This window comes from Guggenheimella bovis, from assembly GCF_054492335.1.
Window position 1 is genome coordinate 110,979 of sequence record NZ_JBQWTF010000003.1, and the last position, 44,546, is coordinate 155,524.

General features: G+C 43.0%; 47 protein-coding genes, 6 tRNA genes and 1 rRNA gene (1 of these 54 only partly in view). 8 read left to right on the plus strand and 46 right to left on the minus strand.

What is annotated here, in order from left to right; genetic code table 11:
* Window positions 1–384, minus strand: the 5' end (the start) of a protein-coding gene (locus ACUB3H_RS08040; protein ID WP_459130160.1) for a restriction endonuclease subunit S. Its footprint begins 828 nt before the window's first position; the window shows 384 of its 1,212 coding nt (coding positions 1–384); its start codon is at window positions 382–384; its stop codon lies off the left edge, out of view.
* Window position 385: 1 nt separating this feature from the next.
* The gene (locus ACUB3H_RS08045; RefSeq protein WP_459130161.1) at window positions 386–2,935 is read right to left on the minus strand and encodes a type I restriction-modification system subunit M; all 2,550 of its coding nucleotides are present in this window, start codon (window positions 2,933–2,935) and stop codon (window positions 386–388) included.
* Between the two features lie 294 nt (window positions 2,936–3,229).
* Here ACUB3H_RS08045 and ACUB3H_RS08050 point away from each other — a divergent pair, with 294 nt between their 5' ends.
* Window positions 3,230–3,706, plus strand: a complete 477-nt coding sequence (locus tag ACUB3H_RS08050; RefSeq protein ID WP_459130162.1) for a restriction endonuclease subunit S — start codon at window positions 3,230–3,232, stop codon at window positions 3,704–3,706.
* A gap of 11 nt (window positions 3,707–3,717) precedes the next feature.
* Window positions 3,718–4,644, plus strand: a complete 927-nt coding sequence (locus tag ACUB3H_RS08055; RefSeq protein ID WP_459130163.1) for a site-specific integrase — start codon at window positions 3,718–3,720, stop codon at window positions 4,642–4,644.
* Here the strand turns inward: ACUB3H_RS08055 and ACUB3H_RS08060 are convergent.
* Window positions 4,630–5,127: a restriction endonuclease subunit S gene (locus ACUB3H_RS08060; RefSeq protein WP_459130164.1), complete on the minus strand. Its 498-nt coding sequence runs from the start codon at window positions 5,125–5,127 to the stop codon at window positions 4,630–4,632. The two genes, ACUB3H_RS08055 and ACUB3H_RS08060, sit on opposite strands and share 15 nt — an antisense overlap.
* On the opposite strand from ACUB3H_RS08060, the gene ACUB3H_RS08065 reads away from it, so the two are divergent.
* The 3 genes from ACUB3H_RS08065 (at window position 5,122) to ACUB3H_RS08075 (ending at window position 7,591) form a co-directional block, all read left to right on the plus strand.
* The gene (locus ACUB3H_RS08065; RefSeq protein WP_459130165.1) at window positions 5,122–5,385 is read left to right on the plus strand and encodes a hypothetical protein; all 264 of its coding nucleotides are present in this window, start codon (window positions 5,122–5,124) and stop codon (window positions 5,383–5,385) included. The two genes, ACUB3H_RS08060 and ACUB3H_RS08065, sit on opposite strands and share 6 nt — an antisense overlap.
* A 407-nt stretch (window positions 5,386–5,792) precedes the next feature.
* The gene (locus ACUB3H_RS08070) at window positions 5,793–6,971 is read left to right on the plus strand and encodes a chymotrypsin family serine protease (RefSeq protein ID WP_459130166.1); all 1,179 of its coding nucleotides are present in this window, start codon (window positions 5,793–5,795) and stop codon (window positions 6,969–6,971) included.
* Window positions 6,972–7,015: 44 nt separating this feature from the next.
* Window positions 7,016–7,591 carry a hypothetical protein gene (locus ACUB3H_RS08075; protein ID WP_459130167.1) on the plus strand — a complete coding sequence of 192 codons (576 nt, stop codon included), beginning with the start codon at window positions 7,016–7,018 and terminating at the stop codon, window positions 7,589–7,591.
* Between the two features lie 489 nt (window positions 7,592–8,080).
* Here the strand turns inward: ACUB3H_RS08075 and ACUB3H_RS08080 are convergent, their stop codons facing one another.
* The 7 genes from ACUB3H_RS08080 to gdhA form a co-directional block, all read right to left on the minus strand.
* Entirely contained in the window at window positions 8,081–8,602 is a 522-nt protein-coding gene (locus tag ACUB3H_RS08080; RefSeq protein WP_459130168.1) for a GNAT family N-acetyltransferase, read from the minus strand.
* A complete protein-coding gene (locus ACUB3H_RS08085; protein ID WP_459130169.1) occupies window positions 8,595–9,224 on the minus strand; it encodes a class I SAM-dependent methyltransferase in 630 nt (209 codons plus the stop codon). The genes ACUB3H_RS08080 and ACUB3H_RS08085 overlap by 8 nt, the downstream gene beginning before the upstream one ends.
* A complete protein-coding gene (locus tag ACUB3H_RS08090; RefSeq protein ID WP_459130170.1) occupies window positions 9,218–10,156 on the minus strand; it encodes a hypothetical protein in 939 nt (312 codons plus the stop codon). Before ACUB3H_RS08090 ends, ACUB3H_RS08085 begins: the two co-directional genes overlap by 7 nt.
* On the minus strand, window positions 10,153–10,530 hold the full coding sequence (locus tag ACUB3H_RS08095) for a hypothetical protein (protein ID WP_459130171.1): 378 nt from the start codon (window positions 10,528–10,530) through the stop codon (window positions 10,153–10,155). The genes ACUB3H_RS08090 and ACUB3H_RS08095 overlap by 4 nt, the downstream gene beginning before the upstream one ends.
* Window positions 10,531–10,590: 60 nt before the next feature.
* Window positions 10,591–12,213, minus strand: a complete 1,623-nt coding sequence (gene groL, locus ACUB3H_RS08100) for a chaperonin GroEL (protein ID WP_459130172.1) — start codon at window positions 12,211–12,213, stop codon at window positions 10,591–10,593.
* 9 nt (window positions 12,214–12,222) lie between these two features.
* Entirely contained in the window at window positions 12,223–12,477 is a 255-nt protein-coding gene (locus tag ACUB3H_RS08105) for a co-chaperone GroES (protein WP_459130173.1), read from the minus strand.
* Between the two features lie 145 nt (window positions 12,478–12,622).
* Complete coding sequence (gene gdhA / locus ACUB3H_RS08110; RefSeq protein WP_459130174.1) at window positions 12,623–13,966, minus strand: NADP-specific glutamate dehydrogenase; 1,344 nt, start codon at window positions 13,964–13,966, stop codon at window positions 12,623–12,625.
* A gap of 209 nt (window positions 13,967–14,175) precedes the next feature.
* Between gdhA and ACUB3H_RS08115 the strand changes: the two genes are divergently transcribed.
* A complete protein-coding gene (locus ACUB3H_RS08115; protein ID WP_459130175.1) occupies window positions 14,176–14,346 on the plus strand; it encodes a DUF362 domain-containing protein in 171 nt (56 codons plus the stop codon).
* 45 nt (window positions 14,347–14,391) lie between these two features.
* Here ACUB3H_RS08115 and ACUB3H_RS08120 read toward each other — a convergent pair whose 3' ends face one another.
* Together ACUB3H_RS08120 and ACUB3H_RS08125 are read right to left on the minus strand one after the other, a co-directional pair.
* Window positions 14,392–14,823, minus strand: a complete 432-nt coding sequence (locus tag ACUB3H_RS08120; RefSeq protein WP_459130176.1) for a MarR family winged helix-turn-helix transcriptional regulator — start codon at window positions 14,821–14,823, stop codon at window positions 14,392–14,394.
* Window positions 14,823–15,452, minus strand: coding sequence for a redox-sensing transcriptional repressor Rex (locus tag ACUB3H_RS08125; RefSeq protein ID WP_459130177.1), 630 nt, complete (start codon window positions 15,450–15,452; stop codon window positions 14,823–14,825). Before ACUB3H_RS08125 ends, ACUB3H_RS08120 begins: the two co-directional genes overlap by 1 nt.
* Before the next feature lie 131 nt (window positions 15,453–15,583).
* On the opposite strand from ACUB3H_RS08125, the gene abc-f reads away from it, so the two are divergent.
* Entirely contained in the window at window positions 15,584–17,446 is a 1,863-nt protein-coding gene (gene abc-f / locus ACUB3H_RS08130) for a ribosomal protection-like ABC-F family protein (protein WP_459130178.1), read from the plus strand.
* Window positions 17,431–17,655, plus strand: a complete 225-nt coding sequence (locus tag ACUB3H_RS08135) for an acyl carrier protein (RefSeq protein ID WP_459130179.1) — start codon at window positions 17,431–17,433, stop codon at window positions 17,653–17,655. Before abc-f ends, ACUB3H_RS08135 begins: the two co-directional genes overlap by 16 nt.
* Window positions 17,656–17,658: 3 nt before the next feature.
* Here ACUB3H_RS08135 and ACUB3H_RS08140 read toward each other — a convergent pair whose 3' ends face one another.
* The 34 genes from ACUB3H_RS08140 to rrf form a co-directional block, all read right to left on the minus strand.
* Window positions 17,659–18,435 (minus strand): histidinol-phosphatase HisJ family protein, encoded by a 777-nt coding sequence (locus ACUB3H_RS08140; protein ID WP_459130180.1) that lies wholly within the window; start codon window positions 18,433–18,435, stop codon window positions 17,659–17,661.
* An 8-nt stretch (window positions 18,436–18,443) separates the two neighbouring features.
* Window positions 18,444–19,025, minus strand: a complete 582-nt coding sequence (locus ACUB3H_RS08145) for a hypothetical protein (RefSeq protein ID WP_459130181.1) — start codon at window positions 19,023–19,025, stop codon at window positions 18,444–18,446.
* Between the two features lie 8 nt (window positions 19,026–19,033).
* Window positions 19,034–20,074 (minus strand): inorganic phosphate transporter, encoded by a 1,041-nt coding sequence (locus ACUB3H_RS08150; protein WP_459130182.1) that lies wholly within the window; start codon window positions 20,072–20,074, stop codon window positions 19,034–19,036.
* Window positions 20,075–20,152: 78 nt separating this feature from the next.
* Window positions 20,153–21,985 (minus strand): glutamine--fructose-6-phosphate transaminase (isomerizing), encoded by a 1,833-nt coding sequence (gene glmS / locus ACUB3H_RS08155; protein WP_459130183.1) that lies wholly within the window; start codon window positions 21,983–21,985, stop codon window positions 20,153–20,155.
* A 220-nt stretch (window positions 21,986–22,205) separates the two neighbouring features.
* A complete protein-coding gene (gene glmM, locus ACUB3H_RS08160) occupies window positions 22,206–23,558 on the minus strand; it encodes a phosphoglucosamine mutase (protein WP_459130184.1) in 1,353 nt (450 codons plus the stop codon).
* Between the two features lie 58 nt (window positions 23,559–23,616).
* Window positions 23,617–24,168: a 2-oxoacid:acceptor oxidoreductase family protein gene (locus tag ACUB3H_RS08165; RefSeq protein ID WP_459130185.1), complete on the minus strand. Its 552-nt coding sequence runs from the start codon at window positions 24,166–24,168 to the stop codon at window positions 23,617–23,619.
* Window positions 24,161–24,913 carry a thiamine pyrophosphate-dependent enzyme gene (locus ACUB3H_RS08170; RefSeq protein WP_459130186.1) on the minus strand — a complete coding sequence of 251 codons (753 nt, stop codon included), beginning with the start codon at window positions 24,911–24,913 and terminating at the stop codon, window positions 24,161–24,163. Before ACUB3H_RS08170 ends, ACUB3H_RS08165 begins: the two co-directional genes overlap by 8 nt.
* Window positions 24,913–25,974 (minus strand): 3-methyl-2-oxobutanoate dehydrogenase subunit VorB, encoded by a 1,062-nt coding sequence (locus tag ACUB3H_RS08175; RefSeq protein WP_459130187.1) that lies wholly within the window; start codon window positions 25,972–25,974, stop codon window positions 24,913–24,915. Before ACUB3H_RS08175 ends, ACUB3H_RS08170 begins: the two co-directional genes overlap by 1 nt.
* A gap of 9 nt (window positions 25,975–25,983) precedes the next feature.
* Entirely contained in the window at window positions 25,984–26,199 is a 216-nt protein-coding gene (locus ACUB3H_RS08180; protein ID WP_459130188.1) for a 4Fe-4S binding protein, read from the minus strand.
* A 15-nt stretch (window positions 26,200–26,214) separates the two neighbouring features.
* Window positions 26,215–26,877 (minus strand): nucleotide-binding protein, encoded by a 663-nt coding sequence (locus ACUB3H_RS08185; protein WP_459130189.1) that lies wholly within the window; start codon window positions 26,875–26,877, stop codon window positions 26,215–26,217.
* Entirely contained in the window at window positions 26,870–27,934 is a 1,065-nt protein-coding gene (gene buk / locus ACUB3H_RS08190) for a butyrate kinase (RefSeq protein WP_459130190.1), read from the minus strand. Before buk (ACUB3H_RS08190) ends, ACUB3H_RS08185 begins: the two co-directional genes overlap by 8 nt.
* Complete coding sequence (locus ACUB3H_RS08195; RefSeq protein ID WP_459130191.1) at window positions 27,934–28,836, minus strand: bifunctional enoyl-CoA hydratase/phosphate acetyltransferase; 903 nt, start codon at window positions 28,834–28,836, stop codon at window positions 27,934–27,936. The genes buk (ACUB3H_RS08190) and ACUB3H_RS08195 overlap by 1 nt, the downstream gene beginning before the upstream one ends.
* Window positions 28,829–29,914 (minus strand): butyrate kinase, encoded by a 1,086-nt coding sequence (buk, locus tag ACUB3H_RS08200; RefSeq protein ID WP_459130192.1) that lies wholly within the window; start codon window positions 29,912–29,914, stop codon window positions 28,829–28,831. Before buk (ACUB3H_RS08200) ends, ACUB3H_RS08195 begins: the two co-directional genes overlap by 8 nt.
* A 107-nt stretch (window positions 29,915–30,021) precedes the next feature.
* Window positions 30,022–30,939: a peptide-methionine (S)-S-oxide reductase MsrA gene (gene msrA, locus ACUB3H_RS08205; protein WP_459130193.1), complete on the minus strand. Its 918-nt coding sequence runs from the start codon at window positions 30,937–30,939 to the stop codon at window positions 30,022–30,024.
* Window positions 30,936–31,622: a cytochrome c biogenesis CcdA family protein gene (locus ACUB3H_RS08210; protein ID WP_459130194.1), complete on the minus strand. Its 687-nt coding sequence runs from the start codon at window positions 31,620–31,622 to the stop codon at window positions 30,936–30,938. Before ACUB3H_RS08210 ends, msrA begins: the two co-directional genes overlap by 4 nt.
* Window positions 31,622–33,247, minus strand: coding sequence for a sigma 54-interacting transcriptional regulator (locus ACUB3H_RS08215; protein WP_459130195.1), 1,626 nt, complete (start codon window positions 33,245–33,247; stop codon window positions 31,622–31,624). The genes ACUB3H_RS08210 and ACUB3H_RS08215 overlap by 1 nt, the downstream gene beginning before the upstream one ends.
* Complete coding sequence (locus tag ACUB3H_RS08220) at window positions 33,244–34,482, minus strand: CdaR family protein (protein ID WP_459130196.1); 1,239 nt, start codon at window positions 34,480–34,482, stop codon at window positions 33,244–33,246. The genes ACUB3H_RS08215 and ACUB3H_RS08220 overlap by 4 nt, the downstream gene beginning before the upstream one ends.
* Complete coding sequence (cdaA, locus tag ACUB3H_RS08225) at window positions 34,469–35,293, minus strand: diadenylate cyclase CdaA (protein WP_459130197.1); 825 nt, start codon at window positions 35,291–35,293, stop codon at window positions 34,469–34,471. The genes ACUB3H_RS08220 and cdaA overlap by 14 nt, the downstream gene beginning before the upstream one ends.
* Window positions 35,294–35,352: 59 nt before the next feature.
* Window positions 35,353–35,871 carry an NUDIX hydrolase gene (locus ACUB3H_RS08230; RefSeq protein ID WP_459130198.1) on the minus strand — a complete coding sequence of 173 codons (519 nt, stop codon included), beginning with the start codon at window positions 35,869–35,871 and terminating at the stop codon, window positions 35,353–35,355.
* Window positions 35,871–36,527, minus strand: coding sequence for a phosphate signaling complex protein PhoU (gene phoU, locus ACUB3H_RS08235; RefSeq protein ID WP_459130199.1), 657 nt, complete (start codon window positions 36,525–36,527; stop codon window positions 35,871–35,873). The genes ACUB3H_RS08230 and phoU overlap by 1 nt, the downstream gene beginning before the upstream one ends.
* 10 nt (window positions 36,528–36,537) lie before the next feature.
* Window positions 36,538–37,290 (minus strand): phosphate ABC transporter ATP-binding protein PstB, encoded by a 753-nt coding sequence (gene pstB, locus ACUB3H_RS08240; RefSeq protein ID WP_459130200.1) that lies wholly within the window; start codon window positions 37,288–37,290, stop codon window positions 36,538–36,540.
* The gene (gene pstA, locus ACUB3H_RS08245; RefSeq protein WP_459130201.1) at window positions 37,290–38,513 is read right to left on the minus strand and encodes a phosphate ABC transporter permease PstA; all 1,224 of its coding nucleotides are present in this window, start codon (window positions 38,511–38,513) and stop codon (window positions 37,290–37,292) included. Before pstA ends, pstB begins: the two co-directional genes overlap by 1 nt.
* Entirely contained in the window at window positions 38,510–39,451 is a 942-nt protein-coding gene (gene pstC, locus ACUB3H_RS08250) for a phosphate ABC transporter permease subunit PstC (protein WP_459130202.1), read from the minus strand. Before pstC ends, pstA begins: the two co-directional genes overlap by 4 nt.
* A 63-nt stretch (window positions 39,452–39,514) precedes the next feature.
* Window positions 39,515–40,540: a substrate-binding domain-containing protein gene (locus tag ACUB3H_RS08255; RefSeq protein WP_459130203.1), complete on the minus strand. Its 1,026-nt coding sequence runs from the start codon at window positions 40,538–40,540 to the stop codon at window positions 39,515–39,517.
* Window positions 40,541–40,591: 51 nt separating this feature from the next.
* Window positions 40,592–42,340 carry an ATP-binding protein gene (locus ACUB3H_RS08260; RefSeq protein ID WP_459130204.1) on the minus strand — a complete coding sequence of 583 codons (1,749 nt, stop codon included), beginning with the start codon at window positions 42,338–42,340 and terminating at the stop codon, window positions 40,592–40,594.
* On the minus strand, window positions 42,337–43,014 hold the full coding sequence (locus ACUB3H_RS08265) for a response regulator transcription factor (protein ID WP_459130205.1): 678 nt from the start codon (window positions 43,012–43,014) through the stop codon (window positions 42,337–42,339). Before ACUB3H_RS08265 ends, ACUB3H_RS08260 begins: the two co-directional genes overlap by 4 nt.
* A gap of 131 nt (window positions 43,015–43,145) precedes the next feature.
* Window positions 43,146–43,231, minus strand: a tRNA-Leu gene (locus tag ACUB3H_RS08270).
* 14 nt (window positions 43,232–43,245) lie between these two features.
* Complete coding sequence (locus ACUB3H_RS08275; protein WP_459130206.1) at window positions 43,246–43,956, minus strand: metallophosphoesterase; 711 nt, start codon at window positions 43,954–43,956, stop codon at window positions 43,246–43,248.
* 40 nt (window positions 43,957–43,996) lie between these two features.
* Window positions 43,997–44,071, minus strand: a tRNA-Gly gene (locus ACUB3H_RS08280).
* 8 nt (window positions 44,072–44,079) lie between these two features.
* A tRNA-Leu gene (locus ACUB3H_RS08285) sits at window positions 44,080–44,163 on the minus strand.
* 9 nt (window positions 44,164–44,172) lie between these two features.
* Window positions 44,173–44,248, minus strand: a tRNA-Val gene (locus ACUB3H_RS08290).
* Between the two features lie 15 nt (window positions 44,249–44,263).
* Window positions 44,264–44,338: transfer RNA gene (locus tag ACUB3H_RS08295), tRNA-Glu, on the minus strand.
* Between the two features lie 3 nt (window positions 44,339–44,341).
* Window positions 44,342–44,417, minus strand: a tRNA-Met gene (locus tag ACUB3H_RS08300).
* A gap of 6 nt (window positions 44,418–44,423) precedes the next feature.
* Window positions 44,424–44,540 (minus strand): 5S ribosomal RNA (gene rrf, locus ACUB3H_RS08305).
* Between the last annotated feature and the right edge of the window lie 6 nt (window positions 44,541–44,546).

A 44,546-nucleotide genomic window follows, 5' to 3' on the forward strand; every position in this document is an offset into this window, starting at 1 on the left:
TGTTTTTACGTACTGAAGATCACCTGTCTTCAGTCTAATAATGGCCAACGCCTGATTAGTATTGGCTGGTAAAATGCTTGATTTTACTGAGGTTACACGGCCCAATGTTCCAGCGATGGAAAAAAGAATATCATTTTCCTTTAGCTGCGAACGCCGCAAGTATCCTTCATGTTCTTCGCTGGTTATTTTCTGCGTAATCGTTATTTCGCCAGAAACTTCGTCAATGCTTTCAATCTTTACGAAATTCACGTTACCTGTATTGGATTTATCCAATGGTGTAGTTCCTTTCGTAATCAAAGAAGCCATTTCTCTGAGCTTACGCTGTTCCCAAGCTTCAGTAAATCCAGCGAATCGAATGGCTGGTTTATTAGCCTTTTCCGCCATTTTATTCACCTCCAAGAAGCTTCTTGAACTCTTTTAGTCCTTGCATGTCAAATTCATTACCCACTAAATCATCTATCATGGATGAAAGAGTCTTCTCAGTCTCTTCTAACTCAGTCTCTACTTCAGATAAAGTACTTTCATACTTTTTCACAAGCTTATCGATCTTAGAAGACAGTTCAGATACGATTCTTTCTGGTAACGTCATCAGATTCTGAACGAGCGGATCAATCCACTTGCCCTCTAACAGTTTTATAACCTCTACATCTGACAGATTCTCAATCGTTTCTTTAGTCTTAAGATGGATCGCATCTGTCTTTTCTTTGATTTCCTTCTTTAATTTCTTCTCTTCATCGTTAAGCTTTGAAACCTTTTGTAGTTTCTCTCTAGTCTCATCCTCTAGATTTTCATCTTTCAAAGCTTTTTTAATCGCAGCGAAAACAAAGCCTTCTTCACTTGCGAAATCTGCTTCTCTTTCCTCCTCAGAAAGTGATTCAAAGAGCTCTTCATACTCGGCAGTAATTTCAGAAAGCCTATTTTCTTTTTCATTAATCTGAGTCTTTTCTTGAATTAGATATCTATCTTGTACGAGTTCGAATGGAAGTACTCTTCCTTTCCATCCCTCTTGAACCTCTTGATCCTTGCCATCTTTTTTCTTTATGACCATGGCTGGATCAACTACCTTTGTACTATCAAAGCCTTCAGTCTGAATGATTTCAAGGTCGTTAGCTATGTTGCTCCAATCATCGTCTAAGTATTGGTACGCTTCGTACTCATCGATTAGTGGAATGTTGGATAGTCTATTGAAAATGTTTTCAGCTAGGATCTCTTCAGTTTTATAGATATTGATGGATTCTAGCTTTTCAATTAATTCTTCTTGTAAGTACTTGTCAAAGTCATTAAAAGCTTCCTTGAAGTTGTTTTCAAAGTGCTTAATATCCGAATGCTCTTTAACGGCTTTCTTTACATCTTCAACAGCAAGTCTAAAGTGTTCTGATGATGTTGATTCAAATAGGGCTTCTTTTAGTGTTGGGAACGCACTCCAATACTCACTCCATTCATTTATTTCAGAAGCTGGAATTCCCCCAAACATCAAGGAATAGATGTCCCAAGACTCTTCCTTCTCAGAAGAATCTACGTATCTTGGGATATTTAGGTTGTAATCGTTACTTCTAATCTCATCTCTAGATACAACTTTAGAGAACTTCTCGATGCTTTCTCTGCGTACTACCGTATCAACAATTTTCTTAATGTCGCAGGCACGTAATTTGTTGTTCTTGCCTTCCTTAACAAAGCCTTTAGAAGCATCGATGATTAAAACATCTGTGTTTGTTCTCTTTTGCTTTAAAACCATGATAATGGTTGGAATGCCTGTTCCATAGAAAATATTTGCAGGAAGTCCAATGATGGCATCAATCTTATTCTTCTCAATTAAGTTCTTTCGAATAGCACCTTCTTCACCCCCACGGAATAGAACCCCATGTGGGAGAACAATATTCATAATCCCATTAGGTTTTATGTGGTAGAGGTCATGGAGTAAAAAGGCATAGTCAGCCTTTCCTTTTGGTGCAAGTCCATACTCTGCATAACGCGGATCTGTTTCTTTACCTTCTGGATTCCATGCTTGAGAATAGGGTGGATTAGATACAACGGCATCTACGTAAAGAGGATTATAGGTTCCTGTTGGATCGTTTTCCTCAAAGTAAGGCCAGTCATCTTCTAATGTATCGCCGTTTCGTGTGACAATATTATCAGCTTCAATACCGCGCATTACTAAATTCATGCGTGTGAGGTTATAAGTGTTTTGCTTAAGTTCTTGGGCATAGTACTTAATCTTATTTTCACCCGAGATGTACTTTGAAACACTCTTACCAATGTTAATAAGAAGAGATGCACTACCACTGGTCGGGTCGAAGATTTCAATCTTATCTTCATTCTTTAAGTGTTCCGCAACAATTTCAGACATTAATAGAGATACTTCGTGAGGTGTATAGAATTCGCCTGCTTTTTTTCCAGCGTTGGCAGCGAATTTCTCGATCAAATACTCATAGACAAATCCCAACACGTCATACCCTTGTTTTCCATCCATTGGAATGTCTTTGATTAGATAAATGAGATCTCTAATAGATTTTGATTGCGAAGCAGCGCTATCTCCTAGTTTACTTAATCCCGTTTGAAGCGTCTCAAAAATACCCTCAAACACTTTCTTATGGGTAGGGTTAATGAGTCGACTAAAGGCAGAAAGGGCATCATGAACATCCTGGACATTAAAATCAGATCCCTTATCTAGCCATGTGGAGAACAAGTTTTCATAAGCAATGAAGTAACCTAGGTTTTTCTGAATACTCGTGCGTGTTTCAGTATCCTCTTCCACAAGGTCAGGCAAATACTCATCTGTCCAATCATTTTGTTTTAAGTACTTTACTTCCTTCTCGGAAAGGAACTTATAGAATATAAAGCCTAAGATGTAGTCTTTATATTCGTTTGCTTCGATCTTAGATCGCATCTGATTAGCAGATTCCCAAATTTTTGCGGCTAACTGTTGCTTATTCATAGAATGGTCTCCTTAAGCTAGATATTGCTATTTTAGACAGTTAAAGCCCATTTCGAAAAATAGGCTTAGAAATCAAAATAAAAAGGATCATGTTAGACTTGGAGTGAGCATCAGAGAGAGAAGAATCAATGTAAATCAAATGAAGGCCTCTTGTTTTCACTCTCACTCTGATCAAGCATGAGTACCTATATTATGGTCGAAAAGCACCCAACTAACAAGATTAATAACTTAAAGTACATTTTTATAAAATTTCTAACTTAGAAATCAACTGGTGCACTAAAAATGCTGAAATAAGTGGTTCAAGATATTACTTGGGAACAGCGTAAGTTGAAAGATTTTGCTGAGTATAAGTCATCCTCTCTTACAATTAAAGATTGTAAAGAAGAGGGGAAATATGATTTATATGATGCTAATCAAATTATAGGCAAGACTGATAATTTTGTTATAGATGAAGATTATATCACGATTATCAAGGATGGTGCAGGAGTTGGAAGAACGAGAAAATTATCCAAAAACACTGCATTTATAGGTACTATGGGGGCATTAACTGTTAATAACAGTGACTTGGATTTTATATATGCCACATTGAATAGAATAGATTGGAGTACTAAAACATCCGGTTCAACAATTCCACATATTTATTTTAAGGACTATGGTGAAGAAGTATATGGAGTGCCAGCTATTGAGGAACAAAAGAAAATCGGCTTGTATTTCAAGTACCTCGACCACCTTATCACCCTTCATCAGCGTAAGCGTATCTTAAATGAATAGGAAGGAAATAAATGCTAAAAAACATAACAAGAAACGATTTATTTTATGAGTATTACGCTCAATGGATCTCTGTCTATAAGGAAGGGGCGATAAGAAAAGTCACAATGAACAAATACATATTGACTCACTCTTGGATCAAGCAATTAGCTCCAGATTTAAAGATTTGCGAACTATCACGAATTACGTACCAAAGACTACTTAATGACTATGCCCAGTTACACGAAAGACAGACGACAATGGACTTCCATCACCAATTAAAGGGAGCAATCTTAGATGCAGTAGATGAAGGTTTAATAGAAAGAGATCCTACAAGAAAAGCTATTATTAAAGGAAAACAGCCCCGAGAGAAGAAGCTAAAATACTTAAATCAGTTTGAATTACACAAGCTCCTATCAGACCTTGACTTAGGTCAAGAGCTTAACTGGGATTGGTTTATTTTATTGGTTGCCAAAACGGGAATGCGGTTTTCAGAGGCATTAGCTATTACACCAAATGACTTCGATTTTTCTAAGCAATCTTTATCAGTTAATAAAACATGGGATTACAAAAGTAACTCTGGCTTCATGCCCACTAAGAATCAGTCGTCAGTAAGAAAAATACAACTTGACTGGCAATTGATCATCCAGTTCTCGACATTGACAAAGGATCTCCCGAAAGACGAGCCCATTTTCATTTCCGGAAAAGTTTATAACTCTACATTAAACGATATTCTGTCTAGACATTGTAAAAATACCAATATACCTGTCATCTCGATCCACGGACTTAGACATACACACGCTTCTCTTCTTCTATTTGCTGGAGTATCAATAGCGAGTGTAGCTCAAAGATTAGGTCACTCAAGTATGACTACGACCCAAAAAACATATCTTCACATTATCAAAGAACTCGAGAACAAGGATGTTGATTTGGTAATGCGTTCTTTATCAAGTTTGAACTAGAAAATTTCGCTTACGCTGATGAAGGGTGATGAGTTTGTCGAGGTGTGAAAAATATGTTCCTATCTTTTCCCGTTCGCTATTTGATGGTATTAATACTATTTGCTCATCTAAATCATTTTTATTAAGGTTTCCTATTGCACCATTTCCACCTGCAACATACACATTGATAAATTTTATATACCATAGAGAACTCATTAGTGCATTTACAAATTCCGGTTCATCAGAAGAAGCAAGTAACATGAAACCGCCATGAACTACGGAATTATCAGGAATATCACGAACTATCGCATTCTTCCCTACCAATCTGCTTGAGCCATTTGCTGAAGTTATAAGAATATCCCCATTCCTTATATAAGGGATATTAACTGCTCCCTCGTCAACAAATACATCATCTTCATGTATTTCAAAAACATCTTCATTGATGTTAGATGAACGCAAAACACCGGAAACAAGTGGGGACAGATGCCTGGCGATTACATGCATGGAATCTACAGAAACATCCCCTTCTTACTCCTAGGAATCCTACTCATCATCTGGAGCTATAAAGAACGTACAAAAGAAGGACTTCATCACATGTGGTGGCTCATTCTTCTTAGCTTCTTGTTCTATGTCCCCGTCGTACTCTGGAGTCAAAAATATCCCGTTGTAGGAGCACTTATGATGCCAAAGACGGTAGCCTATTTTATGATCGTTTACTTAGGATTTAAGTATCTAAAGGGAAATGAAAAGTTAGAAAAATAATGAAAAAAAGTCCTGAAGAACAGGATTTTTTTTTACGGAAGCGATAGATTCAAGCCCCGTGCCTGTAAAGGCACTCGATTTTAAGTGGAAAGCGGTCAGTATCTTTTTAAAAGTTCTTACATTCACGTTCATAGATCATTGAAAATCAGTATTTAATGGAATATTACTTTAAAAGAACGTACTTTTGTTTCGTTCCTAGTTCAATGGGTAATCTACTATTAGGAACTCTTATGAAACGGTTGGATGTCTTTCATTGAAAAGTAACTTTGAGTATGTGTGTGCTTACAACTGTAGATTCTTAAAATTTATAAATTTAAAAATGGATTGGAGATAATTGTAGGAATCTACCCTGCCTCTCAAATCTTTTTGTCGCGTAACAAGACACGTTTTGAAAAAAGGAGATTAGAATGAAAAAAGTCACTGCGCTGTTCTTACTGTTGGCAATGCTCACTTTTCCTTCCTTTGCGTATAATTCTGATGAAATGAATCAGACTCACCTAGCAGAAATAGAACAGGCATTGATCGACCAACAACCTGCCTATCGAGCTACTATTGCGTTCTATGAGAAATTTGACAAAGATTCAAACGGTTTAGAAATATACCCCGATGACTATTGTGGCGGATACTATTCTCCTGAGGACAAAAAATTCCATATCAAATTATTAAATTTCGACAATTTGAACCATTATAAAAACATGGCGAATAGTGAATACATTGCTTTTGAATTAGGTAATAATTCCTATAACGATTTACTTTCTCTTGGGAAAGAGATACCTGCAGTAGATTCAGGTTACGAGTTCCATGGGATAGATGAAAAAGAGAATTTAGCTGTTTTTGCAAAAAAACCTTCTAGTGCGCCTAAGACGATCAAATCGATATCATCAATATCAAACGCACAATTGAAGGCAGCACTAATGGAAGTTAAGGAATTAGACCAAGCTATTTTAAAACTCCCAGTACTTTTAGAAGATTACTCCGAGATTGAGCAGGAAACATCGCTAATGGGAGGGCAAAATATAGTAAATCCCGACGCATCACTGAGTTGTACCCTTGGAATCTGTGGATATTGGAACGGCAAAGAGGCAATTCTCACAGCAGGTCATTGTGGAACGCCAAAACAATCAGTGACCTTTAATGGCACAAAGATTGGTCAATTTGTTGAATCTGTTAACAATACCAGTATTGGAAAAGATTATGGGATTGTTTACCTGACTACAAGAGCGTATCCAATATCTGCAAAGGTTTTATCCCAAACCAGCACAACAGGCACGGTAACTATTTCGGATACTGCTTTAGTTAAAATGGGTTATAAATTACGTAAATATGGCTATGTTTCTGGCGAGGCACTCGTTGAAGTGGTTCGGGCGACGCCTGGCACGATATATAAAGCAAAAGTGCTTAGTGGTACTTCTACAAAGGGAGATAGTGGTGGCCCTTATCACACCTCCCTCTCTACTGGTGGTCCGCGAGTTTTTGTGGGTATCCATAGCGCTTCAGATATCTCTAACGGAGTGCGATACGTTTATTTTACACCAACAGATGTGCTCCCCACTAGTTTTAAAGTGTTAGTGAATCCCAGCAGATAGAAAAATAATATTTGAGTCACAAGAGACTTCACTAGGAGGTTCATATGAAAAGAAATAGTTGGTTATTGATTTTATTTGTATTACTCTTTATTCTTAGTAGCTGTCAAACAAAGGGTTCACCGATGACCAAGTCAGCTGATGAACTGGAAAAAGAACAGGCTCCAGCTTACAAGGATACATTAGATTTTTACAATCACTTTGAGAAAAACAGTAGTGGCGAAGATATTTACCCTGATGACTTTGCGGGCGGTTACTATTCCGATAAGGATCAAAAGTTTCATGTTGGGCTAACGAGTTTTGATAACATCGAATGGTATAAAAAGGCTGCTTCGAAGTCTCCAAATATCGTTTTTGAAAAGCAGACATACTCCTACAATGAGCTATTGAGTCTTGGTAAGGAGCTAGCAACAACGTTTAATGGAAATTTTGGGGGAATTGATGAAAAAGAAAACAAAACAGTGCTCCTTTTGAAAAAGGATCAAAAAATCGATCCTAAAAAGCTTGAACAATTCTTTAAAACCAATGAAATAGCTAAGAGGTTGGTTGAATCCGGTAAACCCGTGAGTCTCGATATCCTCCCCCTCATTATAGAAGATCCATCGACGATACAGCTAGAGTAACCCCGAGAAGACCAGATGAATAAATAGTGCTTTGAACTGGCTAATCCCTAGAAAGGATTGGCTAGTTTTTTGTGAAGGATATGATCATGTGGAGCTTTATCATTTAAGTAGAGTCTTTAAACTCACCAAATCATCATGGTAGTATATCTATGAAAGGATTGGTGAGATCATGCGTTACGACAACTCATTTAAACTAGAAGCCATAGAGCTTTCTGACGAGATAGGTGTTAAAAGCTCTTGAACGACAGGGAATTCCGAACTACACGCTGGCCGAATGGCGACATCAGCGTAAAACCAAAGGCGAATATGCCTTTGTGGGCAGTGGAAACAAACGTCTCGCTACCAGTGAAAAGAACCTTTAGATAAAGGAAGATTTTGGACACCTTTATTAGCACAAAAAAAAGCCCCCTAAACTTTGAAAGCACTATGATTCTTTGTCTTTCCATTTAGAGGTCTTATTAACTGCTTTAGTCTATCTCTATGTCTAAATTATCTACGATTCTTCAAGTAGTCTTCTCTACTTAAAAATAGATGATAGCACTCATCACCTTGATCCACTTCCTTGAAGCCTAGATCTTTATGAATTTTGTACGCTACTTCTCTCGTTTTCTCAAAGTAGTTATGGAGTAACTTTACTTCGCTGTGGACAAAGGCTCTCTCAAGAAGTAGCTTTAAGCCTCCTTTAGAGTATCCCTTTCCTCTTTCACTAGCGAGTATGAGGATTCCCATATCCCACCAGTTATTTTCCTTAGTGTAGTGGAAATTCACGTCACCTACGAATGCGCCGTCACTCATTCTTTGGATGTAGGCATAGAACCTCTTTGGTTCCTGATTCACCACCCAACCTTTATGAAAACATTCCCACTCTTCTTCAGGGAACTCGATGCATCCGTCTGGTGGAAACCACTTTGCGTTGTAGCTCATCGTATCTGGATCTGATAGTAGTTTTTGATAAAACCAAAGTTCATCTAACCTTGGTACATAAAGTGTTAGTTCTTCTTTGTTATTCATTTATTTCCTTTCGAACAGTAAGTAGACCTGCTAAGTGGGAATACGGTTCAAATTTTAGTGAGGATATGTGCTCTTTTAGTTCTTCGTAAACGAAGTAGAACTCATCCTCATCCCATTCTCCATCGTCATCACTCTTACACTTTTCTAGGTCATGTCTTGTTTGGAATGCCACATCACCGATGTAAATGACTCCATCCTCAGTTAATAAGGACATGAGTGTTTCGATGAAAGAAACCTTCTCTTCATCCGTTAGATGGTGGAGGGAGTAGGTTGCTATGATGGCATCGTACTTTTTCTCTTTGAGTGGTTCTACAAGTCCCTTGGAAAAATCGCCTGCATAGAGGGTTGCCTTTGGCATTTTCTCCTTTGCGATGCGAATCATCTCTTCTGAGAAATCTTGCCCGTAGACGTCTAGACCTTGGTCATAGAGACGCGTCGTAAGTGTTCCCGTTCCAAAGCCGATATCTAGGATCGTTATACTCTTAGAGGTTAATACTCTCTTGTAGATCTCACCGAGTATTCGTTTGTATCCTGCAAAAGGATACGTGTTGTCATCATCTGATAATCCAACACTTTTATCGTATCCCTCTGCCCATAAGTCAAATCCTTTGTTGTCTAACATAAATTTTTGTCATTCCCTTCTAGACAGATTGTCTCAAGGTTCTTTGCTTTAATCGTCAAGTATTTTTCTTCTATCCTATCGTCTTCGTAGGAGTCTAGTAGAAAGTGGAATTCATAAGAGTCACCTAAGGAATAGATTTCTTGATTGATGAAGTAGGTGTTTGAATTTCCCTCCTCATCGACGGAAATTTTATCGATCTCGTTTTCTAAAAACTCTGCGTCTTTAAAGATAAGTCTACACTTTCCTACACGACTTGAACCTGGTTCATAGAGAACCTCAAGGGTTATGGTGCCCTCATGTTCTTCTATGTTTAGTAGACTTGCATCCTGTAGGTCTAAAAGACTTAGTATGCCTTCTGGGATTTCCTGCTCGCTTAAGACCTTTTCTGCTTTCTCGTCGATCTCTTTGATGTACTTTTCGTTATATTCGCTAACGCTCCGTAATTCATTATATTTCTCTTTCGGAATGTAGTAAAGTGCGATGAGTCTTGGATCTACTTCTTCGTAGACCCACTTAGGCATCTGCCATCTGTCTCTCACTGCGATATCAAAATTTATCTTAAAGCACTCTCTCGCTTCTTTCTCGTTAAAGGGCTCTCTTCTTTCGAATTCCTCAAGGCTTCTCTTAAAGCTCGCTTCTTTATAAGCTTCCCATTCTTCCATACTTTCTGGGTGCCTTGCATTCACTTCATTCCCTGATTCATCGAGATCTACGACTAAAATATCTTCAAGGACCAGGGATAATTCTGAGAAAAGATCCTCTGGCTTCTTTGGAGGCGTATCATGGAGTTCTCTTTCCCTTTCGATGTATTCTCTTTCTCTCTTCTCGTAAAGAGTATTGATGGAAACGTTTTCCTCATCTAAAATTTCGAATCCCTCTACGAGCTCTGTATTATGAAGTGCTTCTCTGTATTCTTTCGTGTAGTACTTCATTCTTCCCTCCCCATAACCCATCTTAGTTTTATGGGCCCGAGTTCGATGACAAAGTGCTCCTCTTTCATATCTACACTTGGATGTGACGTTGCAATTTTTACCTCTACATCCTTGATCCTCGTAGGATGAAAATCATCTTTCTTTCCTAAGACTATGTACTGGATGTTGATGTACTCGATCTCTCCCTTTTCATCCACTTCTAGTGGCATGGTCTCAAAGGGCTTTTCGATCGAAATTCCAAGTGTCTTAAGATACTCTTTTAGATCTGGATATGTCTTTTCTACCTCTTTGTAGTAATTCTTGCAGTAGTTACAGGAGCAGAGTTCTGTTTGTTTTAACTCCTTATAGTATTCTCTTGTCTTTTCTCTATTCATGTCTCCCTCCTTCGCTTTTTCTTTCATTATACAAGAAAAGGAGCCCTTAGGCTCCTCATCTTACATCATTCCAGGCATTCCACCCATTGGAGGCATTGCCGGTTCATCCTTTGGAATCTCTACGACTGCTGCTTCTGTCGTTAAGAACATTGCGCTGATGCTCGCTGCATTTTGAATGGCAGAACGTGTAACCTTTGTGGGGTCTACGATACCTGCTTCAAAGAGGTCTTGGTATTCATTCTTTAATGCATTGAATCCGTAGTTTCCTTCTCCGTGTTTTACGTTTTCAAGGATAACGGATGGTTCTAGTCCAGCGTTTAGCATAATCTGTCTGAAGGGTTCTTCAAGCGCTTTAAGGATGATGTTAGCACCCGTCTTGTAGTCACCTTCTAGCGTGTCTGCAAAGGCCTTTACAGCAGGGATCGTCTTAAGGTAAGCTACTCCACCGCCTGCTAAGATTCCTTCTTCTACGGCGGCTCTCGTTGCGTTAAGAGCATCTTCGATGCGGAGCTTCTTTTCTTTCATCTCTACTTCTGTAGCAGCTCCTACGCGAATGACTGCAACACCCCCTGCAAGTTTTGCTAGACGTTCTTGAAGCTTTTCTTTATCAAAGTCACTTGTGGTCTCTTCAATCTGTGTCTTGATCTCTTGAATTCTAGCTTCAATGGCATTCTTGTCGCCTTGTCCATCGCTGATGATGGTATTTTCCTTCGTTACCTTTACGTTCTTTGCTCTTCCTAGTTGGTCGAGGGTCACTTCTTTAAGGTCATGACCTAGGTCGTTAGAAATGTAGGTTGCTCCTGTTAGGATCGCAATATCCTGAAGCATTTCCTTTCTTCTATCGCCGTAACCAGGAGCCTTTACAGCAACAATGTCGAAAGCTCCACGAAGTTTGTTGAGAACGATCGTAGTGAGTGCTTCACCCTCTAGATCCTCTGCGATGATTAAAAGTTTCTTTCCGCTTTCCATGATGAGTTCTAGAAGAGGAAGAATTTCTTGGTTTGTAGAGAGCTTCTTATCGGTAACGAGTACTAATGGTTCTGAAAGGGTTGATGTCTTCTTTTCGGTATCATCTACCATGTATGGAGAAACGTATCCACGTTCAAATTGCATACCTTCAACGAGCTCTAATTCAGTAGCCATGGTCTTTGATTCTTCGACCGTAATGACGCCATCACGACCTACTTTATCCATGGCTTCACTGATGAGTTTTCCGATCGTTTCATCGGCGGCACTATTTGCACCAACAGATGCGATCTCTTCGCTCTTTTGAATGGCTACGGAATTCTTCTTTAATTCCTCTACGACTTTCTCTGTAGCCATCTCGATACCTTTTTTAACGAGTACAGGGTTCGCTCCTGCAGCGACGTTTTTAAGTCCTTCACGAACGATAGCTTGTGAAAGGATCGTAGCTGTTGTCGTACCGTCACCTGCTACGTCGTTTGTCTTTGTAGCAACTTCTTTTACGAGCTGTGCACCCATGTTTTCAAAAGGATCTTCAAGTTCAATTTCTTTTGCAATGGTTACACCGTCATTTGTAATAAGAGGTGAACCAAATTTCTTTTCTAGGATGACGTTTCTTCCTTTTGGTCCTAGCGTCACCTTGACTGTATCTGCAAGCTTATTTAAGCCTGTCTCAAGAAGCTTTCTCGCTTCTTCTCTATTCTTAATCTCTTTAGCCATTCTCTTCTCCTATTGTAGTACTGCAATGACATCATCGAGATCGATGATTAAGTAATCTGCCTTCTCATAGTGCACCTTAGTGCCTGCATATTTCTTATAGAAGACCTTGTCTCCTACCTTAACTCCCTCTACTTCACCTACAGCTAATACTTCTGCAAGTTGGGGTTCTTCTTTTGCTCCTGCTAATACGAGTCCTGAACTCGTCGTCTCTTGAGCTTCTAATTCTTTTAAAACAAGGCGTTTGCCTAATGGTTTGATACTCATAATTTCTCCTTTCTTTTTCTACGTTCTTATTATAGTACGAGCCGTATAAAAAGACAAGTAGCAAACGAGCTCGTTGAGTGCTAAAAGTTTGTAAAAAGAAACGGCACAACCTCCAACACCAAAGGTTATGCCGTTCGTTTCAATCTTAGTAGTCGCCTTGAGCTGCCATAGCTTCTGCTACGCGGAGGAATCCAGCGATGTTAGCACCCTTAACGAGGTCATAACCAAAGCCGTTTTCTTCAGCTGCAGCGCGAGCGCTTTCGTGAATGTGGATCATGATTTGATGTAGTTTTTCGTCTACTTCAGCATCTGTCCAGTTGTAACGCATGCTATTCATGCTCATTTCGAGAGCTGATGTAGCAACACCACCTGCGTTACATGCCTTTGATGGTCCTACGATCATCTTGTTTTCTTGCATGTATGTTACTGCTTCGTTTGTACATGGCATGTTAGCGCCTTCGATCATGTACTTAACGCCGTTAGCAACGAGTTGCTTAGCATGCTCGAGGTGTACGTCGTTTTGCATAGCACATGGCATAGCGATGTCAACTTTTACATTCCATGGTTTTTCGCCAGGGAAGAATTGGCAACCGAACTTGTCAGCGTAATCTTGAACCTTGTTGCGGCGTGAATCACGCATTTCAACCATGTAGTCGATCTTTTCTTTTGTTGATACGCCGTCTGGGTCGTAGATGTATCCATCAGGACCAGAAAGTGTAACAACCTTAGCACCGAGCTCAGCGAGCTTTTGGCAAGCACCCCAAGCAACGTTACCGAAGCCAGAAACTGCAACGGTCTTGCCTTTAAGGTCTGTGCCTTCGTGCTTCATGACTTCTTCTGCGAAGTATGCGATACCCCAACCTGTTGCTGGTGGTCTTGTAGCGCATCCGCCGTAGCTAAGTCCCTTACCTGTGATAACGCCGTTTTCGAAACGTCCACGAATACGACGATATTGTCCATACATATATCCAACTTCACGACCACCAACACCGAGGTCGCCTGCAGGAACGTCTACATCTGGTCCGATGTGACGATAGAGCTCTGTCATAAAGCTTTGGCAGAAGCGCATGATTTCGCCGTCGCTCTTTCCTGTTGGGTCAAAGTCAGCTCCACCTTTACCGCCGCCGATCGGAAGACCTGTGAGTGCGTTCTTGAAGATTTGTTCGAATCCTAAGAACTTCATGATTCCGATGTATACGTTTGGTGCGAAGCGGATTCCTCCCTTGTAGGGTCCAATGGCTCCGTTAAACTGTACTCTGAATCCACGGTTAACCTGAATCTTGCCGTTATCGTCTACCCACGGAACGCGGAAGATGATTTGTCTTTCAGGTTCTGCGATACGTTCGAGAATGTTAGCCTCGACCCATTCTGGATGTCTCTCGAGAACAGGCTCTAATGATCCGAATACTTCTTCAATTGTTTGAATAAATTCGGGCTCGTTAGCGTTACGAGTTTTTACTTTCTCAAGTACCTCTTGAATATACTGCATTTATTCCTCCTAGTAAGATGTGTTCATACTTGAGTTCATTATAACATAGTGAATGAGAAATGGAACGGTAAACGAAGAAAAGGAATAGAATTGTTATTTTGAGAACGAATCTCATTATTGTACTTCCCCACTCTTTTTCTATTGTTTTGTTGTTGACAATCTTTTTGGTCGCTATAATAAGAGTATCAAAACACGAAAGGAGACTATTTATGGCATACGTAATTCAAGATGCATGCATCTCATGTGGCGCTTGCGCACCAGAATGTCCAGTTGAAGCTATTTCTCAAGGAGACGATCGTTACGTTGTTGATGGCAGCAAATGCATCGACTGCGGATCCTGCGCAAACGTTTGCCCAGTTGACGCTCCAACACAAGAGTAATAACTGAAAACGGCAAAAATGAGGCTTTCGCCTCATTTTTTTATTTTAGGGTTTATATTTTTCTACGGTCTGCTGGTAGATCTTACTAATAAACTTTAGAACCGCCTTTTCTTCATTGACCGTAAGTCCCGAAAGAATTTGATCTAAGATCTCATTGGTCTTTTCTTCCCAATTACTATTGGTACGCTCTGCCTTCTCGGTCTTAAGAAGAATCCTCTTTCTTCCATCGGATGGAAGAGGAACCTTCTCTAGGTACCCTTCTTGAATAAACTTTTGAAGGAGCTGATTCGCTTTGGAACGGTTTACGCTATAGATCTGGTAGAACTCCGCAGGACTCATACCGTCTTCTATGCTATGTAGAATATGGGCCTCTTCTACCGAGAGCTCCGGTTCTTTTAAATCAAAGGAGCGTTCTAAAAAGAGCTTATCGATGAGAATGGAAGACCACTTTTGAATCTCTTTACGATACTGTGCCATTAGTAGCGATCATCGTTTAAGAAGTAGGCAATGGTCATTAAAGAATCGATTAAGTGGACGTTTTCTAAGATCAAGTCGTTCGGTACGACGAGGTCTACGGGTGAAAAGTTCCAGATGCTTCGGATACCACTCATCATGAGACGATCGGCTACATCTTGTGCAGCACCTACAGGTGTCGTAATGACAGCGATATCGATCTTATGCTTCATGAGATAGGATTCTAGAAAGTTTACGTCACCGATCGGAATACCAGCGATCTCTTGACCAATTTTTTCTGGATTGTTGTCAAAGAGTTGATCGATAATAAAGCCATATTTTTGGAAGCCGTAGTTTGCTAATGCTCCACCTAAGTTACCAGCTCCAATGATGATAATATGATACTCTTTGTCAATGCCTATGATGTTACTGATTTCTTGGTGCAAGTCGGCTACGTTATAGCCATATCCCTGTTGGCCAAATTCGCCAAAGTTATTGAAGTCTTGTCGAATCTGAGAAGCGCTAAAGCCTATAATTTCGCTTAGCTCTTTGGAACTAATTCTTTCAATACCTTCTTTTTTCATTTCATTCAGGTATCGATGATATTTGGGCAGTCGACGAATAACGGCCATGGAAATGTCATTTTTCTTCATAATACGGCTCCTTCCTTGTTATATTATATTTTTTAACAAGCCAGTTGTCAATGTCATCTTCATAAGTTGTCTAATTAATTTAACATTTTGTTTTTGCCTTTTGAACTTGTATAATGAGCCTAGGAGGAACCATGATCATCCTACAAACAAAGGAACTGAGTAAAGCCTTTCAACTCGAAGAGGTTTTAACGAATATAAATATCGAAATACAGACCGGTGAAAAGATCGGTCTCATCGGTCGAAACGGAACCGGTAAAACGACGCTTTTAAAGATCATTACGGGCGAAGAAGAAAAGACGGGTGGAGACCTTTTCATAGGAAATGAAGTCAAGATCGGTTACTTAAAGCAGACGCAAAAGCTAACGAGTAACGAAACCATCTACGACTTTGTGCTTCATACCTTTGAAGACATACTAAAGCTCAGAAAAGATCTAAAGGAAGTCTTAGATGCTCTATCGAAGGCTCCGGAAGATCGCTCGCTTCTCTTTCGCTACGCCGATCTTCAGCACCAATATGAAGAAGTAAACGGCTATCAGACGGAATCGAACGTCAAAGGCATTCTCTTCGGTCTTGGCTTTAAAGAAGAAGAGTTTACAAGACCCGTCTCTGAACTTTCTGGTGGTGAACTCACGAGACTCTCTCTTGCAAAGCTTTTAAGTAAGGAAGTCGATCTCTTACTTCTAGACGAACCGACCAACCACTTAGATATCGATGCAACGAAGTGGCTCGAGGGCTTCTTATCGACCTATCGAGGAGCAGCCTTAATCGTAACCCACGACCGCGTCTTCTTAGATAAGACCGTGAAGAAAATTGTCGAACTTGAGCGCGGTAAGAGTACGCTCTATAACGGCTCCTACTCCGACTACGTAGAAGCGAAGCGAAAGCTCTATGAGATTAAAAGGCAAGAGTACCAAAATGCCAAGGATCGCTACGATCAAGAACTAAAAAAGCTTCGCGTCTTTAAACAGCGAGCCCACATGAACAATAAGTTCTCATCGACCGCTCGTGACCGCGAGAAGAAGTTAAAGCGCATCGAGATTCCAGAAAAGCCCTTATGGCTCGATCAAGAGATGCACCTAAGCTTTTCTGTGACCCATCCATCGGGAAACGAGGTGCTTTCTGTAAGGGATCTAAAAAAGAGTTTTGACCGCACGCTCTTTGAAGACTTAAGCTTTAAAGTCTTTCGAAAGGAACGCTTCGGTATCATCGGTCCAAACGGGATCGGAAAGACGACGCTACTAAAGATTCTTCAAGGACTCATCGAAAAGGATCAAGGAACAATTCGCTGGAGCGATAGTGCGACCATCGGCTACTACGATCAAGCACAGTTGAACCTTAAGGAATCGAATACAGTATTACAAGAGATGCACGATCACTTCCCACAGAGAACCTCCGGGGAACTTCGAAAAGAACTCGGTGCCTTTCTCTTTACAGCTGATGATGTCTTTAAGCCCATAAGTGCCTTAAGTGGTGGTGAAAAGGCTCGATTGTCTCTTCTTAAGCTCATGCTTTTAGATAAGAACACTTTAATCCTCGACGAACCGACGAACCACCTCGACCTCGTAGGTAAAGAGAGCCTTGAAAAAGCACTTCTAGACTACCCGGGGACACTCATCTTTGTTAGCCACGACCGCTACTTCTTAAATCGCATCGCAACCAAGCTCTTAGTCATTGAAAAAGACGGTTGCTACTACGTCGATGGTGGGTATGAAGATTATGAACGTGGACACTTAAAGAAAATTGTCCATGAGGAAGTCGTAGAAAAGAAAGCACCGGTAAAGAAAAAGGTGCGTGGCGACATCGACTTTTTGAAGCTTAAACTAGAGCTTCAAGAAGAGCTCCTAAGAGAAACGGAGCTTGCCTTTATGGAACCAGGAATCTATAATGATGCCATAGAAGTAGAAAACTTAGAACAGAAAATCAAAGCGAAAGAAGAAGAAATCATTCGCTTAAAAAATGAAATGCAAAAGGAGTCAGCATGTTTGAAATCGTAAGAAGAATTATCAGTGAGCAAATGGACGTACCAGAGGATAATATCACTCTTGAAACGAGACTCATTGAAGATTTAAAAGCAGATAGCATTGATGCAGCAGAGATGCTCATTAACATTGAAAGCGAACTCAATATTCGCGTTCCCGATGAAGCCATCGTAAACGTAAAGACCGTCGGCGACATCATGGAATTCCTAGAAAAGTCAAAATAGAGATCATCTGATCTCTATTTTTTTTCGCATTTTATAATAGCAAGGCGTTAGTCCTACGCTTTCTATGAGTTCTAGAGCCGTATCGAAGTGTCTACCAATGTGCATCGCAAGGTGTGCATCAGAACCTAAGGTGACGTGCTCTCCCCCACATTCTTTGTAGTAGCTTAAAAGAAGCTTCCATTCAGTGAGTGCGTGTGGGTTTTTAAAGCGGTAGGTATTCACTTCTAAGCTCACTTCTTTTTCTACGAGAAGCTTAAAGAGCGTCAGAAGATCTTCTCGTAGTTCCTCTACATAAAAGTCCTTACCTGGTATGTCTGAGTAGCGGCAGACGTAGTCGAGGTGTGCGAGTGCATCGATCGGAAAGAAGTCTTCGATGGCTCGAATCACTCCCTTTACATATTGTCTCTGGGCCTCAACAGGATCCTTTGATTCAAAGACGATGTCGTTACTGTAGCCATCTGGAGGTCCTCCCACATAGAGAGAGTGAACGGATCCTAAAAGAAAGTCATAAGGGTAGCTTTTCATGTCATCTTTTAAGAACTCCAGTGCGTCCTTGGTCATTCCAATTTCAACTCCAAGGAGGAGCTTATCTGAACGGATCGGCTCATAGGCTTCAAAGAACGCCTTGGGATCGTGACAGTAGGGCTTACGGTAGGAATCTCTCACGTCCTGATGGTCTGTGATCGTGATTCCTATCGTTTCACTCGCCTTTATGAGTTCTTCAGGCTTCGTTCTTGAATCGGTTGAAAAATAGCTATGAAGGTGTGTATCGAAAATCATGGTTCTCCTTATGAATACTTGAGTAAGATCAGATTGACTCTCGCTGTGAGATCTTGAAGCGTCTGGAACGCTCTATGGAAGAAGTCTGTGAGGTAGTATAGATCGGAATCGATGACTTCTAGGAGCTGCTTGTGCTTTTCGTAGATCAAGAGATCGATTTCATCAATTCTTTGGCTTAGGATGTCATGACGCTCAATGTGAATGAGATCATGAACGACAAAGAGAAGCTCTTCTGTGATCTTTTCTAAGCTGTCGGAAGCCTCTACGAGCGCTTCTGGCATCTCATCGATGGGAATCTTTCCCGTAGCCAGTACGAGCTGTTCGGCGTAGAAGCAGAGCTCTTTCAGAGATCTAATGAAGAGAAAGATGTCCTCTCGGTCGATGGGCGGAAAGAGATCTTCATAGAGCATCTTCTTAATTTTTCTATAAGCATCATTATGTTTTTCGAGGTGAGGAATGACATGTTCATAACCCGAACGCTCGAGATTTACTTCAAAGGTATAGAGATCCTCTTTTAAGATCTTTAGGATCTCTAGTGTCTCCTGGGCCATGATGGAAAAGCCCTCGTAGTAATTTAATTTCTTTCTCATCCTTCCCCCTATAATAAGACTTTTACAAGTATATATGAAAAGACAAAGCAAACGAGTACGGTAAGAATCCAGTACTTTAGAATCCTTAAAAAGACGTTCTTTCTCACCGAACTCTTTCTCTTACTCACCCCTACCCCGACAAAGCTCATGACCTTCGATTGCGACGTACTCACAGGAATTCCTAGAAAGGTGATGATGCCTAAAGTAAGCGCGTTTCCAATTTCACTCGATAGACCTTGGGCTGCTGATAGTGGTAAGAGGTTTGAGGTGATTCTTCGAACGATTCGTAGTCCCCCTACCCCTGTTCCTAGTGCAATGCTTAAGCTTACGATAAAGACAAACCAAAGCGGTAAGTAGACCTCTACGTTTCCAATAAAACCACCCGTTAAACCTAGGATGACCATGTAGATGGCCGTAAGCTTTTGAGAACTCTGTGCACCGTGGATGAAGGCACTGATGACGCTTGTTATGAGCTGGAGTTGCCTGAAGATCGGCCTCGTCTCTTGCGCTCTTTCGTAGTAGGCCAAGCGGCGAAGGATCCTGTAAGCAAGAAAGCTTAGGAAGTAAGCGAGTATGAAGGATAGTAGGATCCCTATGCCAACCTTCGTAAGCTCTTTTGAAACACCTCTTGAAAGGGATCCTGATACGGCGAGGCTCGCTCCTAAGATACCACTTAAAAGAGAGTGTGTCATGCTCACAGGGTAACTCTTTCCCCAGCTAAAGACCGACCAGAAGGCGCTTACGATCATGACGATGATACCGGTTATGGTAGCGACCTCGAGATTCGTTCCGAAGTGAATCATTTCACTCACGGAACTTGAGATCTCATGGGTCAATATGAGCATCGTAAAGGCCCCTAGAAAGTTCGCGATAGCATTCGAGAGTAATATCACAGGTATACTCGCTGCTCTCGTCTTTACGGCATTTGAAATCGAATTCGGGGCATCGGTCCAGCCATTAATAAAGACCAGGATATTCGTTATGAGAGATGCTATGATAACGAGCGTTCGGTGCTCGCTTTGTAGGAGTTCAAAAAATGAAATGGTCATACATCTATGGTAGAAAACGAGTTTCCCTTTGTCAACGAAGGTGGGGTTATTTCTATGAAAAAAGAGACCCTAGGGTCTCTATTCTACCGTGACACTCTTCGCGAGGTTTCTCGGTTGGTCGACATCGTTTCCACGAGCTAAGCTCACGTAGTAGCTAAAGAGCTGCATGGGAACGATCGAAAGGATCGGTCTAAAGGGAGCTTCCGTTCTAGGAATGTAGATCACATGATCAGCGACCTTTTCTAACTCTTCATTTCCCTTTGAAGTAATCGCTACGACTTTCGCACCTCTTGCTGTCACTTCTTTGATGTTTGAAATCATCTTGTCGGAGAGCTCTTCTTCTGTGACAAAGGCGATCGCAAGTGTACCTTCTTCTACAAGGGCAATGGTACCGTGCTTTAACTCACCTGCTTGTACGGCAAAGGAATTGATGTAGCTCACTTCCTTTAGCTTTAAGCTCGCTTCTAATGCACTGTAGAAGTCGAGTCCACGGCCGATAAAGAAGATGCGTTCGTTATTAAACTGCGAGTAAGCGAGGCGCTTGACGTCGCTCTCACACGTTAAGACTTCTTCCATGGCTTCAGGAAGAACCTTTAAAGACTTCGCTAGGCGCTCATAATCTTCTTTTGATATACGCTCTAATACGAGTGCCATCTTAAGCGCAATGAGTGCAAGGCTTGCAAGCTGTGTCGTATAGGCTTTTGTAGATGCTACGCCAATTTCTGGGCCCGCCCAGGTGTAGAAGACCTCATCGCTTTCACGAGCGATGGAACTTCCTACGACGTTTAATACAGAGAGGATCTTCGCTCCGTGCTCTTTGGCTTTTCTTAAGGCTTGTAAGGTATCGATCGTCTCACCCGATTGGCTGATTGCAATAAAGAGCGAGTGTTCGTTAATAAATTGCTTCGTATAGCGGAATTCACTTGCGACCTCTACGTGTACAGGAATATCGGCAAAGTGCTCGATAAAGTACTTACCGACGAGGCCAGCATGATAGGCTGTTCCACAGGCGACGATAAAGATGTTATCGATATTTTCTAGCGTCTCTTTCGTGAAGGAGAACTCTACTTTAAGATCGAGCTCTTCTGAAAGTCTAGGTTTTATGGTATCGTGAATACCTTTCGGTTGTTCGTGAATTTCCTTTAAGGTAAAGTGCTCGTAGCCTCCTTTTTCAGCACTCCTTACGTCCCAGTCGACATGAGAAATCTCACGTTTTACCGGTTGTAAGAAGGAGTCGTAAATCGTCACGCCATCTCTCGTTAAGACGACAAATTCATCATTTTCGATGTAATAGACATCTCTTGTATACTTAATGATGGCTGGGACGTCGCTCGCTAAGAAGTTTCCTTCTTTACTCGTACCGATGATTAGAGGACTATCCTTTCTAACGGCGACGATCTCATCGGGATTTTCACTCGAAATGACGCTAATCGCATAAGCGCCTTCCATCTCGTTTACAGCTTCCTTAACAGCTTGTAGGAGCGTCTTTCCCTTTGTAAAGTAGTAGTCTACAAGATGTGCGATGACTTCTGTATCGGTTTCTGAAACGAAGTTCACGTGCTTTTCTTTTTCAAGCCACTCTTTAATCATCGAATAGTTTTCGATGATTCCGTTGTGGATAACGGCAATGCGTCCGCTCATCGATAGATGCGGATGGGCATTTATTACAGACGGTGCACCGTGCGTTGCCCAGCGCGTATGACCGATTCCAATGGTTCCTGAAATGTCTTCCTTTTCGATGCTCTCTTCGAGGTTTGAAAGCTTTCCTAGCGCTTTTCTGACCTCAATTTTCCCCTCGCTTAAGAAGGCAATTCCAGCTGAGTCATAACCGCGGTACTCGAGCTTTTTAAGACCATCGATGAGTACGGGTACTGAATTATCTTTTCCAATGTAGCCAATGATTCCACACATAGCTACCTCCTAAATGTTATTAGGCTAGCTCAAGAGAATTTTGTTCAGAGGTCACCCTCTGTTTTTGTATCTCCCTTCGGCTGAGCAGCCGGCAGGGCATCCGCCGAATGTTCGATCACCCTGCTCCTCGTCAACTCGTTTGAGTTCTGGCGCTTCTTTTTAATTAGCCTTGCCCTATTATACCGAATCACTCATTTCTTGTCCAACAAAAAAAAGAGAGCTAGTTTAGCTCCCTTTCATAGAGTTCTTTAAGTTCTAGTGCATAGCTTTTTAAAGCTTCAATGTCTTCGCCTTCGAGCATGACTCGAATGACTGGTTCTGTGCCAGAAGGACGAATAAGGACTCTTCCCGTTCCGTGAAGTGCTTCTTCTACGTCACGAATGCGAGCATTGATCGCTTCCACTTGATCGAATTCTTTCTTACGGTCCTTGTTGATTTTTGCATTTTCAATGACTTGTGGATAGCGAGGAATGGCCTTTTGAAGCTCCGATAATGTCTTTCCAGACTCCGTAACGGCTTCTACGAGCTTAAGTCCTGTGAGGATTCCGTCACCCGTCTGATTGAAGTCTGTAAAGATAATATGACCTGACTGTTCACCACCTAGGTTAAAGCCATCTTTTCTCATGCGTTCGATGACGTAGCGGTCCCCGACCTTGGTCTGAACGACATCGATTCCTTGCTCTTTACAGTAGTTCATAAATCCGAGGTTACTCATAACTGTCGCAACGATCGTATTATTTTTTAGCTCATTGGCATCTAGCATGTATTTACCTAAGATCGCCATGATCTTATCGCCATCGACTTCATTTCCTTCTTCATCGACAGCGAGCACTCGGTCACCATCTCCATCAAAGGCAAGACCGATATCGTAACGTCCTTCACTCATGCGCTCCTTGAGGTAATCCATGTGTGTTGAGCCACACTGATCATTGATGTTCACTCCATCGGGTTCGTTAAAGAGGACATTTACGACTGCACCACAATCTCTGAAGGCTTTTTCAGCGAGTTCCGAGGTTGAACCATTGGCACAGTCTAGTAGCACCTTGATCGCTTCAAAGTCCTTTGGAATGGCATTCTTTGCATTCTCTAAGTAAGAAAACTTTAAGAGCTGATCTTCATAGACGCGTCCTAACGTGTCGTGTGTGAAGGTCTCTTCGAGCACGCGGTTACCTAGAATGTAATCTTCAATTTCTTCTTCTAGTTCATCACTCAGTTTAATTCCTTCATAGCTAAAGAACTTAATTCCGTTGTATTCGTAGGAATTGTGCGAAGCGCTGATCATAACGCCTGCATCAAAGTCCTGCGTACGAACGAGGTATGCGATAGCAGGTGTGGGAACGACGCCGACCTTAACGGCATCACAGCCTACGCTTAAAATGCCTGCAATGAGTGAGGACTCTAGCATGTCGCTTGAAATGCGCGTATCCTTACCGATCAGGAGTCTCGCTTTTTTCTGTCCTGTATGACGCGTTAAAACGTATGCACCGTAACGACCTAGCATGTAGGCCATTTCGTTTGTCAAATCTTTATTGGCTATACCACGGACTCCGTCCGTACCAAAATATCTTCCCATAATATCTCCTTCTCAATGTTCTTAGTATAGCAAAAAAAGAGAAGGAGATAAACTCCTTCTACTTTTGTTCTCTTGCAGCTTTTGCTCCAGCTTCAAAGGCAGCACGGTTAAGATCCATGAGGTGAGCTTTACTTACACCGAGTTTCTTTTCCATAGCCTTTAGGATGCTTTCAGGCTTTACGCAGCCTGTCATCTCTACGAATGCGCCGAGCATGATCATGTTTGAAACCTTGGTGTTACCAAGTTCATTTGCAAGCTCACTGACAGGAATGTAAACGGCCTTTACGTCTTGGCGCTTTACTTTTTCACTAATTAGGGAGCTATTGATGAGAGCGATTCCACCAGGAACGAGCTCTGGTTCAAACTTTGCTAAAGATGGTAGGTTCATGATGATGATGGAAGATGCATCTTGGCTAATAATAGGAGATGCGATCTCTTTTTCACTTACGATGACAGCACAGTTGGCTGTACCACCACGCATTTCTGGTCCATAGGATGGTAGCCAGGAGACGTTTAAGTCTTCAAACATTCCTGCTTGGGCAACGAGTTGACCCATGAGCATGATACCTTGGCCACCGAAGCCAGCCATTATACAACGTTCATTAAGCATTCTCTTCCTCCTTGTAGTCACGGAAGTTTCCGAGAGGATAGTAAGGAATCATGTTGTTTTGAAGCCATTGAATAGCTTTAACTGGCTCTAATCCCCAGTTTGTAGGACAAGTGCTTAGTACTTCTACGATGGAGAAACCTAAGCCCTTTTCTTGAATCTCAAAAGCACGGCGAATGGCCTTTTTCGCTTTTCTAACGTTTGCTGGTGTATCAACTGTAACGCGTTCAACGAAGGTTGCACCAGGAATTTGTGAAAGCATTTCGGACATGCGAAGTGGGAAACCTGCGAGCTTCGGGTCACGTCCAAGTGGTGATGTGGTCGTGCGTTGACCTACGAGTGTCGTAGGAGCCATTTGGCCACCTGTCATGCCGTAGATGGCGTTATTTACGAAGATCGTCGTGATCTTTTCACTGCGGTGTGCAGCGTGAACGATTTCACCTGTTCCGATGGAAGCGAGGTCACCGTCACCTTGGTAAGTGAAAACGATGCGATCTGGAAGTACGCGCTTAATACCTGTAGCTACTGCTGGAGCACGTCCGTGAGCAGCTTCTTGCATGTCGCAGTTAAAGTAGTTGTAAGCAAGTACAGAGCAACCTACTGGTGCAACACCGACGGCACGGTCGAGTGCATTCATTTCTTCTAAAACTTCAGCTACCAAGCGGTGAATGATGCCGTGTGTACATCCGGGGCAATAGTGTGTCTCGGAGCTCGTAAGACCCTTGGTGCGTTCAAACACTTTAGCCATTATTTGCCTCCTTTAAGCATTTCCTTCACCTTATCAATGATAAGCTGAGGCGTAGGAATCATACCACCAGTACGTCCAACGAATTCGATGGGTAGTCTACCTTGGTTTGCGATGCGAACGTCGTCGATCATTTGTCCCATACTCATTTCTACGACGAGGATGCTCTTGGTCTTTGGACCGATCTCATCGAAAGCCTTCATTGGGAAAGGCCAGAGTGTAATCGGACGAATGATACCGACTTCGATGCCTTCTGCTTGAAGCTTTTCGATGGCATTTTTACAAATTCTTGAAGTCGTACCGTATGCGACGATCACGATTTCTGCTTTTTCGAGGTTTAAGGACTCCCAGCGGCATTCCTTTTCCTTCATCTCTTCATATTTTGTAAAGAGGTGATGAACGTGCTTTTCGAGTGCTTCTGGAGCGAGGAAGAGCGAGTTAATGACGTTTCTTCCTTCGTGATCTTTTGTTCCTGTTGCAGCCCAAGTCTTTTTCGGAAGGTCTACGTGTGGACGTTCCTTGAATTCTACAGGCTCCATCATTTGACCGATCATACCGTCACCGACGACCATAACAGGGTTACGATAGTAGTCTGCTTTATCGAAAGCATCTTGAATGAGGTCGACCATTTCTTGAAGGTTTGCTGGAGCGTAAACGAGAAGTCTGTAGTCTCCGTCTCCACCACCTCTTGTCGATTGATAGTAGTCGGATTGAGCAGGTTGGATACCACCGAGTCCTGGACCACCACGAACGATGTTTGTGATGACGCAAGGAAGCTCAGCTCCTGCTATGTAACTGATTCCCTCTTGTTTTAAAGCGATTCCTGGGGAGCTGGAGCTCGTCATAACTCTCGCACCACTACCTGCAGCACCGTATACCATGTTGATCGCTGCAACTTCGCTTTCAGCTTGTACAAAGACACCGCCTACTTGTGGCAGGTGTAAGCTCATATATTCTGGGAGTTCACTTTGAGGCGTGATGGGATAACCAAAGAAATATTTACATCCTGCAGCAATAGCAGCAGCTCCGATGGCTTCATTTCCCTTCATTAAGATCTTTGCCATACCTTCCTCCTATTCTCTCTCTACCGTGATGACGACGTCAGGGCACATCGTAGCGCAGCTTGCACAACCGATGCACTTATCAGGTTCAACACACGTAGCTGGGTGATAACCCTTTTTGTTGATGGTGTGGCTATCCAATTGAATGATATTTACAGGGCAAACAGATGCACAGAGGCCACAGCCTTTGCAAATATCTTGATTAAAGGTGACTTTACCTTTAGCCATTTGTTCCTCCTTTTATTACATCCATGCGTCACGCATGTACATGCCAACTTCTAGTAGTTCTCCACTTTCTGGCTCGACGCCTTCTAAGGCAGAGCCAATGGCACTCGTATAGACGATAGGAAGATGGGTGCGTTCACTCACTTCCTTTGTAAGTCTTAGTCCTGCCATGACATCTTCTTTCGTCGTTTCACGAAGAAGATGGGTGTTACTGATGAGTCCTGTAAACTTTAAGGTGCTTACAAACTCGATCGATTCGATGTAGCGAATAACATCGTCTGCCGTTCTCGTCTCTGGCCTATAGGCGTTTACGACGAGGTTTAATTCGTAACCTCTCGTTTTAATGTCCTCTAAGAAGTTTACGAGTACTCTTGCTCCGACGCTATCTCCACCGATATCTAAAATGACATCCATCGACTCATCTTGAATGGGTCCACGAATCTCTGCCGAGACGGCAGGAAGGTCAAGAGTCGAGCTATGACCTAGGGAGCTACTGATGACGCGAATACCAGCTTTTTCCATCACGTCAGCACGCTCTCTACTACGAAAGTATGGGTTCACGATATCGAGGTCGGCAAGCGCTACGCGTTTTCCTTCCTTCGCAAGCTTCATCGCAAGACTTACTGCAAATTCAGTCTTTCCGCTTCCGTAGTGGCCTGTAATGATCTGAAGCTTAGACATAGATTTTCGCTTTTTCTTCTCCACGAAGAACGCGTAGAGCTCCTTCTGTAAGAGCCATCATCTCGTCTTCACCAGGATATACGGTGACAGGAGCGATGAATTCTACTGCTTCACGAATGAAGTTTACGGTGTCTTTTCCGTAAGCGAGTCCACCTGTTAGGATGATTTGATCGACTTTTCCTTTAAGTACGGTTGCACAAGCGCCGATCTCTTTTGCTGTTTGATAAGAAAGAGCATCTTGAATGAGTGCAGCTTCCTTGTCTCCTGCTGCAATGCGGTTTTCTACTTCTCTACCGTCGTTTGTTCCGAGGTAGCTTACGTAGCCGCCTTTTCCGCTGATCATCTTCTTGATTTCATCGTAGGTGTATTTACCGCTCGTGCAGAGCTTTGCAAATTCACCAACTGGAAGACCACCACTGCGTTCAGGAGAGAAAGGTCCTTCGCCGTTTAGTGCGTTATTGACATCAATGACACGACCGAGCTTATGTGCACCGACGCTCACTCCGCCACCCATGTGTGCGACGATGAGGTTTAGCTCTTCATATTTTTTACCGACGCTCTTTGCATAGCGACGTGCAACAGCCTTTTGGTTTAGCGCATGGAAGATACTCTTACGTTCAATGAGCGGATGACCGCTGACACGTGCGATGGGTTCCATCTCATCGACTACGACAGGGTCTACGATATATGCAGGGATATTTAAGCTCGATGCGATCTCGTTTGCAAGGATGGCTCCGAGGTTGGAAGCATGCTCTGCTTGAGGATGATGAGCGCTATCTAAGAGTGCTTCATTGACTTCATAGGTGCCACCTTCGATGGGCTTAAAGACACCACCACGACCAACGATTGCGGAGAGCTTTTGAATGTTGATCTCTGATTCATTCAAAGCGTCCATGATAATTTGCTTGCGGAAAGGTGCTTGACTTAAAACGTCAGGATAGACCTTAAGCTCTTCATCGCTGTGACGAAGAGTTTTCGTATAAACTTCTTTCTCGTCGTCGAAGATCGCAATCTTTGTCGATGTGCTTCCTGGGTTAATCGCTAAAATGCGGTACATTATTGATCCTTTCTACTCTCTGAAACGAGGAGAGCAAGTGCAATAGAATTAAGTTTTACTTCCTCTTCATCCGCTCTAGAAGTCAAGACGACAGGTGCTTTCGCTCCTAGAAGGATACCAGCGGCCTCGGACTCTGAAAGATAGCTTAGTGCCTTATAGAGGACGTTACCACTTTCAATTTGAGGCATTAAGAGGATATCGACATCACCTGCAACGGGTGAATCAATGCCTTTAATGATGGCAGACTCTTTGCTGATGGCATTGTCGAGAGCGAGGGGGCCGTCAACAATGGCACCGGGAATGTTTCTTTCCGAAAGTTCCTTCGCATCGATGGTCGCTTGCATCTTATCGCTCACCTTTTCTTTAGCGGCAAGTGCTGCAACCTTTGCGGTTTCAATGCCTAGTGCCTTTGTAACCTGAAGGGCATTTCGTAAAATGGCTTCCTTCTGATCGACATCTGGGGTGATGTTCATGGCAGCATCGGTGATGACAAACATCTTGTGGTAACGTGGCACTTTAAAGAGCGCTACGTGACTCATGACTTTGCTTTCTCTTAAGCCCCATTCCTTGTTGAGTACAGCTTTTAGGATGATACTCGTATCGACGAGTCCCTTCATGAGAACGTCGCATTTGCCCTCGCCTACGAGCTTTACAGCGAGCATTGCACCCTCTTCTTTAGAGCTTGCTTCGACAAATTCGTAGTTGTTCTCATCGATAGAAAGCTTTTGAAGAAGCTCCTTAATAGCCTTTCCTTCTCCCACAAGTACAGCATCGGCAATGCCTAGCTTTCTCGCATTCTCAACGGCCTCAAGTACTTCTTCGTTTTCTGCCATACAAACGGCAATCTTCTTGCCCTTAAGTTCTTTGGCAGCAGTTCTCAGTTCTTCGAACGTTTTAATCAAAACGCGCCTCCAGATCGTAATTTTTTCCTTCTTCTTTTCCTAAAAGGACGCGAAGTGCGCCCTCACAAAGGCTTTGCATTTCATCCTCACCCGGATAAACCGTAACGGGAGCAATGAACTCAACGTGCTCTCTTACATAATCCATGAGGCGTTTATTGTGGGCTACGCCGCCTGTTAATAGAATTCCTTCGACGTGTCCCTTTAAGACCGAAGCAGCAGAACCAATTTCCTTGGCAATCTGATAGGCCATGGCTTCCGTGATGAACTTGGCTTGCTCGTCTCCTGCTTTTACGCGCTCTTCGACGGCTCTTAAGTCATTTGTTCCAAGGTAGGCGACGACTCCACCTTTTCCTCGAATCATGGTCTTTGCTTCTTTCGGCGTCAAGTTGTTCTTATAGATGATCTCTGCCAGTGCACCAACGGGAAGACTTCCTGTTCGCTCTGGTGAAAACGGTCCCATCTCGTTGGCATCGTTCGTATCGATCATCTTTCCATTCTTAATGCTCACGATACTAATGCCACCACCTAAGTGGGCTACGACGAGGTTGGTCTTTGTGAAGTCTAGTCCTTTTTCTCTACAGTAACGTAGACTTACTGCACGGACGTTTAGTGCGTGAACGAGGCTCTTACGAACGACCTCTTTTAGACCACTGATGCGTGCGATGGGTTCAAATTCATCGACAGCTACGGGGTCTACGATAAAGGCAGGAACATTTCGTTCTTTTGCGATGGCATCTGCGATGAGTCCGCCTAAGTTTGAGGCGTGATCTCCTTGAATGCCGACACGTAGGTCTTCTTTCATGCGCTCTGTCACATAGTATGTTCCAGAAGGCATCGGACGAAGGAGTCCTCCTCTACCGACGACACAGTCGACGTGCTTGTCTTCTAGCTCTAAACTTTCGAGCCAAGAGAGGACAGCTTCTTTTCTGTAGTCAAATTGATCGGTGATTCGTGGAAACGATTCCAGTGATTTCGCATCGTGATCGATGCTCTTCGTAAATAACGCTCGATCTTCTTCAAAGTAACTTACTTTCGTAGAAGTCGAGCCAGGATTGATCGCTAAGATCCGTATTGCCATGGGCACCTCCAAACAATAGTTTAACAAAAAAAGTGCTTTATAAAAAGCACTCTTTGAAATCAAATCTAAAGTTTGCAAGATTTTGCAGGCAAAAGTTTGCTAAACGATTAGATGAAAGGTTCTAAGTAGGCATAGCCCTTGGCTTGAAGCTCTTCTTTCGGAATAAATTGAAGGACGGAACCATTGATACAGTAGCGGATTCCTCCTCTTTCTTTGGGACCATCGGGAAAGACGTGTCCTAAGTGAATCCCTGAGACTCTCGCCTTCACTTCCGTTCGAACCATGCCAAAGCTCGTATCGGTCTGTTCTAAGATGACGTCAGGATCGATAGGAGCAGAAAAACTCGGCCATCCACAGCCACACTCAAACTTATCTTTGGAAAAGAAGAGCGGTTCCCCACTTCTCTTATCGACGTAGATTCCCGCCTCAAAGAGACTCGTATAAGGGTGTGTATGAGGCACATCAGTCGCATTCTTATAAGCGACTTTTGCTTCCTGAAGTGTTAAAGGATACGTTTCAGGCTGATAGAGAAGCTTCGGAACGATAGGTTTTAAGGCGTCAGCTAGAACGACGTGGCAGTAACCGAGAGGATTCTTTTTTAAATAATCCTGATGATATGCTTCTGCGGGATAGAAGTTTTGAAGCGGTTCTACCTCGATCGCATAGGGGCGCTCTGAAAGAGCCTTAAAGATCTCCTTCATGCGCTCGAGCGTCTCTTTATTTTCGCTATAGACACCCGTTCGGTACTGAGGACCGAAGTCACCGCCTTGGTGATTGATGCTATAGGGATCAATAATCTGTATGAGATGTAAGAGTAGAAGTTCCAGTGGAAGCTTTTCTGTATCAAAGACGATCTTTACGGTCTCTGCATGATTTGTTCCAGCAAAACATACGTCTTGATAGGTGGGATTTTCCGTCGTTCCGTTGGCATACCCTACAGTCGTTTCAAGAACACCATAGATGCTTTTAAAGTAGGCTTCTACTCCCCAGAAGCACCCTCCTGCTAGATAGATTGTTTCATTCATAATGTCCTCCAGGTTAAGAGACTTAGCTTATCGAACATCAGTAGAACGCCCATGATGACGATTAAGATGCCACCGATTACAGTGATCACAGGAAGTGCCTTTTCAATGTGCTTCACTCTTTTTAATACGGCTGTAGAAAAGAGTGTCATGATAAGAAAAGGAACGCTTAGTCCTAGCCCGTAGATGAGCATGTAACCCATCGCTGTAAGGGCTTCCCCTTCCTTGGCGCCGATACTTAAAATCATACCTAATACGCTTCCGACACAAGGCGTCCAGCCAAAGCTAAAGGTAAAGCCTAAGAGGTAAGCTCCTAGTCCATCGCCTTTACGGGAGCGCTTGAGGTCGAGCTTTTTTGTTCGTTCTAAAAGGTCGATGGAAAAGAGTCCCATCTGCCAAAGTCCTAAGACGATGACGATGAGTCCTAATATTCGAAAGAACCAAGGGTTTCTTAAGAAGGATCCGACGAGTCCTGCTCCAAAGCCCATGATGGCAAAGCTCGTAGAAAGTCCTAGGACAAAGAGTAGTGTTCGAAGCATGGCCTTGGGGTTAAAGTCAAGGCCAAAAAGTTTCTTCGATTCATCACTCGATGTCGAAAGGATACCGATATATACAGGAATAAGCGGAACGATGCACGGAGCAAAGAAGCTCAAGATTCCTGCTGTAAAGATGGTAAAAAGTAGCACTATAGTGTTTCCTCCAATTTATAGTAAAGTGAGCGGATACTGATACCTAACTCTTTTGCCGCTTGGGTCTTATTTCCTTGGCATTTACCCAAAACTTTCTCAATGTACTCACGCTCCACTTGAAGGAGGTACTCTCTTAAGGCGAGCGTCTCCTCTTGAGGTTCCGACTGCATGGGCGGTAGATGCTCATAGCGAATGGTCTTATCGGAGACCTTAAGCTTAATCATGGCTCTGGCGATGACGTTTTCTAGTTCTCGGTAGTTACCGGGCCAGTCATAGCGGGTGAGATAAAGAAGTGCGTCTTTTGAGATATCAGTCACTTGCTTCGAGAATTTATCATTGAGTCTTTTTACAATATCCATCGCTAAGAGGTAGATATCGTCCTTTCTTTCCGATAGATTGGGGAGACGAATGGGGAAAAGATTGAGTTGAAAGTACAGCTCTTTTCTAAAAAGCCCTTCATCTACAAGTGTCATAAGGTCTCTCGTAGAGGCTGCGAGGATGCGGACATCGACTGGAAAGCTGCCGTCGATCATCTTCTCATTTAGAACGATATTTAACCGGTCTTGAATCGATAGCGGAAGGAGATCTACGGAATCGATGTAGAGTGTACCTCCATTGGCTCTTTCCAATAGACCTGGTTTATCCTTCGTGCCAAAGAGATCTTGTGAAAGTCGGTCTTCATCATCGACTCCCACATGAAGCCTTAGGAAGCGATTAAAGCGACGGTCTGAGGCATTATGAATGGCATGAGCAAAGAGCTCCTTACCCGTTCCATGCTCTCCTAGAAGAAGCACTGGAAAATCGTGCTTGGAGCAGAGCTTCGCTCGCTCCTTCGCTTCAAGCATACGTGAATTCTTACCTAGAACGTCATCTAAGGTATGCTTGGCATCGAGGTTACGAATGATGCTCTTTGCTTGTAAAAGGTCGCTGGAAAGCTTTTTAATCTCACTTAAGTCGTGAATGAGGGCGATGCTTCCTTTGAGTTCACCTCGAATTTTAAGAGCGGAGCAGTCGATCGATACGTGGCGGTCGAGCTTATCGAGGTAAAGTTTAATCCCCTTCGCACTCTCCCCACTCGCTAGGACGCTTTCATGAAGTTCACCTTCTCCCAGGTAGTTTGGAATGCGATCCCTTCGAATGCTAGAGACCTTCGCTAGGCTCTTATAACGATCGTTTACGAGCACGACATGGCCGTCTGTATCGATAACGCTAATGCCATCCTGAATGGCATCGAAAAGAGACCTCAAGGTATCGAGGCTAAAGCGAAGGTCTGTGACCTCTGTCGCCAGGCGGGAAATTTCAGAGATGTCTCTAAAAACAGCAATGGCTCCGACGATGGAGCCATTTAAGTCGTACACCGGCATGCGATTCGTGATGATTTCTATGGGACCTATGAACTGTCTTCGATTGAGCTCTGCAACACCCGTTGCAAGAACAATCGGTAGACGCGTATTATCGACGACATCTACGACATTCTTTCCTACCGAGGTATCTGGCTTACACCCTACGAGGCGCTCTGCTGCACGGTTCATGAGCGTAATTTTTAAAGACCTATCGATTGCGATCATGGCGTCGTGGGTGGAGTTTAAGATGAGCTCAATTTCTGGATTCGTATGCTTCATTTTTTCCTGTTGATCTGAATCGGTAGCTGTGATGGTTCAATGTGGTAGCTACTCGTCTTCTGGATGCCCTTTAATGAGACTTCAATGTCCCAATATCCCGCCTGTCGATCGTTTACATCGAGCGTCAGGGAGAGATCGGCTGGATTGATCTTATTTAATACATCCAAGGTGTCAGTGACCTTTACAGTGATATTTTTAAGTTCCGTTTGAATCGTATACGTATAGTTTTCATCCTCACCGACAAATTGGACAGATTGGGTGGGAAGCTGGAAGGTCTTCACTTCTGTTCTGCGTACGTCAATCTGTAAGTTGAACTTCTGATTTCCTGTAAAGGAAATGCCTTCCGGAAGATTAAGTTGAATTTCAGAGTTCGTCGGTGACCCTTCAGAGAGAGTCAGCTCCTCTGTGGGAACCTTTTCAAGTGCTTCGAGTGTCTTTTTATCGCCTTTAAGCTTTACTACATTAGGTGTTACGTTCGCAGCTGCTAAGCGGAAGCGTGACGAGAAGTTTTCTTTGTATTTTAAGTCGATCGGTACGCTCTTTTCGATTAAGAAAGGAACCTTCACTTCGATAAAAGGAAGGAGTACCTTGACGTCTTCTACTTTTTCATTCTTTTCGTTTTTAGCGACGAGACTCAAGTATCCTGTAAAAGACTCTTTCTTATCGCTTACATCGAGCGTCGCTTCGACGTAGGCGACGTGCTTTAGAATCTCACTCGCTCCTTCGACCTCGACCTTTTCCGATTCGAGGTTTAGTTCTCCCAGTTCGACTCCTTCTGGGAGCTTACCTACCATCTCAACCTTAATCGGCTTTTGCTGTTTTACGATGGCATCGAGGTTTAAGGTGACAGAGCTTTCTGAAAGGCTCGTAATGGTCGCTCCTGCAGCAAGAATGGACTGCTCGATCGGAAAGCTGAGTTTTCCTTTCGTGGCACCTGAAACGCGTGCCGTCAAAGCGATGTCCTTATCCGAAAGGCGAATGACGCTCTTCCAAGGACCTGTGACCTTTACGTTAATTTTGTCGTTTTGAATGTCACCTACGATTAAGCCGTAATTTTGCAGTTGATCGATTCCCACGAGGTTTACGGGGACATTCGGGATGACGCGTGTAACGGTTGGATTATTGGCATCCATGATATAGAGCCAGCAGATGATCGCTAAAATGACGCAGATCACCTTGGGAACCCATTTCTTCTCAAATTTAATTTCAGGGAGCTTAAACTTATTCCACTTCATTTCGAACCCCCTTAAAGATCTTATCTAGAGGCTTTTCTTCATCCTGATAGAAGCTTTCGATCACTTGACGAAGTCTATCCGCAGTGAGATGGCGCTCGAGCTGATTATTTTTGGCGACAGTAATAATGCCCGTCTCCTCACTAGCAACGATGACGAGCGCATCAGAGTTCGCACTCATTCCAAGTGCTGCACGGTGTCTCGTTCCAAGATCTCTACTTACAGAGCGATCGTTACTCAAAGGTAAGAGACAACCTGCTGCAATGATTCTTCCGTCATTAATCACAACAGCTCCGTCGTGGAGCGGTGATTTCGGGAAGAAAATATTTTCTAAGAGCGGCGCTTTGATGTCAGCATCGAGCTCGGTTCCACTTTCGATGATGTCGGCAAGTCCCGTATCACCTGCTAAAACGATGAGTGCACCGATCTTTTTACCACTGAGGTTAGTCACGGCTGTTACGATCTCTTCGATGCTCTCAGCTTCTCTCGAACTCGTTCCAGAAAAGAGGCTCTTCGATACGAGCTTATTTCTTCCGAGCATTTCCAAAGCTCTTCGAAGTTCAGGTTGAAAGAGCACGAGAATGGCCACTGCACCAAAGCTAAGAAGAGTCTTTAAGAGTTCATGCACCATTCTTAGACCCATCAAATTCGATAGGTACCAAACGACAAGAATGACAAAGACTCCCTTTAAAAGCTGAATGGCTCTCGTGTAGTTTAAAAGGTTATAGAGTTGGTAGAGCAAAAAGGCAATGATTAGGATATCGAGAACATCCCATGGCCTTAGCTCTCTTATGACTGTAAATATGACGTCCATATCGTCCCCCTCAACGTACTATATTTATTATACCATCTTAGAAGAAAAAAATGACTTCCCTAAAAGGAAGTCATCTTTCGAACCATTCGTAAAACCGATTCTTCAGTTGTAATAGTAGGCACATCTTCAACTTTAACCCAGCGTATTGCATAGGATTCATCGCTTAGAATCAAGTCGTTTTCTTTGGCTTTTAAAAGGAATCGAATGTCGTAGTGGTAATGAGCTGGAACACCTTTATTTTCTGGGATTTCATGAATGTCGATGTCAAAGATGACATCTGTTCCCTCCCCTTCGATTCCAGCTTCCTCTAAAAGTTCTCTCTTTGCCGCATCAAAAGCGTTCTCTCCTTCTTCAATGTGTCCACCTACCTGAAGCCACTTACCGAGCTTCTTATGATGCAAAAGGAGTACTTCATTGCTTTCGTTTACAACCCAGGCACTTGCAGTGAGGTGACCTTTTAAGGTGGAACGAGACCAATAGAGGGGGTTCTCGTTTATAAAGGAAAGGAAGCGCTCCACTAAAGCACTTTCTTCAGTGTATCGCTTCCTGTAACCTTCTAGGGATTTCAGTAGATCCATTAGAAGAACTCGTGAATTCCATTAAGCATGTAGATGACGCGTTCACACATGTTGGTGATGTGATCACCCATACGCTCTGCATAGCGAATGATGAAGAGGAGTTGAAGAATTCTATCTTTTTCATCTCCGTCATCCATCTCACGAAGCTTCATGACGAGGACATTACCTGTATCACGGTAGTAGGCGTCTACCTTTTCATCGAGAAGACCTGCAGTTCTTGCCTTTTCAGGATCCTTTTCAATGAATGCTGCAAGTGTCATGGTTAGCATTTCTTGAATCGTTTCATACATGGGTTCTAAGTAGGAAACGTAATCAGAAAGACTCGTCTTAAGCATAATTTGAATCTTTGCGATGTCTGCTGCATAGTCTCCGATGCGTTCAAGATCTGTAATGATCTTTAAAACACTCGTGATCGTACGAAGGTCGCCTGCGATCGGTTGTTGTAGACCGATGGTTGAAACACACTTCTTTTCGATGTCCATCTCGAGTTCATCGATGCCTTTATCGAGCTCAATGACTTGAACAGCGAGTGCGTCGTCGTTTTTTGCGATGGCTTGAATGGTGAGTTCAAGGTTTCTTTGAACGAGTGAAGTCATTTTGATGAGGCGGTGCTCAATCTTTTCCAATCTTTTTTCAAGATTTCCACGTAATGCCATAAAGAACCTCCTAACCGAATCTTCCTGTGATATAGCGCTCTGTTTCTGGATGTTCTGGCTTTTCAAAGATCTTCGTCGTCTTGCCAAATTCGACGAGGTCTCCTAAAAGGAAGAACGCTGTTTCGTCGCTAATACGAGCAGCTTGTTGCATGGAGTGTGTAACGATGACGATCGTGTAGTCCTTTTTGAGGACTTCCATGAGCTCCTCGATCTTAGCCGTAGCAATCGGGTCTAGAGCACTCGTCGGCTCGTCCATGAGAATAACCTCTGGGCTTAAAGCGATAGCACGTGCAATGCAAAGACGTTGTTGTTGACCACCAGAAAGTCTAAGCGCATTATCGTGTAAACGATCACTTACTTCGTCGTAGAGCGCTGCTTTTTGAAGCGATTCTACAACGACTTGATCCAAGAGCTTTTTATCACGAACGCCTTGAACCTTAAGTCCATAAGCGACGTTTTCATAGATGCTCATTGGGAATGGGTTTGGTTTTTGGAACACCATTCCGACGTGTGTACGAAGCTTTACAACGTCGTAGTCTGGTGCAAAGATATCTTTTCCGTTAAAAAGCACTTGACCTTCAATGCGACAGTTGTCGATGAGGTCATTCATGCGGTTTAAGATACGAATGAAGGTACTCTTACCGCAGCCACTCGGCCCGATGCAGGCGGTGACTTTGTTTTGCTTAATTTCCATGTTGATGTCATGAAGTGCATGGAAATCGCCATACCATAGATTTAAATCCTTAATATCAAAGGTATTCATCAAACGCTCCACTTTCTGTTAAGTCTTGCTGTAATAGCTTTAACCGTCAAGTTCAGTATTAGAACGATTCCAAGGATGATGATGGAAATCGTACTAGACAATTCAAAGTTTGGTTGCTCACCACTCATGAGTGAGAAGATCTGTACTGCTAAGGTCGTAGCTCCCTTGTCGATAGCAGGGTTATCGTTAATGAATACGCCCATGGTATAGATGAGTGCAGCACTTTCACCGATGATACGAGAAATACTTAAAAGTGTTGCCGTGATAATACCAGGAAGAGCATTCGGGAGAATGACTTTAAAGATCGTTTGTGTACGCGTTGCTCCTAAAGAAAGCGATCCATAGCGTAGATCAATCGGAACGACGCGGAGGGATTCTTCCGTTTGACGGATGATGAGCGGAAGGAGTACAACAGCCATCGTCAAGGCACCTAAGAGAATCGATACACTCTTAATGCCAAAGAGCTGTGTAATCGGGAACAGTAAGCTCACACCCATGAGACCGAAGATAATACTCGGTACACCGGCTAGAATTTCGATAGAAGAGCGCATGAGCTCTGTAATTAGTCCTGCAGGAGCGTATTCATTGAGGTAAATGGCTGCTGCAATACCGATTGGAAGAGCAATCACGATACTTACGATGATAAGTAGAAGTGTCGCAAGAAGCGAACCACGCACACCACCACCAGGTGTCTGGTAGAAGATACTTCGAAGTTCTTTAATCTGCTCGAGCTCAGCGATAAATTCCTTTGCATCCGTGTTCTTTGATGCACCGATGTTTACGAGCTTTCCTTGAGTATTCTTAAACATCAAACTGTTGATGTTATAACCAGCTTTAAGCTCCCTCTCTTCACCTTTTGTTTTACCTGCGGTTGAAACAATACCCGTCTTAAGCGGTGAATTCGGATCGATGTATTCGACCTTAACCTGATGAACCTTATAGGCATCTAAGGAATCTTTAATCGCGATACCTGTCTTCGGACTGAAGTAAGCGCCTTCTGTCATTGTTTCAGGTGCTTTGAAGTTTCCTGTTTCAAACTTTGGATACTCTACTTTAATATTCTCTGACCAGTAGTTGTTTGTCAAGAGCTTCAGGTTTACGCCTGGAAGACCCTTTTCCATCACGAAGATGAAGACCATCAAAAGCATACCAGCAGCTAGAATTGCACTGAGATATGTAAGGGTTTGTAAGATACCGTCTTTAATTTTTCTTGATGTTCTCATTCCATGTGCCTACCAATCTTTGACTTCACGAAGTGAATGCTGATGTTTGTAATGAAGATGATGACCATCAGAACAATACCAACACTGAAACGAATATCGTAGTCAAGTCCTTGCGTCTCTTTTAGACCAGAGAGCATCGTCGAAGTCAGCGTACGAGTCGTATCAAAGGGGTTAAAGGTAGGACCTGTCATGGCATTACCTGCAACCATACTTACAGCCGTTGCTTCACCGAAGGCACGACCTAAACCTAGGATAAGACCTGCGAAAATTCCTGACTTAGCTGCTGCTAAAACGACTTTAAAGTGCGTTTGAGTTTCTGTCGCACCTAACGCTAAGGATCCTTCTTCAAGTTCTCTTGGAACAGCACGAATACTTACGATAGCTAGTGAGGTCATCGTTGGGAAGACCATGATAGCAAGAAGAATCGCTACTGCTAAGAGCGAGTTACCACCGAAGGTCGTATAACCAAAGGCATGTGCTAAGTTCGTAACCCATTTTACAATGGCACCGCTTGCGAATACACCGTATACGACAGATGGCACGGCTGCTAAGAGCTCAACAACCGTTGTCATTACATCAGCTAACCACTTGGGAGCAATCTTTGTAATGAAGAGTGCAGTTAGTACTGCCACTGGAAAGGAAATAAGAAGTGCACCTAGTGCAGAAATGATCGTGTTAAATACGATAAATAGCACACCGTATACTGCAATATCTTGTCGCCAATAAAAACCAGTTAAAAAGTCCCAAAGATTATATGCTCCGCCTTCATAGGAAGGAAGGAACACACTGATTCCTTTTTGAATGACGAAAATAAAGATTAATACGACAAAGATTGCAGAGATGATTCCAGCGATCAAGAAGATCGTCTGAAATACCTTATCCATTACTTTTTTTCTTTTTTGATAGCTTTCAGAGATGATCTCGTGTTCAAATTCCATTATGCCTCCCAGAGAATGAAAAACAAGGGCTCGGCAAAAGCCAAGCCCTCAAAAGTCAGAAAACTATTTTACGTTTTCCCAAGATGTGATCTTGCCGAGGACGATATCCTTGATCACGTCAGCTGTCAAATTCTCGATTGGGTTATCTTGTTGAACAGCTACTACTACAGCGTCTAAGCAGTATGCACCGCTTGCCATACCCTTTGTAACATCTTCTTTTTCAGGGTCGAATGGTCTTGAAGCGAATCCGATGTCACCAGCGTTAGCGCCATCTTTTTCTTCACCAAGAACACGCTTGTATCCGTCACCAGAACCTGTTTGGTCCATCTTGAATTCGAACTTAACTTCTGCTTGGAAAGCTTCGAGAGCAGCCTTAAGTGTCTTTTCTACTGATGTAGAACCACATGTTCTGATTGTAACACCAGAGTAGTCCTTATCTGGGTCGAATCCTTCGATTGTACCAACGAGTTCTTTCCATGGCTTAGCTTTGCTCATATCTACGATACCATGAGCGCCTTCAACAGCTGTCATACCTTCTTCAGATTGTGTAATGAAGACTACGAAAGCGTTTACAAGAGCTTCAGCTTCTGGAGAAGCATATGTTCCCTTTTCACGTGTTACGTAGCTAAAAGGTCTTTGGAGCTTGTAGGAACCATCAAGAACTGCAGCAACTGTTGCTTCAACGCCTTCGTACTTAACAGGACGAATCTTGTTAGCAGCGAAGTCTGTTGTTAAAGATACATAACCGAAACCTTGTGGGTCGTTACCGATCTTTGTAGCCATGTCGCCGTTTCCAGAAACTTCAACAGCCTTAGCTGTGATTTGGTCTTCTTTACCCATGCCGATTCCTTTTTCGAAAGCTTCACGAGTTCCGGAAGATTTGTCACGTGTGTAGAAGTTGATGTCACCTGTAGCACCCTTAACTTCTGGTGCTGGTGCTGGAACTGGCTCTGAGCTTTGTGCTGGAGCTGGTGTGCTTGCGTCTTGTGATTGTGCTGGTTCTGTTGTCGTTGTTTGCTTTTGGCAACCAAAAGCTACAAGGCTTACAACAAGAACAAGAGCTAAAACGAGTGCTAATTTCTTATTCATTCTTTTCTCCTTTTTCCTTTAACTTACAGTGAACATTGTACCAATACTCCTTTACCCTCTTGTTGTCGCATTGTTAATTCCATGTAAACTGACTAAAGGAATGCTCACAAAGAACTCGCTGCCCTCTCCTAGTTTGGAGTGGACACCTATTTGTCCGTTGAAGCTAATGACAATGTGCTTTACGATGGCAAGGCCTAAACCTGTGCCTTCCACGTCTAAACTTCTCGATTTATCAGCTCGATAGAAGCGTTCAAAAATACGCGGAAGATCTTCTTTAGAGATTCCTACACCTTGGTCCTTTACTCGAAGAATGAACTGATCATTCTCCTCTTCACAGAGGACATCGATCACACCTCCTTCTTTCTTTGAATATTTAATCGCATTTCCTACTAGGTTAATGACGAGCTGTTTAAAGAGTCTTTTATTTCCATAGATGTGAGCATCTTCCATGGTGTCATTAAAGTTGATTTCGAGGTTTTCCTTATCCTCAACCGATACGAGGAGGAACTCCTTCGATCGATCGACTTCGAGGTATGGATTGAAGTATTCTTTGTTGGCGTTACTACGCTCATCTTTTTCAATCTCACTTAATACGAGGAGGTCGGAAACGAGCGAATTCAAGCGGTCAACTTCTCCATCGATGATGGAAAGAAAGCGGCGTTGTCTCACTTCATCCACTTGCATCGATAGGAGCGTTTCTGTAAAACCTTTGATGGATGTGAGAGGCGTCTTTAATTCATGGCTTACATTACTAACAAAGTCTCGTCTCATGTCCTGAAGACGACTTTCTTCCGTCACGTCTTCTAGGATCACGACGGCTCCAATCTTATCGCCTCGGTCAAAGATGGGTGAAACCTGTACGCGCACTTCAAGGTTCTTTAGCTTCACTTGAAGCGTTAGAATCTGATTTCTCTTTCCAGGCTTTAGTACCTTATTGACCGCATCTTCTAAGTCACTTCGTCTTACGACTTCTACAAAGTGGCGTTGTAGTGCACGATCGGGATCAAAGCCTAACATTCTTCCTGCTAGGCGGTTTGCTCTAAAGATAAGCTTTCTCGAGTCTATAGCAATGACACCCGTCGGAATAGAGCTTACGATACCTTCTGCCTGAACGAGCGACTGGGTGAGTCTTTCATTCGTAAAATCGATGCGCTCTAAGGCTTCGTTGGCTCGATCGGAAAGTGTCCCGATCTCATCTTTGGAACGAATATAGAGGCGTTTATTGTAGTTTCCTAACGTCAATTCTTTAAATACGTCACTAAATTGCTCATAGGGAGAGCGCAAATAATAGACATACCCGGCAACAAGTACGATGGCAAATAAAGTACTTATTAAAAAGGTAAGGATAAATTCTCGATGAATCGACCGGTCCATGGCAGGGAAGGTCGAAAACTGAAAGATGCGAACAAAACGTTCCGTTTTAGGGAAGTATTCGGCATAGACGAGAATATCGAGATCAGAATTATTCGACCGTAAAAGAGCTCGCGTCACGTGATCTTCTGCAAGCTGAACCTTTGGAAGCGTCTTTTTTACTGGGATGACTCCCGACTGAAAGGAGACGCGTCCGAAGCGATCTAAGATTTCGATATGAAGCTTTAACGTCGTGGCAAAATCTGCCATCTCTGCACGAATGTCTTCCGATGTATCATAACGAGCATTAACGAGCTCAGAGATCTTTTTTAAGTTATTAAACTCATTATCACTCGTGAGCTCGCGATAGAAGTATGTTCTTAGCGTCATACTAATCGCTAAGACTACGAAAATTAGAAATATAGCGCCAGCATAGAGCTTTCTTTTCATATCATCTTATAACCGATGCCACGTACTGTCTTAATTAAATCCTCATCATCGGCGAGTTTTGCGCGTAAGTGACGAATGTGAACGTCTACCGTGCGCGTTTCACCGACGTACTCGTAGCCCCAGATCTTATCGAGTAGAAAACTTCTCGTGAGTACCTTTCCGCGGTTTTCAGCGAGGAACTTTAAGAGTAGGAATTCTTTTAAGGTGAGCTCGATGAGTTCACCGTCCTTGGTGACAGTAAATTCTTCATCGTTAATGACGATACCGTTGACTTCGATAATTTTCTTTTCAGCGACTTCATCGCCTTCTGTACGACGAAGCATCGCTTTTACGCGAGCAATGAGCTCACGAATACTAAAGGGCTTTGTCATGTAGTCATCGGCACCGATCTCAAGGCCAAGGACCTTATCGAGTTCTGTGCTCTTGGCTGTAAGCATGATGATAGGAAGCTTTTTAAACTCTGGCTGTTTACGAAGGATGTTCGTTAAAGCGATGCCATCGATCTTAGGGAGCATTAAGTCCAAAAGCAATAAGTCGTATTCCTTGGACTTAAGCATTCGAAGCCCCATTTCCCCATCAGATGCGGAATCTACCTCGTAGTTCTCCATCTCTAAGTTGTATTGAATGAGCTCGACAATGCTCGCCTGGTCTTCGATGATCAAAATTTTCTTCATGTTTCCTCCGCAAAGTTCGTTTACTCCCTGTAAATATAACACATTGTAGGCCAAGATTCAAAAAGGCTGTTAAAATTTGAGCGTTTTTACATGTTCTTTACAAAAAGAAAAACACCTAAAAAGGTGTTCTATGGTGCGGCTGAAGGGATTTGAACCCATACACCCGTAAGGGCACTAGAACCTGAATCTAGCGCGTCTGCCGTTCCGCCACAACCGCATGTCTAAACTTTATTATACGCTAGTTTTCTTATTCCTTTCAAGTGAAATTTGACTCACCTGCACAGGTCTTAAAACCCTTAAAGGAAGGAAGGTGAAACCGAGTCCTGAATCGATATAGAGAAGCTTTCTACCTATGTTATATAGTCCCCTAACGTACTTCGGAAAGAACCCTTGACCAGGAACCTTCACAACGAGTCCAAAGAAGTTCACTTGTCCGCCGTGTGTATGGCCACTTAACGTAAGTTTCGACGGTGATTGAAGTGAATGCATCGGATCATGGCATAGTAAGATGTCAGATGCTTCTATTATATAATTAGAGAAAGTCGTGTTTTTTACAGTTCTCGCTTCATCTAGTAGTAAGTCGTTCTCTTTAAGCCACTTTACATAGTCTCTAAGGAGTTTACTTTCTAACTCATGGTTACCTAAGATACCAAAGACTTCATGTCCTTCTTTAAGAGCTAAAAGGAGTTCTTTAGTCCGCTTAAAACATTTACTCTTTCGATCAAAGAGGTCTCCTGTGAAGACGATGACGTCGGGTGTTCTATTCGTAATGTTCTTTACAAGGGTTGGAATGTCTATAAGTGGGTTCTCGTGGAAATCACTGAGTTGAATAACCTTTAGATCCTCTTTCCAAGGAATCGAAAGGCTCTCTACGATAAAGAAGCGGTTTTCGATATAGGAGATTAGAGTGATTAAAATTAGAAAAATAAGAAGAAATAACATCCTTCCTCCGTACAAAAAAAGACTGCTTTGCAGTCTTTGATGGAGCAGAAGACGGGATTCGAACCCGCGGCCCTCGCCTTGGCAAGGCGATGCTCTACCACTGAGCCACTTCTGCATTTTTGATGGTGCGGATGAAGGGATTTGAACCCCCACGCCTCTCGGCGCTAGATCCTAAGTCTAGTGCGTCTGCCGTTCCGCCACATCCGCGTATATAATTGGTGGGAGCAACAGGGCTCGAACCTGTGACCTCCTGCTTGTAAGGCAGATGCTCTCCCAGCTGAGCTATGCTCCCACATGTTGGGTATATTGGTGACCCCATCGGGAATCGAACCCGAGTTACCGCCGTGAAAGGGCGATGTCTTAACCGCTTGACCATGGGGCCATGTGGTTGCGGAGGGAGGACTCGAACCTCCGACCTCCGGGTTATGAGCCCGACGAGCTGCCAACTGCTCTACTCCGCGATTTAAAACTAGCGACGACCTACTCTTCCGGGAGATCACTCTCCGAGTACCATCGGCGTGAAGAGGCTTAACTTCTGTGTTCGGGATGGGAACAGGTGTATCCCTCTTGCTATAATCACTAGATTTTGA

Coding starts and splice junctions, on each gene's coding strand:
- ACUB3H_RS08045 (WP_459130161.1), bottom strand. CDS start 2,935: ATGAATAAGCAACAGTTAGCCGCAAAAATTTGGGAATCTGCTAATCAG.
- ACUB3H_RS08055 (WP_459130163.1), top strand. CDS start 3,718: ATGCTAAAAAACATAACAAGAAACGATTTATTTTATGAGTATTACGCT.
- ACUB3H_RS08065 (WP_459130165.1), top strand. CDS start 5,122: ATGCATGGAATCTACAGAAACATCCCCTTCTTACTCCTAGGAATCCTA.
- ACUB3H_RS08060 (WP_459130164.1), bottom strand. CDS start 5,127: ATGCATGTAATCGCCAGGCATCTGTCCCCACTTGTTTCCGGTGTTTTG.
- ACUB3H_RS08070 (WP_459130166.1), top strand. CDS start 5,793: ATGAAAAAAGTCACTGCGCTGTTCTTACTGTTGGCAATGCTCACTTTT.
- ACUB3H_RS08075 (WP_459130167.1), top strand. CDS start 7,016: ATGAAAAGAAATAGTTGGTTATTGATTTTATTTGTATTACTCTTTATT.
- ACUB3H_RS08080 (WP_459130168.1), bottom strand. CDS start 8,602: ATGAATAACAAAGAAGAACTAACACTTTATGTACCAAGGTTAGATGAA.
- ACUB3H_RS08085 (WP_459130169.1), bottom strand. CDS start 9,224: ATGTTAGACAACAAAGGATTTGACTTATGGGCAGAGGGATACGATAAA.
- ACUB3H_RS08090 (WP_459130170.1), bottom strand. CDS start 10,156: ATGAAGTACTACACGAAAGAATACAGAGAAGCACTTCATAATACAGAG.
- ACUB3H_RS08095 (WP_459130171.1), bottom strand. CDS start 10,530: ATGAATAGAGAAAAGACAAGAGAATACTATAAGGAGTTAAAACAAACA.
- groL (WP_459130172.1), bottom strand. CDS start 12,213: ATGGCTAAAGAGATTAAGAATAGAGAAGAAGCGAGAAAGCTTCTTGAG.
- ACUB3H_RS08105 (WP_459130173.1), bottom strand. CDS start 12,477: ATGAGTATCAAACCATTAGGCAAACGCCTTGTTTTAAAAGAATTAGAA.
- gdhA (WP_459130174.1), bottom strand. CDS start 13,966: ATGCAGTATATTCAAGAGGTACTTGAGAAAGTAAAAACTCGTAACGCT.
- ACUB3H_RS08115 (WP_459130175.1), top strand. CDS start 14,176: ATGGCATACGTAATTCAAGATGCATGCATCTCATGTGGCGCTTGCGCA.
- ACUB3H_RS08120 (WP_459130176.1), bottom strand. CDS start 14,823: ATGGCACAGTATCGTAAAGAGATTCAAAAGTGGTCTTCCATTCTCATC.
- ACUB3H_RS08125 (WP_459130177.1), bottom strand. CDS start 15,452: ATGAAGAAAAATGACATTTCCATGGCCGTTATTCGTCGACTGCCCAAA.
- abc-f (WP_459130178.1), top strand. CDS start 15,584: ATGATCATCCTACAAACAAAGGAACTGAGTAAAGCCTTTCAACTCGAA.
- ACUB3H_RS08135 (WP_459130179.1), top strand. CDS start 17,431: ATGTTTGAAATCGTAAGAAGAATTATCAGTGAGCAAATGGACGTACCA.
- ACUB3H_RS08140 (WP_459130180.1), bottom strand. CDS start 18,435: ATGATTTTCGATACACACCTTCATAGCTATTTTTCAACCGATTCAAGA.
- ACUB3H_RS08145 (WP_459130181.1), bottom strand. CDS start 19,025: ATGAGAAAGAAATTAAATTACTACGAGGGCTTTTCCATCATGGCCCAG.
- ACUB3H_RS08150 (WP_459130182.1), bottom strand. CDS start 20,074: ATGACCATTTCATTTTTTGAACTCCTACAAAGCGAGCACCGAACGCTC.
- glmS (WP_459130183.1), bottom strand. CDS start 21,985: ATGTGTGGAATCATTGGCTACATTGGAAAAGATAATTCAGTACCCGTA.
- glmM (WP_459130184.1), bottom strand. CDS start 23,558: ATGGGAAGATATTTTGGTACGGACGGAGTCCGTGGTATAGCCAATAAA.
- ACUB3H_RS08165 (WP_459130185.1), bottom strand. CDS start 24,168: ATGCTTAATGAACGTTGTATAATGGCTGGCTTCGGTGGCCAAGGTATC.
- ACUB3H_RS08170 (WP_459130186.1), bottom strand. CDS start 24,913: ATGGCTAAAGTGTTTGAACGCACCAAGGGTCTTACGAGCTCCGAGACA.
- ACUB3H_RS08175 (WP_459130187.1), bottom strand. CDS start 25,974: ATGGCAAAGATCTTAATGAAGGGAAATGAAGCCATCGGAGCTGCTGCT.
- ACUB3H_RS08180 (WP_459130188.1), bottom strand. CDS start 26,199: ATGGCTAAAGGTAAAGTCACCTTTAATCAAGATATTTGCAAAGGCTGT.
- ACUB3H_RS08185 (WP_459130189.1), bottom strand. CDS start 26,877: ATGTCTAAGCTTCAGATCATTACAGGCCACTACGGAAGCGGAAAGACT.
- buk (WP_459130190.1), bottom strand. CDS start 27,934: ATGTACCGCATTTTAGCGATTAACCCAGGAAGCACATCGACAAAGATT.
- buk (WP_459130192.1), bottom strand. CDS start 29,914: ATGGCAATACGGATCTTAGCGATCAATCCTGGCTCGACTTCTACGAAA.
- msrA (WP_459130193.1), bottom strand. CDS start 30,939: ATGAATGAAACAATCTATCTAGCAGGAGGGTGCTTCTGGGGAGTAGAA.
- ACUB3H_RS08215 (WP_459130195.1), bottom strand. CDS start 33,247: ATGAAGCATACGAATCCAGAAATTGAGCTCATCTTAAACTCCACCCAC.
- ACUB3H_RS08220 (WP_459130196.1), bottom strand. CDS start 34,482: ATGAAGTGGAATAAGTTTAAGCTCCCTGAAATTAAATTTGAGAAGAAA.
- cdaA (WP_459130197.1), bottom strand. CDS start 35,293: ATGGACGTCATATTTACAGTCATAAGAGAGCTAAGGCCATGGGATGTT.
- ACUB3H_RS08230 (WP_459130198.1), bottom strand. CDS start 35,871: ATGGATCTACTGAAATCCCTAGAAGGTTACAGGAAGCGATACACTGAA.
- phoU (WP_459130199.1), bottom strand. CDS start 36,527: ATGGCATTACGTGGAAATCTTGAAAAAAGATTGGAAAAGATTGAGCAC.
- pstB (WP_459130200.1), bottom strand. CDS start 37,290: ATGAATACCTTTGATATTAAGGATTTAAATCTATGGTATGGCGATTTC.
- pstA (WP_459130201.1), bottom strand. CDS start 38,513: ATGAGAACATCAAGAAAAATTAAAGACGGTATCTTACAAACCCTTACA.
- pstC (WP_459130202.1), bottom strand. CDS start 39,451: ATGGAATTTGAACACGAGATCATCTCTGAAAGCTATCAAAAAAGAAAA.
- ACUB3H_RS08255 (WP_459130203.1), bottom strand. CDS start 40,540: ATGAATAAGAAATTAGCACTCGTTTTAGCTCTTGTTCTTGTTGTAAGC.
- ACUB3H_RS08260 (WP_459130204.1), bottom strand. CDS start 42,340: ATGAAAAGAAAGCTCTATGCTGGCGCTATATTTCTAATTTTCGTAGTC.
- ACUB3H_RS08265 (WP_459130205.1), bottom strand. CDS start 43,014: ATGAAGAAAATTTTGATCATCGAAGACCAGGCGAGCATTGTCGAGCTC.
- ACUB3H_RS08275 (WP_459130206.1), bottom strand. CDS start 43,956: ATGTTATTTCTTCTTATTTTTCTAATTTTAATCACTCTAATCTCCTAT.